The sequence below is a fragment of the Klebsiella sp. KP20-425-1 genome, from assembly GCF_025813515.1.
GTDB classification, from domain to species: domain Bacteria; phylum Pseudomonadota; class Gammaproteobacteria; order Enterobacterales; family Enterobacteriaceae; genus Klebsiella; species Klebsiella pneumoniae.
On record NZ_CP109614.1, the window covers coordinates 2,537,158 to 2,593,484 of the forward strand.

Annotated in this window: 56 protein-coding genes and 3 pseudogenes (1 of these 59 running past the window's edge); 39 read left to right on the top strand and 20 right to left on the bottom strand. The window is 54.0% G+C overall.

From position 1 onward, the window contains the following. On the top strand, positions 1–93 hold the 3' end of the coding sequence (locus OHJ17_RS12485; RefSeq protein WP_004218747.1) for a LysR family transcriptional regulator. Its footprint begins 798 nt before the window's first position; 93 of the gene's 891 nt are visible here — the last part of the coding sequence; the start codon falls outside the window, past its left edge; it ends in the stop codon at positions 91–93. A 64-nt stretch (positions 94–157) separates the two neighbouring features. Further along, positions 158–691, top strand: coding sequence for a hypothetical protein (locus tag OHJ17_RS12490; protein WP_004179939.1), 534 nt, complete (start codon positions 158–160; stop codon positions 689–691). A gap of 231 nt (positions 692–922) precedes the next feature. On the opposite strand, the pseudogene OHJ17_RS12495 reads toward OHJ17_RS12490, so the two are convergent. Both OHJ17_RS12495 and OHJ17_RS12500 read right to left on the bottom strand, forming a co-directional pair. Beyond that, positions 923–2,022, bottom strand: a pseudogene (locus tag OHJ17_RS12495) (NADH:flavin oxidoreductase/NADH oxidase). Positions 2,023–2,129: 107 nt separating this feature from the next. Further along, entirely contained in the window at positions 2,130–3,737 is a 1,608-nt protein-coding gene (locus OHJ17_RS12500) for an FAD-NAD(P)-binding protein (protein ID WP_004176124.1), read from the bottom strand. Between the two features lie 275 nt (positions 3,738–4,012). Between OHJ17_RS12500 and OHJ17_RS12505 the strand changes: the two genes are divergently transcribed. Continuing rightward, positions 4,013–5,245 carry an MFS transporter gene (locus OHJ17_RS12505; protein ID WP_004148411.1) on the top strand — a complete coding sequence of 411 codons (1,233 nt, stop codon included), beginning with the start codon at positions 4,013–4,015 and terminating at the stop codon, positions 5,243–5,245. Between the two features lie 40 nt (positions 5,246–5,285). Here OHJ17_RS12505 and OHJ17_RS12510 read toward each other — a convergent pair whose 3' ends face one another. Next, a complete protein-coding gene (locus tag OHJ17_RS12510) occupies positions 5,286–6,200 on the bottom strand; it encodes a DMT family transporter (RefSeq protein ID WP_004891865.1) in 915 nt (304 codons plus the stop codon). A gap of 202 nt (positions 6,201–6,402) precedes the next feature. Here OHJ17_RS12510 and OHJ17_RS12515 point away from each other — a divergent pair, with 202 nt between their 5' ends. Next, positions 6,403–7,503, top strand: a complete 1,101-nt coding sequence (locus OHJ17_RS12515; RefSeq protein WP_004148409.1) for an iron-containing redox enzyme family protein — start codon at positions 6,403–6,405, stop codon at positions 7,501–7,503. On the opposite strand, the gene OHJ17_RS12520 is transcribed toward OHJ17_RS12515, so the two are convergent. After that, the gene (locus OHJ17_RS12520) at positions 7,479–8,057 is read right to left on the bottom strand and encodes a TetR/AcrR family transcriptional regulator (protein ID WP_004199932.1); all 579 of its coding nucleotides are present in this window, start codon (positions 8,055–8,057) and stop codon (positions 7,479–7,481) included. The two genes, OHJ17_RS12515 and OHJ17_RS12520, sit on opposite strands and share 25 nt — an antisense overlap. Positions 8,058–8,398: 341 nt before the next feature. On the opposite strand from OHJ17_RS12520, the gene OHJ17_RS12525 reads away from it, so the two are divergent. The 5 genes from OHJ17_RS12525 to OHJ17_RS12545 are packed head-to-tail and all read left to right on the top strand — an operon-like array spanning position 8,399 to position 10,525. Further along, positions 8,399–9,091 carry a hypothetical protein gene (locus tag OHJ17_RS12525; RefSeq protein ID WP_023287656.1) on the top strand — a complete coding sequence of 231 codons (693 nt, stop codon included), beginning with the start codon at positions 8,399–8,401 and terminating at the stop codon, positions 9,089–9,091. 2 nt (positions 9,092–9,093) lie between these two features. Further along, positions 9,094–9,282 carry a hypothetical protein gene (locus OHJ17_RS12530; RefSeq protein ID WP_032411087.1) on the top strand — a complete coding sequence of 63 codons (189 nt, stop codon included), beginning with the start codon at positions 9,094–9,096 and terminating at the stop codon, positions 9,280–9,282. Between the two features lie 42 nt (positions 9,283–9,324). Further along, entirely contained in the window at positions 9,325–9,804 is a 480-nt protein-coding gene (locus tag OHJ17_RS12535) for an Hcp family type VI secretion system effector (protein ID WP_004176130.1), read from the top strand. Beyond that, a complete protein-coding gene (locus OHJ17_RS12540; RefSeq protein ID WP_023287655.1) occupies positions 9,792–9,986 on the top strand; it encodes a hypothetical protein in 195 nt (64 codons plus the stop codon). The genes OHJ17_RS12535 and OHJ17_RS12540 overlap by 13 nt, the downstream gene beginning before the upstream one ends. A gap of 5 nt (positions 9,987–9,991) precedes the next feature. Beyond that, positions 9,992–10,525: a GNAT family N-acetyltransferase gene (locus OHJ17_RS12545; protein ID WP_023287654.1), complete on the top strand. Its 534-nt coding sequence runs from the start codon at positions 9,992–9,994 to the stop codon at positions 10,523–10,525. Between the two features lie 37 nt (positions 10,526–10,562). Here OHJ17_RS12545 and oxlT read toward each other — a convergent pair whose 3' ends face one another. Then, the gene (oxlT, locus tag OHJ17_RS12550; protein WP_072196918.1) at positions 10,563–11,861 is read right to left on the bottom strand and encodes an oxalate/formate MFS antiporter; all 1,299 of its coding nucleotides are present in this window, start codon (positions 11,859–11,861) and stop codon (positions 10,563–10,565) included. Between the two features lie 216 nt (positions 11,862–12,077). On the opposite strand from oxlT, the gene OHJ17_RS12555 reads away from it, so the two are divergent. Next, on the top strand, positions 12,078–12,296 hold the full coding sequence (locus OHJ17_RS12555) for a hypothetical protein (protein WP_020805169.1): 219 nt from the start codon (positions 12,078–12,080) through the stop codon (positions 12,294–12,296). Between the two features lie 110 nt (positions 12,297–12,406). On the opposite strand, the gene OHJ17_RS12560 is transcribed toward OHJ17_RS12555, so the two are convergent. Then, entirely contained in the window at positions 12,407–13,459 is a 1,053-nt protein-coding gene (locus OHJ17_RS12560; RefSeq protein WP_004151868.1) for a LacI family DNA-binding transcriptional regulator, read from the bottom strand. A gap of 217 nt (positions 13,460–13,676) precedes the next feature. Between OHJ17_RS12560 and OHJ17_RS12565 the strand changes: the two genes are divergently transcribed. The 9 genes from OHJ17_RS12565 (at position 13,677) to lysM (ending at position 20,012) form a co-directional block, all read left to right on the top strand. Continuing rightward, complete coding sequence (locus tag OHJ17_RS12565) at positions 13,677–14,114, top strand: PTS sugar transporter subunit IIA (protein ID WP_032433116.1); 438 nt, start codon at positions 13,677–13,679, stop codon at positions 14,112–14,114. An 11-nt stretch (positions 14,115–14,125) separates the two neighbouring features. After that, entirely contained in the window at positions 14,126–14,392 is a 267-nt protein-coding gene (locus OHJ17_RS12570; protein WP_004176134.1) for a PTS sugar transporter subunit IIB, read from the top strand. 30 nt (positions 14,393–14,422) lie between these two features. Then, positions 14,423–15,685 (top strand): PTS ascorbate transporter subunit IIC, encoded by a 1,263-nt coding sequence (locus OHJ17_RS12575; protein WP_012968204.1) that lies wholly within the window; start codon positions 14,423–14,425, stop codon positions 15,683–15,685. A gap of 20 nt (positions 15,686–15,705) precedes the next feature. Beyond that, on the top strand, positions 15,706–16,386 hold the full coding sequence (alsE, locus tag OHJ17_RS12580; RefSeq protein WP_004179925.1) for a D-allulose 6-phosphate 3-epimerase: 681 nt from the start codon (positions 15,706–15,708) through the stop codon (positions 16,384–16,386). 115 nt (positions 16,387–16,501) lie between these two features. Further along, positions 16,502–16,972, top strand: a complete 471-nt coding sequence (locus OHJ17_RS12585; protein WP_002905131.1) for a PTS sugar transporter subunit IIA — start codon at positions 16,502–16,504, stop codon at positions 16,970–16,972. 56 nt (positions 16,973–17,028) lie between these two features. After that, positions 17,029–17,340, top strand: a complete 312-nt coding sequence (locus tag OHJ17_RS12590) for a PTS fructose transporter subunit IIB (protein WP_020316888.1) — start codon at positions 17,029–17,031, stop codon at positions 17,338–17,340. A 42-nt stretch (positions 17,341–17,382) separates the two neighbouring features. Then, the gene (locus tag OHJ17_RS12595) at positions 17,383–18,489 is read left to right on the top strand and encodes a PTS fructose transporter subunit IIC (RefSeq protein WP_004176140.1); all 1,107 of its coding nucleotides are present in this window, start codon (positions 17,383–17,385) and stop codon (positions 18,487–18,489) included. Positions 18,490–18,693: 204 nt separating this feature from the next. Beyond that, the gene (locus tag OHJ17_RS12600; RefSeq protein ID WP_032433115.1) at positions 18,694–19,314 is read left to right on the top strand and encodes a LysE family translocator; all 621 of its coding nucleotides are present in this window, start codon (positions 18,694–18,696) and stop codon (positions 19,312–19,314) included. A 248-nt stretch (positions 19,315–19,562) separates the two neighbouring features. Continuing rightward, entirely contained in the window at positions 19,563–20,012 is a 450-nt protein-coding gene (gene lysM / locus OHJ17_RS12605) for a peptidoglycan-binding protein LysM (RefSeq protein WP_004184091.1), read from the top strand. A gap of 136 nt (positions 20,013–20,148) precedes the next feature. On the opposite strand, the gene pgtP is transcribed toward lysM, so the two are convergent. Beyond that, positions 20,149–21,540: a phosphoglycerate transporter PgtP gene (gene pgtP, locus OHJ17_RS12610; protein WP_023300977.1), complete on the bottom strand. Its 1,392-nt coding sequence runs from the start codon at positions 21,538–21,540 to the stop codon at positions 20,149–20,151. A 405-nt stretch (positions 21,541–21,945) separates the two neighbouring features. Between pgtP and pgtC the strand changes: the two genes are divergently transcribed. From pgtC to OHJ17_RS12630, 4 genes are all read left to right on the top strand, one after another. Further along, positions 21,946–23,166, top strand: a complete 1,221-nt coding sequence (gene pgtC, locus OHJ17_RS12615) for a phosphoglycerate transport regulator PgtC (RefSeq protein WP_032433114.1) — start codon at positions 21,946–21,948, stop codon at positions 23,164–23,166. A gap of 11 nt (positions 23,167–23,177) precedes the next feature. Further along, positions 23,178–25,172 (top strand): two-component system sensor histidine kinase PgtB, encoded by a 1,995-nt coding sequence (pgtB, locus tag OHJ17_RS12620; protein WP_004176164.1) that lies wholly within the window; start codon positions 23,178–23,180, stop codon positions 25,170–25,172. Continuing rightward, positions 25,162–26,412: a two-component system response regulator PgtA gene (gene pgtA, locus OHJ17_RS12625; protein ID WP_040175745.1), complete on the top strand. Its 1,251-nt coding sequence runs from the start codon at positions 25,162–25,164 to the stop codon at positions 26,410–26,412. Before pgtB ends, pgtA begins: the two co-directional genes overlap by 11 nt. Positions 26,413–26,539: 127 nt before the next feature. Further along, the gene (locus OHJ17_RS12630; RefSeq protein WP_004199889.1) at positions 26,540–27,058 is read left to right on the top strand and encodes a GrpB family protein; all 519 of its coding nucleotides are present in this window, start codon (positions 26,540–26,542) and stop codon (positions 27,056–27,058) included. A 181-nt stretch (positions 27,059–27,239) separates the two neighbouring features. Here OHJ17_RS12630 and OHJ17_RS12635 read toward each other — a convergent pair whose 3' ends face one another. Further along, complete coding sequence (locus OHJ17_RS12635) at positions 27,240–28,148, bottom strand: LysR family transcriptional regulator (protein WP_002904893.1); 909 nt, start codon at positions 28,146–28,148, stop codon at positions 27,240–27,242. A 216-nt stretch (positions 28,149–28,364) separates the two neighbouring features. Between OHJ17_RS12635 and OHJ17_RS12640 the strand changes: the two genes are divergently transcribed. The 3 genes from OHJ17_RS12640 (at position 28,365) to OHJ17_RS12650 (ending at position 31,589) form a co-directional block, all read left to right on the top strand. Continuing rightward, positions 28,365–29,351 (top strand): aldo/keto reductase, encoded by a 987-nt coding sequence (locus OHJ17_RS12640; RefSeq protein ID WP_004199887.1) that lies wholly within the window; start codon positions 28,365–28,367, stop codon positions 29,349–29,351. Positions 29,352–29,397: 46 nt separating this feature from the next. Beyond that, positions 29,398–30,579: an aldo/keto reductase gene (locus tag OHJ17_RS12645; RefSeq protein ID WP_020316791.1), complete on the top strand. Its 1,182-nt coding sequence runs from the start codon at positions 29,398–29,400 to the stop codon at positions 30,577–30,579. Between the two features lie 65 nt (positions 30,580–30,644). Further along, positions 30,645–31,589 carry an SMP-30/gluconolactonase/LRE family protein gene (locus OHJ17_RS12650; protein WP_023287647.1) on the top strand — a complete coding sequence of 315 codons (945 nt, stop codon included), beginning with the start codon at positions 30,645–30,647 and terminating at the stop codon, positions 31,587–31,589. A gap of 51 nt (positions 31,590–31,640) precedes the next feature. On the opposite strand, the gene OHJ17_RS12655 is transcribed toward OHJ17_RS12650, so the two are convergent. The 4 genes and pseudogenes from OHJ17_RS12655 to OHJ17_RS12670 all read right to left on the bottom strand — a co-directional run. Continuing rightward, a complete protein-coding gene (locus OHJ17_RS12655; protein ID WP_004176170.1) occupies positions 31,641–32,678 on the bottom strand; it encodes an aldo/keto reductase in 1,038 nt (345 codons plus the stop codon). Positions 32,679–32,923: 245 nt separating this feature from the next. Further along, positions 32,924–33,037 (bottom strand): annotated as a pseudogene (locus OHJ17_RS12660) (DNA mismatch repair protein MutT); the annotation flags it as partial. Positions 33,038–33,268: 231 nt separating this feature from the next. Further along, a complete protein-coding gene (locus OHJ17_RS12665; RefSeq protein WP_071785982.1) occupies positions 33,269–33,820 on the bottom strand; it encodes a GNAT family N-acetyltransferase in 552 nt (183 codons plus the stop codon). A gap of 291 nt (positions 33,821–34,111) precedes the next feature. Beyond that, positions 34,112–34,617 (bottom strand): annotated as a pseudogene (locus OHJ17_RS12670) (helix-turn-helix domain-containing protein); the annotation flags it as partial. A gap of 218 nt (positions 34,618–34,835) precedes the next feature. Here OHJ17_RS12670 and OHJ17_RS12675 point away from each other — a divergent pair. Beyond that, a complete protein-coding gene (locus OHJ17_RS12675; RefSeq protein WP_001567369.1) occupies positions 34,836–35,468 on the top strand; it encodes a DUF6904 family protein in 633 nt (210 codons plus the stop codon). Positions 35,469–35,496: 28 nt separating this feature from the next. Here the strand turns inward: OHJ17_RS12675 and OHJ17_RS12680 are convergent, their stop codons facing one another. Then, complete coding sequence (locus OHJ17_RS12680) at positions 35,497–36,900, bottom strand: ISNCY-like element ISKpn21 family transposase (protein WP_001567368.1); 1,404 nt, start codon at positions 36,898–36,900, stop codon at positions 35,497–35,499. A 258-nt stretch (positions 36,901–37,158) separates the two neighbouring features. Here OHJ17_RS12680 and OHJ17_RS12685 point away from each other — a divergent pair, with 258 nt between their 5' ends. Beyond that, positions 37,159–37,323 (top strand): hypothetical protein, encoded by a 165-nt coding sequence (locus OHJ17_RS12685; RefSeq protein ID WP_004221585.1) that lies wholly within the window; start codon positions 37,159–37,161, stop codon positions 37,321–37,323. A 420-nt stretch (positions 37,324–37,743) separates the two neighbouring features. On the opposite strand, the gene gap is transcribed toward OHJ17_RS12685, so the two are convergent. The 4 genes from gap to OHJ17_RS12705 form a co-directional block, all read right to left on the bottom strand. Next, positions 37,744–38,754, bottom strand: a complete 1,011-nt coding sequence (gap, locus tag OHJ17_RS12690) for a type I glyceraldehyde-3-phosphate dehydrogenase (RefSeq protein WP_002904873.1) — start codon at positions 38,752–38,754, stop codon at positions 37,744–37,746. A 78-nt stretch (positions 38,755–38,832) separates the two neighbouring features. Continuing rightward, a complete protein-coding gene (locus OHJ17_RS12695; RefSeq protein WP_002904870.1) occupies positions 38,833–39,813 on the bottom strand; it encodes a GlxA family transcriptional regulator in 981 nt (326 codons plus the stop codon). Positions 39,814–39,974: 161 nt separating this feature from the next. After that, the gene (locus tag OHJ17_RS12700; protein WP_004176172.1) at positions 39,975–40,346 is read right to left on the bottom strand and encodes a DUF2255 family protein; all 372 of its coding nucleotides are present in this window, start codon (positions 40,344–40,346) and stop codon (positions 39,975–39,977) included. Positions 40,347–40,545: 199 nt separating this feature from the next. Continuing rightward, positions 40,546–41,643 carry an alpha/beta hydrolase gene (locus OHJ17_RS12705; RefSeq protein ID WP_004221581.1) on the bottom strand — a complete coding sequence of 366 codons (1,098 nt, stop codon included), beginning with the start codon at positions 41,641–41,643 and terminating at the stop codon, positions 40,546–40,548. 29 nt (positions 41,644–41,672) lie between these two features. Here OHJ17_RS12705 and OHJ17_RS12710 point away from each other — a divergent pair, with 29 nt between their 5' ends. Together OHJ17_RS12710 and OHJ17_RS12715 are read left to right on the top strand one after the other, a co-directional pair. Beyond that, a complete protein-coding gene (locus tag OHJ17_RS12710) occupies positions 41,673–41,912 on the top strand; it encodes a hypothetical protein (RefSeq protein ID WP_002904864.1) in 240 nt (79 codons plus the stop codon). 180 nt (positions 41,913–42,092) lie between these two features. Further along, on the top strand, positions 42,093–43,007 hold the full coding sequence (locus tag OHJ17_RS12715) for an AraC family transcriptional regulator (protein WP_004190105.1): 915 nt from the start codon (positions 42,093–42,095) through the stop codon (positions 43,005–43,007). A gap of 136 nt (positions 43,008–43,143) precedes the next feature. Here OHJ17_RS12715 and OHJ17_RS12720 read toward each other — a convergent pair whose 3' ends face one another. The 3 genes from OHJ17_RS12720 to deoC are packed head-to-tail and all read right to left on the bottom strand — an operon-like array spanning position 43,144 to position 46,272. Continuing rightward, positions 43,144–43,917: a DeoR/GlpR family DNA-binding transcription regulator gene (locus tag OHJ17_RS12720; RefSeq protein WP_002904861.1), complete on the bottom strand. Its 774-nt coding sequence runs from the start codon at positions 43,915–43,917 to the stop codon at positions 43,144–43,146. A 46-nt stretch (positions 43,918–43,963) separates the two neighbouring features. Beyond that, positions 43,964–45,469 carry a xylulokinase gene (locus OHJ17_RS12725; RefSeq protein WP_032433112.1) on the bottom strand — a complete coding sequence of 502 codons (1,506 nt, stop codon included), beginning with the start codon at positions 45,467–45,469 and terminating at the stop codon, positions 43,964–43,966. 53 nt (positions 45,470–45,522) lie between these two features. Continuing rightward, positions 45,523–46,272, bottom strand: coding sequence for a deoxyribose-phosphate aldolase (deoC, locus tag OHJ17_RS12730; protein ID WP_004190109.1), 750 nt, complete (start codon positions 46,270–46,272; stop codon positions 45,523–45,525). 362 nt (positions 46,273–46,634) lie between these two features. Here deoC and OHJ17_RS12735 point away from each other — a divergent pair, with 362 nt between their 5' ends. The 9 genes from OHJ17_RS12735 (at position 46,635) to OHJ17_RS12775 (ending at position 56,291) form a co-directional block, all read left to right on the top strand. After that, positions 46,635–47,435: a DeoR/GlpR family DNA-binding transcription regulator gene (locus OHJ17_RS12735; RefSeq protein ID WP_004143408.1), complete on the top strand. Its 801-nt coding sequence runs from the start codon at positions 46,635–46,637 to the stop codon at positions 47,433–47,435. A 109-nt stretch (positions 47,436–47,544) separates the two neighbouring features. Next, the gene (gene alsE / locus OHJ17_RS12740; protein WP_004151641.1) at positions 47,545–48,234 is read left to right on the top strand and encodes a D-allulose 6-phosphate 3-epimerase; all 690 of its coding nucleotides are present in this window, start codon (positions 47,545–47,547) and stop codon (positions 48,232–48,234) included. 11 nt (positions 48,235–48,245) lie between these two features. After that, a complete protein-coding gene (locus OHJ17_RS12745) occupies positions 48,246–49,187 on the top strand; it encodes a ribokinase (RefSeq protein WP_004184063.1) in 942 nt (313 codons plus the stop codon). Positions 49,188–49,223: 36 nt separating this feature from the next. Beyond that, positions 49,224–50,558 (top strand): L-fucose:H+ symporter permease, encoded by a 1,335-nt coding sequence (gene fucP / locus OHJ17_RS12750; protein ID WP_002904849.1) that lies wholly within the window; start codon positions 49,224–49,226, stop codon positions 50,556–50,558. A 1-nt stretch (position 50,559) separates the two neighbouring features. Then, positions 50,560–50,949 carry a VOC family protein gene (locus OHJ17_RS12755; RefSeq protein ID WP_004176179.1) on the top strand — a complete coding sequence of 130 codons (390 nt, stop codon included), beginning with the start codon at positions 50,560–50,562 and terminating at the stop codon, positions 50,947–50,949. Positions 50,950–51,197: 248 nt separating this feature from the next. Beyond that, positions 51,198–52,754 carry a class I adenylate-forming enzyme family protein gene (locus OHJ17_RS12760; protein WP_267303344.1) on the top strand — a complete coding sequence of 519 codons (1,557 nt, stop codon included), beginning with the start codon at positions 51,198–51,200 and terminating at the stop codon, positions 52,752–52,754. Continuing rightward, positions 52,751–54,343, top strand: coding sequence for an acyl CoA:acetate/3-ketoacid CoA transferase (locus tag OHJ17_RS12765; RefSeq protein WP_004151640.1), 1,593 nt, complete (start codon positions 52,751–52,753; stop codon positions 54,341–54,343). Before OHJ17_RS12760 ends, OHJ17_RS12765 begins: the two co-directional genes overlap by 4 nt. A gap of 11 nt (positions 54,344–54,354) precedes the next feature. Then, positions 54,355–55,089 (top strand): 3-oxoacyl-ACP reductase FabG, encoded by a 735-nt coding sequence (gene fabG, locus OHJ17_RS12770; protein WP_032433110.1) that lies wholly within the window; start codon positions 54,355–54,357, stop codon positions 55,087–55,089. 11 nt (positions 55,090–55,100) lie between these two features. Then, positions 55,101–56,291: a thiolase family protein gene (locus OHJ17_RS12775; protein WP_032433108.1), complete on the top strand. Its 1,191-nt coding sequence runs from the start codon at positions 55,101–55,103 to the stop codon at positions 56,289–56,291. Positions 56,292–56,327 lie beyond the last annotated feature (36 nt).

A 56,327-nucleotide genomic window follows, 5' to 3' on the forward strand; every position in this document is an offset into this window, starting at 1 on the left:
CCGTTGTCGCTGCTCTATCCGCACCGGCATCTCTCGCATAAGGTTCGGGTCTTTGCCGACTGGCTGCAGGGGCTGGTAGCGACCCTGGACTGACAATCGGCGCTGTCGCCTTGACTCTATCGGCTGAGCGTTTATATATAAAATGTGAATGCTATTAATGCAACGAATCACAAAGCTGGATAACGACTTAACCTGTAAGGGAATGCTGATGAAACTCTGGAATAAAACACTACTCGCTTCCGCCCTGTGCCTGACCCTGTTTGGCTGCGATGATGCGTCGAAAGTTGATAACAAACTGGATAAGGCTAAAGATAATGCGGAGCAGATGAAGGATGCCGCGGCGGATAAAGCGCAGGCAATTAAACAGGATGCGGATAAGCAAATCGATACGCTGAAAAGCCAGGCTGACGCCGAGGCCGATCGCCTGAAGGATCAGGCCAGCGCCATCAAGGCCGAGGCGGACAAGAAGGCGGACGCCATCGCCCAGCAGGCGAAAGCCCAGGCCGATGCGGTGAAGCAGAACGCAAAGCAGGAAAGTGACCGCATAGTCAAAGAGGCGGGTCAGATCAAAGACAACGCCATCGGTGACGCCAATCAGCTCTCGGCTGAAGCGGCGAGCAAAACCAAAGCCATCCAGGACAGTATCGCGAAGGATAAACAGAACGCCGCGCCGCCTGCCGCACAGCAGTAACTCGCGGTGTTTGCCTGACCCGCCGCCCGGAAATATAGGGAGCGGAGCCTGATAGATTGCCCGGCGGCGCTGCGCTTGCGCGGCCTACGCAGGAGCGCGTTGGCTGCGCAATGACCGGGTATCACCCTTTTGTAGGCCGGGCAAGGCGTCGCCGCCGCCCGGCACATGGACCGCAATAACATCCTGCTCAGGGGTATCTTACGATACCCCTTTTTTATGCCCGCCGTGGGTTCAACGGTTTGGCAGCAGGGTGCCTTTCAGGCCGTGCGGCTCCGAGCGCAAATACTGCGACGGCACACGGACCTGGGCGCCAAGGCTGGCCGCTGCGTGCCACGGCCAGTGCGGATCGTAGAGTACCGCGCGGGCGAGGGCGATCAGGTCGGCATCGCCATTCTCCAGCGCCGCTTCCGCCTGCTGCGGGTCGGTGATCAGCCCCACGCCAATCACCGGGATGGCTACCTGCTGGCGAATATCGCGGGCGAAAGGCAACTGGTATCCCGGCCCAACGGTGATCGCCTGCTGCGGCGACAAACCGCCGCTGGAGACGTGAATATAGTCACTGCCCAGCGTTTCCAGCTGCTGGCTAAACTTAATGGACTGCTCGCAGTCCCAGCCGCCTTCGACCCAGTCGGTAGCCGACAGCCTGACGCCCACCGCCATGGTGTTGCCCACTGCCTCGCGGATCGCCTTAAAGACTTCCAGCGGATAGCGCATTCGATTCTCCAGCGAACCGCCGTACTCGTCGCGGCGCTGGTTGCTGAGCGGCGAGAGAAACTGGTGCAGCAGATAGCCGTGGGCGGCGTGCAGTTCAATCAGCTCAAAGCCCAGCCGCTGGGCGCGCAGCGCGCTGGCGACGAAGGCCGCTTTGATGCGCGCCAGATCGGCATGGCTCAGTTCAGCGGGGGCGCGATCGCCATCGTGAAACGCCACGGCGGAAGGGGCGACGGTCTGCCAGCCACCATCGTTGAGCGCCAGCTGATGGCCTCCCTGCCACGGGGCGGCGCAGGATGCTTTGCGTCCGGCATGACCCAGCTGGATCCCCAGACGGATCGGCGACCAGGCCCGAATATCTTCGACTACGCCGCGCAGGGCGTTTTCGGTTTCATCATCCCACAGCCCAGATCCCCCGGGGAGATACGCCCCGCAGGCTCTACCGCCGTGGCTTCCAGAATTAACAGGCCGGCGCCGGAGAAAGCCAGTTGGCCAAGATGGATCCGGTGCCAGGAGGTCGCCTTACCCTCGTCGGCGGAGTACTGACACATCGGGGCGATAACGATACGGTTATCAAGGGTGAGTTGACCAATTCGCGTCGCGCTAAAAAGATGACTCATGAATACCTCGTAAATGTTAAACGTGGTCGTGCAGGGGACGGACAGTTGCTGTTTATAGCACGCCTGTTCACCCCCCCAGTATTCGGATATTGCGCTTAAGCGCTCCGCTATTCGATATACCAGAGACGGCGCCGTCGGCCGGCGGCCTGCTGCGACACGGCGCGGGCCATAGCGCTGCCAATCTCGGCGCTGGCCGTCAGCCCCTGCACAAAGGGGCGATCGTGCATCAGCCAGGGAAGGGCGCCGAAGGCGACCCGGCCGCGCACTGTCTCCGGCGCCTGCAGCGTGTAGTCATCACCGACGTCCGGAATGTCGTCGCCGCAGGCCAGCAGCTGCTGGCGCAGTGAAGGGAAGGGCAGATCCCGGGTTTTCAGCGCCTTTTGTCCGCGGGCATCGATAAAGACATCGAATTCGCAGCGCTGACGATGATGAACAATCAGCGTCCGGTCAGGCTCCCGCTGCAGCTCATAATCTTCGCCCAGCGTCAGGATCCGCAGAATGCCAGCCCGGTGCAAGGCCAGCAGCCGACGTATGGACTCCGGCGGAATGGCGGCGTAGTTATCGATAAATACCCGAGCGAGGCCCTGGCGGAAGCGACGGCTGTCCGCGTCGTTGAACTGCGGCACCACGGTTTCAATCGCCTCATGCAGGCGCAGAATGGCATAGCGCCAGGGCACCGTGTGGTGTTCGCGCTTATTGCGCTCCACCTCCTGCAGATTGCGCTGCGCCCACTGAAAGGGGTCATGGGTGAGGCGGTCGGCAAACCAGGCGTCGGCGATACTGTCAGGCGTCAGCTGACGAAGCCCGATCGCCTCGCTCCAGTCGGGGGCGGCATATTCCAGCTCTTTAACGATCAGCTCAAAAATCCGATCTAACAGAGCGTCGCTACCCTCCGCAATGGCCGCTTCGAGGGCGGCGGGAGTGGCAATCTCCAGCGGCTCCCACGGGATCGGGCAGTAAAAATCGGCCTCCGGCAGCACGCCGTGGCGTGACATCAGGGTGATCTCCAGCGCTTCGCTGCCTGGATGGAGGGAAAAATGGGTCGTTTTGTCGTCCTCGGTATGGAAAACGCCGTGGCGGGCCACTACCGCCACGGCGGCATCAATCGCGCTTAATGAAGTCCCAAGGATCCCCACCCGGCAGGGGGCAATGCGGGCCTCCATCAGGCCGGTCCACGGGCTGGGGAAGTACTGTCGGCTGGCGCGCTCTTCTTCAGGCCACAGATGGCCGGTGGCAATCGCCACCAGGTCGACGATTACCGGGTCTGCTGCACTATCGGTGTGGATGGCGATCCCGGTGGACTGAACCGCAATATCCGTGACTTCACAGGATTCACAAACGCTAATCACAAAGCCGACGTCCCGGGCCCGCTCAACGAGGTAAAGAAAACGGTCGCGATAGTATTCGCCGAGGATAACCCGCGGCAGAAACTGGCGCTCATGCAGGGCGTGCCGTTCAAGCCCGCGCGCCGCCAGCCAGTCATCGCTTTGCTGCTGCAGCCATTGCAGGTAGGTCAGGTCGATGGGGGGGATCTCAATGCTGGCAATATTGGCCAGCATTTGCGCCGCAGTATTATCGTCACTGTAGGGCATACCCACCCCGGCCTGCGCCTCTTTTTCAAACAGAGTGATGGCCAGCGGCTCACCGCGCTTCACCAGTTCATAAAAGGTGTAAATCCCCGTCGGCCCCACGCCGACGATGGCAATTCTCTTCATGATTCTCTCCCTTCCTGTGGGCAGATGCGGCATTGATGACGCTTCGCTTAAGCGAACCTGGTTTTAATTCTGGTCGAAAATTGCCGAACCGGTGAGGGGAACACGCAATTTGAAACAAATTAGCATGCTAATAAACTTGCCGATTGTCGTAAAAGGGGTGTAATTAACAAAAGAGCAACTTTCTATACAAACAATTTACACAAGCGGTGACCCCAGCTCGCTCTGCTGGACGCCGCGCACACTCCCGGCAATGCCGTCGGGATAGGGATGACAAGATGCACGGCTGGACCTCACGACAGCGTAATGCGGCGATAGCCAGTTTTTTAAGCTGGACGCTCGATGCTTTCGACTTTTTCCTGTTAGTTTTTTTACTGAGCGATATCGCCCACTCGTTTCATGTCGACCTTGAGGAGGTCACCCTGGCGATTCTGCTGACTCTGGCCGTGCGGCCTGTCGGCGCGCTAATTTTCGGCAGGGCGGCGGAGAAGTTTGGTCGCAAACCAATCCTGATGCTCAATATTGTGTTCTTCTCGGCTTTTGAGCTGCTCTCCGCCGCCGCGCCGTCGTTGATGCTGTTTTTCCTGCTGCGGGTGCTGTACGGCGTGGCGATGGGCGGGATCTGGGGCGTGGCCTCTTCGCTGGCGATGGAGACGATCCCCGACCGCTCGCGCGGCCTGATGTCCGGCCTGTTCCAGGCGGGATACCCCTTCGGCTATTTGCTGGCGGCCGTCGCCTACGGGCTGCTGTTTGAACAACTCGGCTGGCGCGGGATGTTTGTCATTGGCGCCGCGCCGGTGCTGCTGCTGCCGTTTATCTATTTCTGCGTCGAGGAGTCTCCGGTTTGGCAGGCGGCCAGGCAGAATAAAGAGAGTACGGCCCTGCTGCCGGTACTGCGTAGCCACTGGAAGCTGTGCCTGTACCTGGTGGTGCTGATGGCGGCTTTCAACTTCTTCTCCCACGGGACGCAGGATCTTTACCCGGTCTTTTTGAAAGTTCAGCACGGCTTCGAGCCTAAAACGGTCAGCATCATCGCGGTCTGCTATAACATCGCCTCGATCATTGGTGGAGTGTTCTTCGGTTCGCTGTCGGAGAAGATTGGCCGACGCAAAGCGATTATGATCGCCGCCCTGCTGGCGCTGCCGGTCATTCCACTGTGGGCTTTCGCCAGCGGCTCGCTGGCGCTGGGGGCGGGGGCGTTCCTGATGCAGTTTATGGTCCAGGGGGCCTGGGGGGTGATCCCCACCTGGCTCAATGAACTGGTCCCGGCCAACACCCGGGCGGTGCTGCCCGGCTTCGTCTACCAGCTGGGTAATTTGCTGGCTTCGGTGAATGCCACTCTCCAGGCATCAATCGCCCAGCATCATGGGCATAACTACGGCCTGGCAATGGCCCTGGTGGCCGGGACGGTGGCGATTGTCATTACCGTCCTGACCTTTTTTGGTCGCGAAGGCCGGGTGATCCAATCCGCAGGAGCGGGACATCACCAGCCGCTCTCCACCAGCCGTTAACTTTTGTGACCGGGCGTGGCCAGGCGCCCGGTCGCATACATTAGTCACGCAGACGAATAGACGCCGCCTGGCGTTTCTCCAGCGAGCAGATCCCAATCCCCACCATGATGAACAGCGCGCTAAACAGATGCCAGGCATGCGGCTGGGTATGCAGGAAGAGGATGCTCAACACCCCGCCGGAGAGGGGGATGATGTGGGTGTAAATTTCGCCCCGCGTGGCGCCAATGGTGGCGATACCTTTGTTCCAGAACAAATAGGCCAGCCACGATGGGAAAATTACCAGATACGCCAGGCCGCTGAGGAAAAACGGCTCGCGCCAGGCTGCCCAGTCCTGGGCCGGATGGCGCATCAGCCAGAAGGCGACGATGGGCAGCAGGATCAGCGCGCCAAGCAGCGAGCTGACGGCGACAAAGCCATTCGCCGGGATACGGCGGTCCTTCAGACGTAACAGCGAACAGTAGAGCGCCCAGCTCAGCGCCGACCCCATCGCCCACAGATCGCCGACGGCAAAGCTATGCAGCGAGGCGGCGTGCAGTGGGTTTCCCTGGAATAACAGGATCATCACGCCGAGGGTGCTAAAAGCCACTCCAAGCCAGTTACGCCCTGATACCGGATCGCGGAAAAACAGTCGGTTAATCAACAGCACCATGCTCGGCGTGGCGGACATATAGATGGCGGCGTTGAGCGCGGAGGTGGTTTGCAGGCCAATATAGAGCGTGAGCGGGAAGCTGACCTGGCCACAGAGGGTGAGCACCACCACCGCTGGCGCGTTTGCCCGCAGCAGGTGGCGACTGCCGGCGATTTGCCGTCGGTAGAGCAGGCCCAGCAGCAGCGCCGTCAGCGCCCAGCGCGCTTCGGTCATCAGGATCGGATCCACGCCCTGCACCAGCACGTGCCCGACAACATAATTCCCGCCCCAGAACAGAGCCGCCAGCGTCAGTAACAGATAAGGCATGATGGTTCCTTGTGTCGTTTGTCACTGTACTGAATGGTAATGTTATTGTTTTTATAATATCAATAATATTTTAGTGGTTTTCTATCGTATTCATTTAAATTCTTTAATAATCAGTAAATTGAAAGCACGTGTGAAATTTACGTTGCCGCATTACGGACGGTACTATACCGTATAGTAGCCATGTATTTCACAGGGATAAATCATGCGTAACACAGATAATGGGGTGATTGGAAGCGACCAGACCGCGGTGATGGCCAGGCTGGCGCTGGATGAGTTAATTGACCAGCTTCTGCACAGCAACGCGCTGTCGCTGAAGCTGACGGCCAACCCGCTGGTGGCCGACAGAGCCTGGCATCTCACTGAGAATACTTGCATCCGCGCCTTCTCCGCTGACGATCCACAGGCCAAAAAGCGTGCGCACCACGCGCTGTTCATTCTCTATCAGTCCTGGCTTGCCGACCCGCTCTCGCCAGCGGCTGCCAATCAGTTTCATCCGCTGCTTTCCGGGATCAGAAATTACATCGAGTCTGAGTGGCTGCGGGCGGAAAGCAAACGCTTCCACCACCAGAGACCAATGCTTAACGCCGGCAATATCGTCGACGAACTGCGCGCCTTATGCCAGCAGCACCCGGCGTCTCATCATCCGCTGTTCGATTTCCTTGCCAGCGAGGCCTCTGCGGCGCAAATCGACTATTTCTTCAAAAGCGACAGCGCCCTCAATCTGCTTTTCTTCGATCTGGTGGCGATGGGGCTGGTGGGCTCGCTGCCGGAAACCCGCGCTGAGATTGCGCAAAATCTGTGGGATGAGATAGGCCAGGGCAGCACCGAGATCACCCACGTTAATCTGTATAAGGATTTACTGAAGCGGCGAAATATCGCCTTACCGGACAATCATTTTGCCCATTTGTACGAGTGGCAGGGGCTGGCCGGGTATAACGCCTTTATGCTGGGCGGCGTAAACCGTCAGCATTACTACAAATCGCTGGGCGTGATGGCGATGACCGAGCTGCTCGACCCGCCGCAGTATGAAAAACTGGTGGCGGGCTGTCGGCGGATTGGGCTTTCCGAGCGCGACGTGCATTACTATGCCGAACATATCACGGTCGACATCGGTCATGCGGATGGCTGGCTGAACAATGTGATTGTGCCGATTGGCAAAAAACATCCGGCGGCGATGGAGGAGGTCTTCTTTGGCGCCGCGCTGCGTCTGCAAACCTGCAACGATTACTATGATGGTCTGCTGGCGGCCCTGCAGTCGCTGGGCGGCAGCTTATCATCTCACAGCGTACCGCCTTCTGAGTAAATAAGCGCTTTGGCCGCGCTCCAGGCGGTCACCCCTGGCGGGATCTCCCGGCATTCGGCGGACTCGGCCTGCTGGGCGGCGATGGCGCCATCGATGAGCATCACCATCATCATGGCCACCCGCTCGGCAGGTTCCGGTTTTAACACCTGCAGAAGGATATCGCGGAAGAACTGCCAGAGGAGCGACTTAAATCGGGAGCATTGCTCCCGGATCGCCGGCGATGACGCGCCATATTCAAACAGCGCGCGGGTAAACATGCAGCCGTGGAACGTTTCGCAGGTAAACCAGCGATGGTAGTAGTCGAACACGGCGAACAGCTTTTCCCGTGCGCTGGCTTTATCCGCGGTGATCTGCGCCAAATCCTGCATAAATTCGCTCTCTTTCTGCTTGAGGATAGCCAGAATGAGCGCCTCTTTATCGGCGTAATAGCGGTAGAAGGTCATTTTGGAGATGCCAGCATGTTCAGCAATCCGCTCGATGCTGGGCGACTGATATCCTTCGCGATTAAACAGCGTGCTGGCGTGGCGGAGAATGTCCGCTTGTTTTGGCTTCATGCGTTTTCCTGTCGAATGGTTCGCTGTCACGATTGCCGGTGACACGGCCGTCCTGCGACAGCGGTGCATTATGCCGGATCTTGCCGCCAGACGGGCAAAAAGTAAATCAGCCGCGGTTTATGCGGCGTCGGTTCCCTCAATAAAAACAAGATTGCGTTGACATGCACAAGTCACCATACTTGTCTGCGATAAATCGCTTTGCATAAGTACGGAGGAGTCGCGTTAATAATCAGTATTCTGACCAGGAAATACCATCTTTCATAGTCAGCGATTGACTCAGGGCTTGCTTATGAAGCGCGATGACAACACCTGGAAAAATAAATAATTAACAAGGAATGGTTATGTACTACAAGAATGAAATTGTCCGTTATTTACAGGCTAACAATATTCTTGCGTTAAAACTCGAACATGCCGTAGCGGGAGCAGAAAAGGCCGTAGTAAACCAAATTGAAACCATAGGCGCAGGTGCAAAGCGTGCGCTTTATTATTCGTCCTGTTTTACCGATGAGTACCAGGATGTGTGCCTGCAACAAAAAACCGAAGACATACGATTTAAAAACGGTGTGATTTATCTCCTTAAACATGGGAATATTGCATACGATATGCTCAAGCTATATTTTGAGCAAATATTTAAAGACAAAACTTCAGAGGAACTGGAGCGTATAAAGCGAATACTTATGGCTGTTAACATTCATATTGCAGCAAGCTCACTGACCAACGCTGGATTTGCTTTGGCAACAGCCTCATTTGTCGCTACAGGTATAAACCTCAATCTTGAACTTAGTGCATTGGCTGGACGCCGGGCAGGGGGAGTGGTAGGCGCTATCGGAATATATGGTATTGTGCAGAAAGCAGCAGAGAGTGCGCATCGTCTTTGCGTTTCCGAACCTGTGTATTATTCGGTACTTTACGCACATGAGCTGGAAATGATGTACTTTCTGATAGAACCATTGTTTCTAAAATCTGAGGCGTTTACAGCACAACAGGCATCGAATGAGGGGATTGCAAACATCATTACCAGGATGATCCGATAGCTATGATGAATCTTATTAAAAGATTGCTGCGAAGAATATTCAGATCGTTAATTTCATATTATGGCCCTGCTGTATTGACAATCCTCTTCGCCATGGCACAAGGGCTCTTTTTTCCAGAGACGCCTCTCTGGCTTGTTCCCCTGTTTTTCGTATTTGTAATTGTAATGTTTTATCGATTTGTAAAATTTTGACATTAAAAACTTAACTTTATATTAAATTTATAAGGAAATAATATGTCTACACCCGCACACTTATGGCTGGAAGATGAAAATGGTTCCCCAATTCTCGGCAGTTGTTTGATGCCACTGCGCATGGGTTCTATCGAGTTAAAATCCTTTTCTCATGGGATAACTATTCCGGTAGATCCAAACTGGGGAAAACTAACCGGTACGCGGATCCATCAACCTGTAACGATCGTAAAGGAGTTCGATCAAACAACACCGCTGTTGTACAGAGCAGTCTGCGAAGGCCGAACCATGAAGAAGGCGACAATCAAGATGTACCGCATTCTGGAAACAGGTATCGAAGCCGAATATTTCAATATCATTCTGGAAAACGTCAAATTTACCACGGTTGCACCATTTCTTTCTCCGGGTGGGATGAGTAGTACCCATCTCGAAACACTCGAATTGCGTTATGAAGCGATCACCTGGAAGTATACCGAAGGGAATATTATCTATCGTGACTCATGGAATGACCGGTGTTGCGCCTGAACTCCCAGCTGACCGATTACGATGAGATCTTAGCCTACGGCGATACGCCGGAAGATTTCGCCATGCTGGTGCTGGCCACCACCAAAATCTATCGCTGGAATGAGGCTCCGCCATCAGCCTGGCAGCGCCAGGCTGCGCAGGTTAAGATGGCCCTGCGATTGACCTCTGAGGAAGAAGAGTAAAGATAATGTTACCCCTGACCACGCCCCGGCTGCTGCTGCGCCGGTTCAGAACGGAAGATCTGCCGTCTTTCAGCCATTATCGCAATCTGCCGGAGGTGGCCCGCTTTCAGAGCTGGACCCACTACGGCATGACAGAGGCGACAGCCTTCTATGAACAACAGCGTTCGCAGGCCTTTGCTGAGGATGAGAGCTGGTTCCAGCTTGCCGTAGAGATTCAGGCCAACGGTGCGCTGGCGGGAGATGTGGGGATCCACTTCTTAGATCACGGCAGACAAGCCGAGCTGGGGATGACCTTTTCCCCGACGTATCAGCATCAGGGGTATGCCCGGGAAGCGATGCGGGCGGTGATGGCCTTACTCTTTGAGCAATTAGCCCATCACCGGCTGATGGCGGTGGTTGATACCCGCAATACCGGCGCGATCAAACTCCTGGAAGGGCTGGGCTTTCGTCGCGAGGCGCATTACCGGCAGAATATCTTTTTTAAAGGCGAGTGGGGCGATGAGTACCTGTACGCGCTGTTGCGCAGCGAATATCAGTGAAGTGACGGGCGAGCCGTCACTTCTGCCCGGCGGACGATTAGCTATGCTGGCGGATAAAGCGCGCGCGCCACGGTTTTAGCACCCACAGCGCGAGGGCGGCGGTGACAAAATCAAGGCCAATCGCGCAGCTGAAGACCACATGCCAGCCGTGAGTGTGCTGATAGAGAAGTGCCGCCAGCGGACCGCCAAAGATTGACCCGATGCCCTGCGAAATATACAGCCAGCCATAGTTGCTGGCGGCATGCTCGCTGCCGAACGTATCGGTGAGCGTCGACGGGAAGAGCGAGAAGATCTCCCCCCAGCCAAAGAACACCACCCCGGAGAGCAGGACAAACAGCAGCGGATCTTCCCGGCACGCCAGCCAGAGCATCATCGCTACCCCCTCCAGCGCAAAGGCGATAAACATGGTTTGCTCGCGGCCGAAGCGGTCGGAAATAAACCCAAACAGCGGCCGGGTTAAGCCGTTGGTAAAGCGGTCTATCGTTAACGCCAGCGGCAGCGCCGCCATGCCAAACACCACCGCCTGGCTAATGCCGAAATCCTCGGCGAACACCGCCATCTGCGAAGTGACCATCAGCCCGGAAGTCGACATCATCGCCATCATGACGAACATCAGCCAGAACAGCGGCTGGCGCAGCATTTCCCGGGAAGTAAACGATCTGCTGCTCTGCGCCACCGTCTGACTGACGGGCTGGGAGACAGCGGGCGGCGGCAGCTTCAGCCCCTGACTGGCGAGGAAGCCGACGAGGGCGAAAAGGATCCCGAAAGTCGTCATCGTATGTTCAAGGCCGTTAGTGGTCAGCGACAGGGAGATGGGGAAGGTGGTTATGATGGCCCCCATCCCGTAGCCCGCCGCCACCGCGCCGGCGGCAAATCCCCGCTGCTGTGGGAACCATTTGACCATCAGGCCGACAACGCCGATGTAGACGATCCCGGTCCCGAGGCCGCCCATGCAGCCATAAACCAGCCAGAGCGTTGCCAGGCCATTCACCTGCGCGGAAAGCACCCAGCTCATTCCCGCCATCACCGTGCCAATAGCGATCAGCCGCCGTGGGCCAAATTTTTCCACTAACCGCCCCTGAAAAGGGGAAAAGAAGGTCTGCAGGATGATCAGTAGCGAGAAGGTGACCTGCAATTCTGGCAGACCGACGCCAAGTTTAGCGGCCAGGGGTTTTGTCAACAGCGTCCAGACATATTGCGGACTGGAGATGGCGGCCATACAGATCAGGCCCAGCACCAGCTGGCGCCACTTGCCATATTTCGGGGTAACCAACGGTTCGCTGAGTGTCGTCATGTTGTTCTCCGTTTTCAGTAAGCAGGCTTCCGTGAAACGCATCCACCCTGGATGCCTCACAGAAAGGGGAAGGTTGCGACCGCAGACTGGCGACCTGTTGTGGCCATATGGCATACGTTCTTGTCCACATTGCGGTATACAAGCGAAGAGCATTAAACGTGCCATATAAAATAATTTTTTATATTCAACTGGTTAATGTAATGAGGGCATGTCTGACGGGGGGCGGCATGGTGAATGTGCGGCACCAGGGCGGTGCAAATGAATTATCGCGGTGCGCTTTACCTGCTAACTGGCGTAGGAGACATCGTATATCCTGGACTGGCGCTAGACGGACTTCAGTGCAAAGCCGCCCAGGCGGGTCGAGGCTACGAAATCACCGCCTGGGGCGGCTGGCAAGATAAACGGGAAATGAGGCTGGCGGTTTACCCGCTTAGTAGCGAAAAAACGCTACTGTCCCGACTATTTTTTGCTTTATGAGCTGGGCATTTATTGTATGGACTCTCGCAGAGAGACATTCTTCCTGGTAGAAACCCTGGCTACCACACACAGATACTAGATAGGGGAAGCCTTATCGCCCTATATTAAACTCATGCCGCGGTACTGGCCCGGACTTTGAGCACTGACGGAATTTCAATGAACTTTTCACCAGGCTTATCGTTAAGCAGTTCGAGAAGGGCTTTACCGGCTTTCACCCCAATGTCATGCCAGGGAAACTCAACGGTTGTCAGGGCAGGGGAACAGACTGTCGATAACACTCCTCCGCCTAAACTCGCAATGGCTACGGTATTGGGCACCTTGATGCCGGCACTGTGGCAGGCCATCATACATCCACAGGCCATTTCATCCGACGTGCAAATTAACGCATCCAGATCGCCCCAGGTAATCATCATATCCTTGAATATATTGACGCCTGTGGCGATGGTGGATGGCAAATGCGTGGTTACCACCCGGTGCGGGGAGCGGTTCAGAGCGAGCATCGCCGTATTCCAACCGCTCAGCAACTGGCGAAACATTGTGTTATTAGCCGGGGTACAGAGCAGTGCGATGTTTTTTAATGAGGCGTCGGCCAGATGAGTCACGATCTGTTTTACGGCTTTACCGTAATCCACGCCGATGCACATACCCACGGGGTGGGTATTTAGCGCGCCAATTTCCAGAATAGGAACATCCACGTTGGCCAGCAACTGGGTGCAGCTCTCAATGGTATCGATATTGAACTGAATAATGGCCGCCGGGTTATAGGCGAGCATTTTTTCAAACGTCTTTTGTTCACTTTGACCGTCATGCCCGGATTCCATAAACATCATGGTATATCCGCGTTCGGTCAGCACTTTTTGCAGCGCTTCAGAGACCGGCAAAAAACCCGGCGAAGAGAAGGTGGGAACGACGGCGAGAATAAGATCGGAATGGACCGACGCCAGATTACGTGCCTGCAGATTAGGGACATAGCCGAGTTGACTGACGGCCGCATCGATGCGATCGCGAAGCTCAGGATTCACTTTTTCAGGCATTCTCAGCGCTCGCGAGACGGTCATGGCGCTCACACCGACAAACTCAGCCACCTCGGTCAGGGTTATCTTACCCGTTCCTTTACGTCGTTTTTCTTTCGGGCTACCGTCCGCGTCTAAACTCTTCACCAAAATCACCAACCGTTTGAAAAATAAAATATAACGAAAGTATATCTGCGAATCGCATTATAACTTACCACAGCGAGGGGGAAAGCACATTATAGCCAGTGTTAGCGGTAACTCACTTTTTAACATTTTTCTTTGTTAGCGCTAACTTTGGGAGGTGTATCACAGTTGCATTTTATTTAGCTGTTTATAGTGCAGCACATAGACCCCCTCGGGAGAGCATATGATCAGAGACTGGTTAACCCCGGATAAAATTAAAGTCATTAACTCAATAGATAGCTGGGAAAATGCCGTTCGACTTGCAGCAGAACCCTTGCTGATGCAAGGGTATATAGCCGGGTCGTATATTGAGGCGATTTTGCAAAGCCATAAAGAACTTGGGCCCTATTACGTATTAGCTCCCGGCTTGGCGATGCCTCATGCCCGTCCTGAACAGGGGGTGTTAAGAAATGGATTATCGCTTCTTCATATTAAAGAAGGGGTGTCGTTCGGCTCGACAGAGAACGATCCGGTATACGTGGTAATCATGCTATGCGCTCGTTCCGGAAATGAACATATCACGATGATTGGTGAACTGGCTGAAATCTTTAGCGATCAGCAAAAGTTACACCGATTGTTAAATGCCGATGATAGCAAGGCGATTCAGGCCGTTATTGACTGAAGGAAAACAGAATGAAAAAAGTGCTTATCGTGTGCGGTAATGGTTTGGGCAGCAGCTTCATCGTTGAAATGAATGTCAAAAAGATCCTTGCCGAAATGAATAAAGAAGCTGAAGTCGCACATACCGACCTGACGTCGGCAAAAAGCGAAACTGCCGATCTTATTCTCAGCGCTAAAGACATTGCAGAACATCTTAGCAGTCACTCTGCAAAGGTCGTTGGATTAAGTAATTTACTTGATAACAATAAAATTAAAGAAATTTTAGCAGAAAACATTTAAGCAACGGCTATCTGATTCGTGGAGTTTAACATGCTTCATTTTCTTATTTATGATGTGCTAGGAACACCGGCGATACTGGTTGGTTTATTTTCACTGATCGGTCTGCTGTTGCAAAAAAAAGGAATTTCAGACGTTATTTCAGGCACGCTGAAAACCATCATGGGTTTTGTCATATTGACCGCCGGCGCCGGTATTATAGCCTATACGTTAACCATCTTTAGCCAGTTATTTGAGCATTCTTTCCATATTCAGGGCGTGGTGCCCAACACTGATGCCATGGCCGCTCTGGCGCAGAAGAATTACGGCACGGAAACCGCCACCATTATGGTATTGGGCATGCTGATCAATATCGCCCTGGCGCGTCTAACGCCATTAAAGTACATCTTTCTGACCGGACATCATACGCTTTATATGGCTGCGATGCTGGCGGTTATCCTGTCTGTAGGGGGCTTGTCAGGGGGATGGGTGGTGGCCATCGGGGCGGTTATTCTCGGTGCGATGATGGTCATCTCCCCGGCTATCTTGCAGCCGTTTACCCGTAAAATTACCAATACCGACGATCTGGCTCTCGGCCATTTTGGCTCTATTGGTTATCTGCTTTCCGCGCTGGTGGGCAAAGTCGTCGGGAAAGGTAGCCCCTCGATTGAAGAAATTAAAGTGCCTAAGTCACTCAATTTTCTTCGCGACTCGTCGGTGGCCATCTCTCTCACTATGATGATTCTGTTCCTGGTGTTGGTGGTCGTCGCGGGCAAAACCTTTGTCGAGGAGACACTGAGTGCCGGTCAGAATTTTATTATCTTTGCCATTATTCAGTCCCTCACGTTTGCTGCGGGGGTTTATATCATCCTCGCCGGTGTGCGTATGGTGATTGCCGAAATTGTGCCAGCGTTTAAAGGTATTGCAGACAAATTAGTGAAAGATGCGAAGCCGGCGCTCGACTGCCCGACGGTGTTTCCCTTTGCTCCCAATGCCGTCATCGTCGGGTTTCTCGCAAGCTTTGTCGCGGGCCTGGTCAGCATGTTTCTCTGCCCGCTGTTCGGCTTGAGCGTCATCGTCCCGGGCCTGGTTCCCCACTTTTTCTGCGGGGCCACAGCGGGGGTTTACGGCAACATTACCGGCGGACGTCGCGGGGCGGTGGTAGGGGCTTTTGCTCACGGTCTGCTCATTTCGTTCCTGCCTGCCATTCTCTTGCCCATGATGGGGGATATGGGACTGGGCTCCACAACCTTTGGAGACGCAGACTTTGGCGTTGTCGGCATCGTGCTGGGTCATATCATCGCAATGTTTAACTAACTATTTATCGGAGGTGGTTTATGAGCGCTAAATTTTCACCGTCACTGATGTGCATGGATTTAACGCAGTTCAAAGAGCAGATCACGGCAATGAATAAAAAAGCGGATTTTTACCATGTTGATATAATGGATGGCAATTACGTCCGCAATATCACACTGTCTCCCTTTTTTATTGAGAATCTGAAAAAAATTACTACTGTGCCCATTGATGTTCATCTGATGGTGAATCATCCGGAAGATATCATTCCCATGTGTCTCGAGGCCGGCGCCGATATCATCAGCTTTCATCCCGAGACGGCGAATAACAAAATATTCCGCCTGCTGAATCAGATCAAGGATGCGGGCAAAAAGTGCGGGGTGGTGCTGAACCCAGCGACACCGGCAGAAAGCATTGCCGAATATGCGCATCTGCTGGATAAAGTGACGGTCATGTCGGTTGACCCTGGCTATGCCGGACAAAAGTTTATTCCTGAGTCGCTGAACAAGATTAGAAAGCTCATCAACATGCGCAAAAATAATGGCTATCACTATCTGACGGAAATTGATGGCTCTTGCAATGAGAAAACCTTCGGTCAGATTGCTGAATCCGGGGTAGATGTCTTTATCGTCGGCACATCGGGTCTGTTTTCGCTCCATGAGGATGTCAGCCAGGCGTGGGACAGAATGATCGAGATCTTCCAGCGGGAAACTGTCGCTGCATAACGGTTATTTCTCTTCGAACCACAGTGTGTATTTGAATAAGCCTTAAAAGATCTGCATCACGCCAGCGATGCTGGTTTGTTATTTAACGACTACTCTATATGAATGCGGGTGAATCATGGATATTTCGACAGTGCTTAATGTTAAAAACATCAAGTTAAATATGACCGCCAGAACCAAAGAAGAGGTGATAGAAGAACTCACCGATTTACTTATCCAGGATGGCGCCGTCACCAATAAGGAAGACTTTATTCGTGATGTCTGGTTACGCGAGGAGCTAGGCTCTACCGGCTTTGAAAACCATATCGCTATTCCACATGGTAAATCTTCCGGTGTTTCCCGTACCGCATTAGCCATCGGACGCACGCAACATGCCATTCCCTGGGAGACCATGGATGGCAGCGACGTCCGCTGTGTTATTTTATTTGCGGTTTGCCTGGTGGATCAAAATGCCACCCATATTCGCCTGTTGGCACAAGTGTCTGGGTCACTGGCGGATGAAGACATTATCGCTAAATTACTTGTTGAATCTGATCCACATAAAATCATTGCGCTTTTCAATTCAGAAACAGAAAACGCCGATGCTTAATACCAACTTGCTAATATCGATTGGTAATTTATTAAATTAATTAACGGAGAAACATTATGAATATTGTCGGCGTTACCGCCTGCACGGTGGGGATTGCACATACCTATATTGCGCAAAAGAAAATTGAAACTGCGGCTAAAAAAGCCGGACATAACGTTAAAATCGAGACGCAAGGAACCATCGGCATTGAGAACCCGTTAACCGCTGATGAGATTGCCGCAGCAGATATTGTCCTGCTTGCTGCCGATGTCAAAGTAACGGGCGAGGAGAGATTTGCCGGCAAGAAAGTCGTTAAAGTCGCGACGGAAACGGCAGTCAAATCCCCCAATAAGTTGATTGAAAAACTCAGTGAACTAGTCAATTCATAATTTTATTTCGGCCTGGCGACTCTACATTAAAGGGCGTGACTTATGTCTCTAAAACAAATATGGCAAGCAGCAAACCCTAAAGGACATCTGCTGACCGCTATCTCGTTTCTGATCCCCATTGTCTGTGGCTCTGGGTTTATTATCGCCATCGGCATGGGGCTTGGCGGAACGGTGCAGGACACGTTAACTCCGGGACAATTTGATGTATGGCAGGCGATGGCCACCCTAGGCGCCAAGGCGCTTGGGCTGTTGCCGGTGGTGATTGCCGTGGGAATATCTGGCTCGATCGCCGGCAAACCAGGCATCGCGCCAGGATTTGTCGTCGGGCTGGCGGCGAATACCATAAGCGCAGGCTTTATCGGTGGGATGATTGGTGGCTATATTGCGGGGTATATTGCGCTGGCGATCATTAAAAACGTCAAGGTGCCTGACTGGGCCCGCGGGTTGATGCCGACGCTGATCGTTCCCTTTTTTGCCTCCATTATCAGCTGCCTGATTATGGTCTATATCATCGGTACGCCTATCGGTATCTTTACGGAAGCGCTTACGTCTTTCCTGAGAAGCATGGGCACGTCGTCGAATTTGGTGTTAGGCGCAGTCATAGGCGCATTGTGTATTGTTGATTTTGGCGGCCCGCTGAATAAGACATGCTTTGCTTTCGTGCTGACCCTGCAGGCGCAGGGGATAAATGAACCCATTACCGCACTTCAGTTAGTTAACACCGCTACGCCTATCGGATTTGGCCTGGCTTTCTTTATTGCCAAACTGCTGCGTAAAAATATCTATAACCGTGAAGAAGTGGAAACCTTAAAATCAGCGGTTCCGATGGGGATTGTGAATATCGTTGAGGGTTCTATCCCGATCGTCATGAATGATATTGTGCGCGGTATCGCGGCGGCGGCTATCGGCGGCGCGTGCGGCGGGGCGGTCACCATGGTCTATGGTGCGGATGCGACGGTTCCTTTTGGCGGAGTACTGATGATCCCCACAATGTCACATCCGATGGCAGGCATCATGGCCCTGCTGGTGAATATCGTTGTTACCGCCACGGTCTATGCTGTCATCAAAAAAGATATCCCTCGCGACGTGATTGTTGATAATGATTACGAAGAAGAGGATATCGACCTGGATGATATTAAAGTGAGCTAACGTATCCCAGGGTTATTTTAAATCAACATTAAGCTCTTCCTGTAAGAACATCAGCCCATGACTAAGCATTACTTAGTCATGGGCTACTCTTTGCATCTGTCATCCCCGAAGAAAAATGGAGCAGGGTAAGCAGAAGATCAGGGGAAATAATTTGTTGCAAAAATGTGAACCCTTCAGTAGCCTTGTCTCTTTCGGAGACAGGAAATGCTCGTCACTGATTCACTTCTTGCATACACCCTCGCTGCCACACTGCTTACTCTTACACCAGGTCTCGATACCGCGCTCATCCTGCGCACGGCGACCGCTGAAGGTGGACGCAAAGCCTTGCATGCCGCGTTAGGCATTGATCTCGGATGCTTTATTTGGGGCGCCGTGGTGGCCTTTGGCTTAGGGGCGCTGCTGGCGGTTTCTGAGTTTGCTTATACCTTGTTGAAATGGTGCGGAGCGGGCTACCTTTGCTGGCTGGGCATCCAGTTGCTCCTGCGACCACGCCAGCAATTTAACACCCACCCGGCCGAATCAGATTCCACGAGTAACTGGTTCCTGCGTGGGATGCTGGGGAATGTGCTTAACCCCAAAATGGGCGTCTTCTACGTTTCGTTTTTGCCCCAGTTTATCCCTGCCGGGCATTCACCGATCAGCTGGACCTTTCTCCTGGTCACCATCCATGTATTGATTGGTACGCTGTGGTCGTTAACGCTGATTACCGCCACTCGCTATGCCGCAGGCATCCTGAAAAAACCAGCCGTAGTGAAATGGATGGATCGGACGACCGGCTGCCTGTTTCTGTTATTCGCTGCGAAGCTGGCCATGAGCCGGCGGTAATCTCCGGTTTCGCCCTCCCGGGGGGCAATGCCCGCTTTCATCCGGTGTCGCCTTGCCGGAATACAGACTTTCCTGCCATACCATGGCAAATTTCCTGCACTTTGACGCTCATTGATTATACTTTGATGGCAGCTTGTGCTGCCTCAAGCAGTTGTCGCGATGGTGGATATCAAAACCAATATCCCGAACATTGGGTCAACGGGGCCGAGGAACATGTGTTCATGTAACAGTCGTGGAGGTATGGAAAGATGGGATTATTAAATTTTGTGAAAGAAGCGGGCGAGAAAATATGGGATGCCGTCTCCGGCGACAGTAAAGAAGATCGGGCCGATAAGCTGAAAAAACATATCGATGGACTTAATCTGCCTGGCGCCGAAAAGGTCAATATTGATGTTGCGGAAGATGGCACCGCAACGGTCACTGGTGATGTCGCTTCGCAGGAGGATAAGGAAAAAATTCTGGTTGCGGTCGGGAATGTCACTGGCGTAGGCCAGGTCAGTGACGGCGTTAAGGTGACGCAAAGCGGGGCGGAAAGTCGTTTTTACACGGTCAAATCCGGTGACACTCTGAGCGCAATCTCAAAAGCGATGTATGGCTCGGCCAATGAGTATCAACGCATTTTTGAAGCCAATAAACCGATGCTGACCCATCCCGACAAAATCTATCCGGGTCAGGTGCTGATTATCCCGGCGAAGTAGGCCACTCAGCAGCAACATCAGTGATGGCAGGAATACTTGCTTTATACCGCTGTCGGAAGCCGCCGCGGACATCTATTCCTCTATCAACGGCAAAAGAGCCAGCAAGCTGGCTCTTTGTTCCCCCGGGTTCAGGCGCTTACTGTGCGTCAGCCAGTGCCAGTCGGGCCTCTTCCTGCTCGGTGATTTTACGCTGTTGCTCAAGTTCCAGCGCGCCGCGATGAGAGAGGTAGCAGAAGAGTATGCAGCAGACGATCCCGCCCATCAGCAGATAGAACCCGCCGTGCCAGCCCATTTTATCGACCATTACGCCGAACAGGCTGGTGCCTAACGATGCGCCAAAGATATAGCTCATAAATCCGCGCAGACCCACGGCTGAACCGACGGCAAAGCTGGGGACGATTTCCATGGTCTGGACCGAGGCCAGAAACTGCGGGACATAAATAAGGCAGCCCACAATCGCCGCGAATACTGTGACCATCAGCAGAGATTCGCTTTTCCAGTAGCCAATCAGACAGATGAAGATTAGCGTCATACAGATTATAGCTAACGGCATCCGGCGCCCTTTAAACAGCTTGTCGGAGAGCCAGCCGGCCAGCAGAGTAGACGGAATTGCCGCCCACTCAAAAAACAGGAATGCGACGCTCATTTGTTCTTTGGAAAAATGTTTCACCGTCAGCAGGTAAATTGGCAGCCAGCTGATCATGCCGAAACGCACCATATAGACAAACACATCCACAAAGGAGACATACCAGGCATTTTTGTTACGCAGTACGTAGGTACAGAAGATCTGAAATGCGCTCATGTGCTCCGGCGCTTTCTGGCCGTGTTTGGTCTTCAGCACCACTTTCTCTTCCGGCATCATCTCTGCCAGCGAAGGCAGACCTTCCTCGCGCGGCGAACCCTTACCCAGCACCAGTACGCTAATGGCGAATACCACCGCCACGCAGGCCGGTACAATGTAGCTGGCGCTCTGCCAGTGCTCGGTGCCGAGAATGGCGAATGCGGCGCCGACGATCGGGGCGACAATTCCGCCGCCGACGTTATGGGAAATGTTCCAGAACGCCCCTACGCGGCCACGCTCACGGCGCGGGAACCAGTTCGCAATAGTAATAAAAGAGGGGCCGACCCCCATACCCTGAAACAGGCCGTTCAGGACAACCAGCGCAGCGAAGACCCAGAATGCGGTACTGAATCCTAACCCGACGTTGACGATGGCGCACAGCACCAGGCCACAGGCCATAAAGACTTTCGGGCTGGCTTTATCCGCGAGGCTGCTCATTACGCCTTTACTGATCCCGTAGGCGATGAGCATACAGCTGCTGAGCAAACCGATCTGCGTGGCGCTGAGGTCTAACTGTTCTTTCAGATAGGGCGTGGATAAGGTGAAGTTATTGCGCACGATATAGTACGCCAGGTATCCCAGAAATACGCTTAGCAGCGCCTGCATACGGTATCGACCATAGGTTGCCTGAATTTTCTCAGCAGGAACTTTATTCGCCGACGGGCCTTTTTTTAATAATGATAACATGTCGTCACCTGTATTTATATTGATATGAACATCAGGAGTAATTACCCCGAAGGGTGAAATAAGCGGCTAAAAAATTCAAATCGTCGAAATGAGTCAAAATTGACTCAAAATAATGCAGGGACGGGTTGTTTTTGACCCATCTGGCATGAGCGAGATTTTGCGCAATTAATTTTGCGCTGGTTTTATGTCCGGCTTGTGCGGACACTAACAAATTGCCTAATCATTATCTGGTAATCTTTCCCGATATTCCCGGACGCCCGTTTGACTATTTTTCCGCTCGCGGCGATTAATTCACCAGATGTCATAAACGGGTAAGTTTTGTCTCAACGCGGTTTTTACGATATTTCAATATTTATGAACGGGATCACAAACATATTTCTTCGTGGGGTCGGGATAATGAGCAAAATGTTCGCGCTGCTGCTGCTGAGCGCATGGCTGAGACCCTGTGCGGCGCAAGGCAATGAGCTGGTGATGGCGACGACATTTTCTCCCAGCGCCACCGTGTGGATTATCGATCGCTGGCAGAAAGAGCCGGGGTCGGTGATGATAAGGACGCTCAACCGCACCAGCGCCTCGCTGGAACAGTTGCTTGATACGGCAAATGCCGAAAATGTCGATCTGATCCTGACTTCGTCGCCGATGCTGCTGCAGCATCTTCAGGAGCATCAAAAACTGGCGCCGTTCAGCGGTGCGCCGGCAGTCAGCCAACATCTGGTGCCGGAATCCATTCGCTCCACCTCCGTGGCCGTGGCGATCTCCGGGTTCGGTTTGCTGATGAATCGCTCAGCGCTGATGACCCGGCATCTGCCTGCGCCAGCGGACTGGGATGACCTGACCGATCCCCGTTATCAGGGGGCGCTGCTGATGAGCAGTCCGTCGCGTTCGGATACCAACCATCTGATGGTGGAGTCGCTGCTGCAACAAAAAGGCTGGATTAAAGGATGGGAAACGCTGTTGACGACGGCGGGAAAACTCGTGACCATTTCATCCCGTAGCTTTGGGGTGGCAGATAAGATTAAAAGCGGCCTGGGCGTGGCTGGTCCGGTGATTGATAATTACGCCAATCTGCTACTGAACGATCCGCACCTGGCTTTTACCTATTTCCCCCAGTCGGCGGTTTCGCCGACCTATGTCGCAGTGCTTAAAAACAGCCAGCACGCCAGCGAAGCGCGGCGGTTTATTCGCTATCTGTTAAGTCCGGAGGGCCAGACGATCCTCGCCGACGCTAATACCGGGAAGTATCCGGTAACACCGCTGGCGCCAGGCAATCCACGGGCGGCGCAGCAGGCGATGCTGATGAATCAACCGCCATTAAACTATCGATTGATCCTCAAACGTCAGCGTTTGGTTCAGCGGATGTTTGATACGGCGATTAGCTTTCGTCTTGCTCAGCTCAAAGACGCCTGGCGAGCGCTGCATAGCGCGGAGGTCCGTCTTAAGCGTCCGCTACCCGAGATACGGGCGCTGCTCACCCGTGTCCCGGTGGATCCGGCCAGCAGCGAGGATGAAGCCTGGCTGGCTCAGTTCGACAACAAAAGTTTTGCGGAACAGCAGATGATGGAGTGGCAGCTCTGGTTTCTCAACAACCAGCGGCAGGCGATTACTAAACTGGAAGAACTGAAATGACGGACAGGTCCATGCTGCAACGCCTGCGGCAAATCAGTATCAGTAGCAGTCTGCGCGGGGCATTTCTGACGGGGGCGCTGCTTACGCTGATTGTCAGCAGCGTAAGCCTCTATTCCTGGCATGAACAAAGTTCGCAGATCCGCTATTCGCTGGATGAGTATTTTCCGCGCATCCATGCGGCGTTTCTGATTGAAGGGAATCTCAACCTGGTGGTCGATCAGCTCAATGAATTTCTGCTGGCGCCAAATACCACGGTACGACTGCAGCTGCGCAACCAGATTATCCAGCATCTGGACAAAATAGAACGGCTAAGTCAGGGGTTGTCGCCGGCAGAACGCCAGCAGTTGGGGGTGATATTGCAGGACAGCCGCGCGCTGCTGGCGGAACTGGATCGCGTGCTCTACAACATGTTTCTGGTTCGTGAAAAGGTGGGAGAGCTTGCGGCGCGGATCGACTGGCTGCACGATGATTTCACCACCGAGCTGAATTCGCTGGTGCAGGATTTTACCTGGCAACAGGGAACGCTGCTCGATCAGATTGAAGCCCGACAGGGGGATGCGAGGCAGTATCTGAAACGCGCCCGGGAAGTGCAGAACGAACAGCAGCAGGTCTATACCCTGGCTCGTATTGAAAATCAGATCGTTGACGACCTGCGCGACAGGCTCAATGAACTGAAATCCGGGAATGATGACGGCATGCTGGTGGAGACGCATATCCGCTATCTTGAAAACCTGAAAAAAACGGCGGATGAAAATATCCGTGCGCTGGATGACTGGCCGAGCACCATTACCCTGCGACAAACGATTGATGAGCTGCTGGAAATTGGCATGGTGAAAAATAATATGCCGGATACCATGCGCGACTATGTTAGCGCGCAAAAAGCGCTCGTGGAAGCCAGCCGGTCCAGAGAAGCGACGCTGGGGCGCTTCAGAACGCTGCTGGAAGCCCAGCTTGGCAGCAGTCACCAGCAGATGCAGATGTTTAATCAGCGTATGGCGCAGATTGTCCGGGTCAGCGGCGGGTTAATCCTGGTGGCGACGTTGCTGGCGCTGCTGCTGGCATGGGGGCTAAACCATTATTTTATTCGCTCGCGGCTGGTGAAACGCTTTACCGCGCTGAATCAGGCGGTGGTGCAGATTGGTCTGGGCCGGACCGAGGCGACCATTCCGGTTTACGGGCGCGACGAGCTGGGACGTATTGCCGGTTTGCTTCGTCATACCCTGGGTCAGCTTAATGCGCAAAAACAGCAGCTGGAACAGGAGATTGGCGAGCGAAAAGCGATTGAGGCCGATCTGCGCGCCACGCAGGACGAGCTGATCCAGACCGCTAAACTGGCGGTGGTGGGGCAGACGATGACCACCCTGGCGCATGAGATTAATCAGCCGCTGAACGCGCTGTCGATGTATCTTTTTACGGCGGGAAGGGCGATCGAACAGGGACAGGCGGAGCAGGCGCGGACGACGTTAAGCAAAGCAGAAGGGCTGATCAACCGCATTGACGCGATTATCCGCTCCCTGCGCCAGTTTACCCGCCGCGCAGAACTGGAAACGCCGCTGCATCCGGTCGATTTGCGTCAGACGTTTACCGTGGCGTGGGAACTGCTGGCGATGCGTCATAAGCCTCAGCAGGGGACGCTGGTGATACCGGATGACACTGTCTGGATCCAGGGGGACGAAGTGCGCGTCCATCAGGTGCTGGTGAACGTGCTGTCCAATGCCCTCGACGCCTGCCCGCACGCCGCGCAAATCACCGTGAGCTGGCAAATCCAGGGCGGAAGGCTGTGCGTGTTGATTGCCGATAACGGCCCTGGCTGGCCTGCGGCCTTACTCCCTTCGCTGTTAAAGCCGTTCACTACCAGTAAAACCGTGGGGCTCGGAATAGGGCTTTCGATATGTGTTTCGCTGATGACGCAAATGGAAGGGGCGTTGCGTCTGGCGTCGACGTTTACACGCAGTGCCTGCGTGGTGCTGGAATTCAATTTGACGGATGTAAAAGATGTTGAGTAATAACTGTTCGATTCTGCTGATTGACGATGATGCCGATGTGCTGGATGCCTATACGCAGCTGCTTGAGCAAGCGGGGTATCATGTCAGTGCCTGTAATAATCCGTTTGATGCGCGGGAGCAGGTGCCGAAGGACTGGCCCGGCATCGTTTTAAGCGATGTCTGCATGCCCGGCTGCTCCGGTATCGATTTAATGACGTTGTTTCATCAGGATGACGATCTGCTGCCGATTCTGCTTATCACCGGTCACGGCGATGTGCCGATGGCGGTGGAGGCGGTGAAAAAAGGGGCCTGGGATTTCCTGCAAAAGCCGATCGATCCGGGCAAACTGCTCACGCTGGTGGACGCCGCGCTGCGTCAGAGGCAATCGGTTATCGCCCGTCGCCAGTATTGTCAGCAAAAATTACAGGTTGAGCTTATTGGCCGCAGCCAATGGACGGTTCGGTATCGCCAGCGCCTTCAGCAGCTGGCAGAAACGGATATTGCGGTATGGCTTTACGGCGAGCCGGGAACCGGCCGCATGACCGGCGCGCGTTACCTGCACCAGTTAGGACGGCACGCTGAAGGTCCGTTTATCGCCTGCGAGCTGACTCCGGCTAACGCCCATACGCTTAATGAACTGATCGCCCAGGCCCAGGGCGGGACGCTGGTCTTAAGTCACCCCGAGCATCTGACTCACGAGCAACAGCATCAGCTGGTACAGCTGCAGAGTCATGAGAAGCGGCCTTTTCGCCTGATTGGTATCGGTAGCGCTTCGCTGGTGGAGTTGGCCGCCAGCAGCCAGATAGTGGCGGAACTCTATTACTGCTTCGCGATGACGCAAATTGGCTGCCAGCCTCTGTCAAAGCGACCTGATGATATCGAGCCGCTGTTTCATCACTATTTGCAAAAAACCTGTCAACGGCTGAATCATCCCGTCCCGGAGGTGGATGCTGGTCTGTTGAAGGGGATGATGCGCCGGGTGTGGCCAAATAACGTTCGCGAACTGGCGAACGCCGCCGAGCTGTTTGCAGTAGGGGTATTACCACTCGCAGAAACGGTTAATCCGCTGATGCACATCGGCGAGCCGACGCCGCTGGATCAGCGGGTTGAGGACGTCGAACGGCAGATCATCACCGAAGCGCTGAATATCCACCAGGGACGTATTAATGAGGTGGCGGAGTATCTGCTGATACCGCGTAAAAAACTTTATCTCAGAATGAAGAAGTATGGTCTGAATAAAGATCACTACAAAGGGGTTTAGGGCATCTTGTCAGACGATGGTTGAAAATTATGAGGACAGATACAGATTATAAATGCCTTCAAGTCAGCAGAGGCGATTTATGTTATTGTGACTGCTTAAATTTCCTTAAAAGGTGTGACTGTTGAACATGCGAATATTGACTGTAGTTGATTATGATGAGATGTGGCCGGCTTTATTTGAGAACGAACGTACTCTGTTGCAGATGACGCTTGGTAAAGTGATATCCCGGATTCATCATATTGGTAGCACCTCGGTGCCTGGATTATCAGCTAAGCCAGTAATAGATATATTAATCGAAGTTGCTAATCTTGAAGAACTGGACAGTTTGAATCAGGCAATGGAGGGTGTAGGATATACTGTGCGTGGTGAAAACGGCATTTTAAATCGTAGGTACTTTACAAAAGGTGGAAATCAGCGTAGTCATCATATCCATGCGTTTGCCACCGGGGATGCTCAAATCATAAAACACCTGGCATTCCGTGATTACCTTATTAAACACAATGACGTAGCCATTCAGTACGCTTTAATGAAAAAAAGCGCGATGTTATTATGTGAAAATGACAGCCACCGATACAGCATTTATAAAGCGGATTTCATTCAGAAACATCTTCGTATGGCACTTATTGATGCGGGTCACCTGGGCTAGCCTTCAAATAAACTACAACCCATGTTTTTTTTGTAATTTTTCACAGCGTTACCTCTTGTTTCTCCATTATTAGCAAACAGCACGCCTTGCAGACTACCTGCGGCTTCCTGCAACTGAGCTTTCTGAATAAGCGACAGGGCGATAAAACCGATAACGCATCGTTCAGTATGGAGGCACTATTTCACAACCCCAGCGGCCTGGCCTCCTGTATGAACTCAATCAGAAGGCGAAGCCCGGTCGGCAATTGCCGGCGGCTTGAATAATAGATATGAAAACCTTCCTCCAGTGGGGACCATTCCGTAAGCACCAGACGGAGCCGTCCATCCTTGACATAGGGTGCAACAAGAGGCTCCGGAAAATACATTAGGCCAGCCCCGCCCAATACGGCCACCAGACCCGTTTCGGCATGATTGACCGTCACTGAGCCTGGCACTGTCATTTGGTATGTTTCGCCGTCTCGCGCAAGTTCCCAGCGATAAACCCGATCGTCACCGAGACGATTGCTGATGCAGCGATGGTGTAATAAATCATCCGGATGTTCAGGCGTTCCGTAGCGTTCCAGGTAATCAGGGGAGGCCGCGATAACCCAGCGAATATCGGCAGATAAACGCCGGGCAACCATGTCCTCCGGGACGGTGCCACCGTAGCGGATGCCGGCATCGAAGCCCGCATCAGTCACGTCAACCATTCGGTTGCTGGCCACAATATCGATTTCAATATCGGGATAGCGATCCATAAAAGCGGGCATGACCGGCGCAAGCAAAAGATTTGCCGCTTCAACGGCTGCATTGATGCGGATACGACCGGTAGGGGTATTGCGATACCGGTTAAGCGATTCAAGCGCGCCTTCTATGGTGTCGAAAGGCTGAAGAACAGACTGAACCAGTTCCTCACCAGCTGCCGTAGGGGTGACGCTCTTGGTCGTGCGATTAAGCAGGCGAACCCCGAGCCGGGTTTCCAGCCCCTTCAGGGCATGACTCAGCGCTGATGCACTGACACCTAGTTCAATTGCCGCACGGCTGAAGCTGCGATGACGTGCAATCGCCATGAAATAAATAAGATCGGCAACATCAGCTCTGCTTATTTGCATACAGAATAGTTTTCCTTATGCGGCGTTAAAACCGGAATGCGTTGATGAAGAAATGATATACACCTTAGACCGATTAGGGCTAATCCATTGCTGAATTTTTTTCACAAGTCCATTCATGCACGTCCACTCACTGTACACGTTGTGCTTCGTTATTCTTGAAAATCATGCGCTCTGGCTGGTAGGCCAGGGCGGAACACTCATCTAACGGAGCCGTTTATGAACTATACGCATCTTGGCCGCACCGGCCTGAAAGTCAGCCGCCTTTGTCTCGGAACCATGAATTTTGGTGACGTCACCGACGAGAAGACCAGCGCCCGCATTCTGGATGAGGCGCTTGAGGCGGGTATCAATTTCATTGATACAGCAGACGTGTATGGCACTGAACAATCTCCCGATATCCAGCAAGGCTCGGGGCTGTCCGAGGAAATTATTGGTCGCTGGCTTCAGCAGGGTGGCCGCCGTGAACGCATCGTTCTGGCGACAAAAGTCTATCAGCCTATGGGGCCAGGTCCGAACGATCGCCGGCTTTCTGCGTATCATATTCGCAAGGCCTGCGAGGACAGTTTGCGACGGCTTAAGACCGACCATATTGACGTCTATCAGATGCATCACATCGATCGTCATACGCCGTGGGAAGAGATCTGGCAGGCCATGGAACTGCTTGTTCAGCAGGGAAAGGTTCTTTATATCGGTAGCAGCAATTTCGCGGGCTGGGACATTGCGACTGCGCAGTCAGTCGCCACGGCCCGTCATTTCCTGGGCCTGGTCGCCGAGCAAAGTCTTTATAATCTGACAGCCCGCACCATTGAGCTGGAGGTCATTCCCGCATGCCGCCATTTTGGCCTGGGGTTGATCCCCTGGAGCCCGCTTGCCGGAGGGCTGCTTGGCGGCGTACTGAAAAAGATGGCAAGCGGGCGCCGTGCCAGGCCCGCGTTTGCCCGTCTAATCGAACAGTATCGTCCGCAGCTGGAAGCCTACGAGGGATTATGTAAGGACCTCGGCGAAACCCCTTCCGATGTGGCCCTGGCGTGGCTCCTGCAGAATCCTGTCGTTACCGCTCCACTGATTGGGCCTCGTACGGTCGAACAACTCCAGCAGGCGCTTCACGCAACGACAGTCACGCTATCAGACGACACCATGAGCTGTCTCGACGAAATCTGGCCCGGCCCCGGGGGAGAAGCGCCCCAGGCTTATGCCTGGTAATGACCAAATTAATGAATCCTTTCTTCGTTATAGGGAGTTCCAGTTTATGAGCAAGATGATGCATGACCAGCCTTCTGCTGCCGTACCCGCTTCCCGGGACCGGCGCAATTTTCTGATCGCCGGCGCCGGTCTGGCTTTGGCCGCAACCACCCTTGGCAGGAGCGGCGCCGTGATGGCGAAACCGGCTGGTCAGGACATGCCGAACGCCCCTTCGGATGCTGCTCCCGTCCGGAAGGAAACCTTAACCACGCGTAAACTCGGCTCGCTGGAGGTGTCCAGCATGGGACTCGGGTGCCTGCCGATGGTGGGTTATTACGGCGGAGGTCCGCGCGATCGTAAAGCCATGGTTTCGCTTATCCGGGCAGCCTTCGAACAAGGTATCACGTTCTTTGATACTGCCGAGGTCTACGGCCCCCATCTCAGTGAAGAATTTGTCGGGGAAGCACTGGCCCCTGTTCGCGATCGTGTGGTGATTGCCACCAAGTTCGGCTTCGGCGTGGAGGAGGGGAAGCCCACTTCCCTTAACAGCCATCCTGACCATATCCGCCGCGCCGTAGAAGGCTCGCTAAAGCGTCTGAAAACGGACCACATCGATCTTCTCTATCAGCATCGCCCCGATCCGAATGTGCCGATCGAGGATGTGGCGGAAACCGTGAAGGCGTTGATCCAGGAGGGTAAAGTGAAACACTGGGGACTGTCGGAAGCGAGTGCCAGGACAATTCGCCGCGCACATGCGGTACTCCCTGTGACTGCGGTGCAGAGTGAGTATGCCATGTGGTGGCGGGAACCAGAGACGCGAATATTTCCAACGCTCGAAGAGCTGGGTATCGGTTTCGTACCTTACTGCCCGACTGCCCGCAGCTTCCTCGCCGGAGCAGTCAATCCAAGCCAGCGGTTCGACAGCACCGATCGGCGGCATAACCTGCCACGCTTCCAGCCCGATGCCCTGGCCAAAAACATGGTGCTGCTTGAATTCGCGCAGTCGTGGGCCCGTCGCAAAAACACCACTCCGGTTCAGTTCGCGCTGGCCTGGGTAATGGCCCAGCGGCCCTGGATTGTCCCTATCCCGGGTACGACGCAATATCCGCACCTGATAGAAAACAGCGGCGCACCGCAAGTCCGGTTGACGGACAGCGAGCTACGCGAAATCGATGCGGCGCTTGCCAAAATCCCATTGCAGGGCGGTCGCGCCGATCCGTTTACCGAAAGTCAGTTTGATAAAAGTTAATACCTGCTGTCACAGGGAGACTGCAGGTGAAGTCTCCCTCTGTATTATTGCCGGGGATAAACCACATGAATGGACTAAATCATAACGCGCTTACATGCAGTGCCGTCCCCATACCGCCCTGGGAGCGTCCTCTCCAGACCGTGGAGGCCCAGCCGTACTTCAACGTTTCACAGGCGTCGCTCGTGCTCGAAGGGATCGTGTTCGATCGGAACAATAACCTGCTGTTTGTTGATGTGGCGACGGGGCGCGTGTTTAAGCTAACCCCGGAGCGGCAGCTTTCCATTGTCCTTAAGGAGAATTCATTCGGTGCTTCCGGCCTGGCGGTACACAAAGATGGACGGATCTTTATCGCCTCGGTGGGCGATATGCAGCGAGGTTCTGTTCGGGCTATCGAACCCAACGGCACCCGTGAGCAGATGATTGTTGCTCCTGATGCCGGATTTCTTGTCAACGACCTGGTCTTTGATAATCAGGGCGGATTTTATTTCACTGACAGCCGGGGAAATTCAGCCGATCCACAGGGTGGGGTGTTCTACGTTAGTCCCAATGTCGGGTCAATTCATGCCATCCTGCCTGGACTCGCGGTCGGGAACGGCATAGCGATTGACCCCGCCGGCTCTCAGATATGGGCCACAGAACACGCTAAAAACAGGCTTCATCGCGTAAGACTGTCAGACGCCACCACGGTCGCCCCGTTTGGTTCAGTTGTTACCTATCAGTTCACCGGGCCGGCGCCAGACGGGGCCCGTGTCGACAGCGAAGGCAATGTATATGTGGTCATCTCAGGCCAGGGCCGCGTCATGGTCTTCAACCGCAACGGACTGCCTATTGGGCAAATTGTGCTGCCTGACCGCGACAAAGGCCGTAACCTTAAATCGACAAGCCTGGCGATCCGCCCCGGGCATCGCGAGTTGTTTATTGTCGCTAACAGCGGGACCGAACCTGGTGGAGCGATGATTTTTCGATCGGGCGCATTCGCGCCGGCACCGTTTCCCTTTTCACATCAGTGACCGGGAATGAGTGGTCTGGGAGACCCGGCAACGCCGGGCCAGGGCAGGGTGTTAATAGTTCTGGATCGCTGAAGGTGGCGTGAGGGAAGGCGGCGTATCCGGAAGCGGGGGAATGATCCCGTCAACGGGGTGCGGCAGATAGCGAGCTTCCAGTTCCGTGATTTCGGCATCGCTAAGTGAAAAGTCCAGCGCGCTGATAGCCGTGGAAAGATGTTCTGGTTTCGTTGCGCCAATGATCGGTGCTGTGATGACGGATTTTGATAACAGCCAGGCAATTGCAACATGAGCTCTTGGCACCGCGTGCTTTTCGGCAATGCTGGCAACAACATCAATCACGGGCTTATCCAGAAGGGCTGCGTTCTCATACATTTTTAACGCAAAGGCATCGTTTTGCGTTCGTCGGGACGTGACACTCCAGTCGCGCGTGAGCCTGCCGCGTGCCATCGGACTCCAGGGGATCACCCCAACGCCCTGGTCTTCACACAGGGGCAGCATCTCGCGCTCTTCTTCCCGGTAAAGCAGGTTGTATTGCGGTTGCATCGTGATAAATCGGGTCCAACCGTTACGCTCAGCGGTATGCTGCATTTTTGCAAAGCGCCAGGCTTCCATAGAAGATGCGCCGATATAACGCGCTTTTCCTGCTTTAACGACGTCATGCAGAGCCTCCATGGTCTCTTCAACAGGCGTGGAGTAGTCAAAGCGATGAATCTGAAAGAGATCCACATAATCCATGCCTAAGCGCATCAGGCTATCGTCAATAGACTGAAAAATGGCCTTGCGGGAAAGAAACCCGGTATTGGGTGAGTTGCGCCACGGAAAGAAGGTCTTTGTCGCTACAACGATCTCGTCGCGTCTGGCCATCTCTCTCAGCGCTTTTCCTGTAATTTCTTCTGAACTACCGCCCGAGTAGATATTCGCGGTATCAAAAAAATTAATGCCGGCTTCAAGCGCCTGACGAATGAGCGGTCGTGACGCCTTTTCATCCAGGGACCAGGGTTGAGGCAAACGTTCAGGTTCGCCATAACTCATACAACCGAGACAAAGACGGGAGACTTTCAACCCGCTACGACCCAGATTCACATACTTCATTCGGTGTTCCTTCTTTTATTGCCAGCAATTATGTATGTGACAGGGTATTGCACTGGTATGAAGGGAACCAGCATGCGCCATTGAATGGTGTTATGAGTTTTTTTCACAAGTAGTCGACAATGGAATTAAAATCGAAGTACAGTCCCGACAAAGTAACATCGGTGATCGTATCAAACATCCCTGCTATATTTTCAACTTAACGTTTGTTATTTACCTGAACTACACGCTGCAAGAAGATATTGAAGCGTTGCCCAGTATGTTTTTCCTTCCAGAGCATCATCTTTATGGCAGAATCTAAAGGGCAGAACGTGATTTTCAGGTGAAAGGACTATCAATCGAGAGGCTGGACGAGTACGCATGTAATCCCTCTTAAATAAAATTTAAACCCTCATTTCGGATTTTCCAATAAATATAGATTACAGTCTATAAGTGCACATTGAGAATACCTTTTCTTACCACGTCAACTGCGCTTATCGTCCGCTTCTCGCTCATAGCGGACTTTCTGCTCAGCGAATCCGCCCACTCCGTGCCAGAGGCGGACGTTGTCTAGATAAGTATGTTAAATCCTCTAATGGACCTGAAAGGGGATTTTAAACGGATGCGTTCACTTCTAAATTTCTTAACCACTCATCCACTGATATTGAATACAGAAGGCTTGGAGGTGCATCTTTAACATCATGAATCTCTTTGACATATCTTAACCCCGACTTCTGTAACACTTTCTGTGACGCCAGATGATTCTCTCGAACAACAGCCGAAATTTCGGTTAATTTAATAACATCAAATCCAAATTTTATCGCGTATATGGCAAATTCTGTGGCCAGACCCTTCCCCCAAGCCTCTGTAGATAAGCGATACCCAAGATTATTGATAACTATATCGTCATAATTACGAATTCCCAGCCCGCCAAAACCGATGATTTTTTCAGGATTAGTAAGAGGCGAAATTGCCCAGTTTCCAAAACTATGAGTTTGCCAATGGTCGAGCCAGCGATTCATAACCATTTTTGCATGATCAATGTTCGGATATGGTCCCGCAGGATTAAAAGTGTTCGTAGCGGGATCACCATAAATTTTGAATAGATCGTTTAAGTCTGATGAGATTACAGGCCGAAGGTACAATCGATTAGTTTGAACTAGCAATTTTATCCCCTAATGTATCATGCCATCACTATGCTTTATTAACATGGAGCCTTTTGATTTAATCACACTTTTACGTTGGAGTAACTGGTGACGAGATTGACCGTTATGTCCGCTCCTCGCTCAAAGCGGACCTTAAACTCTCTTGCATTGCAGCTCTATGAAGATGGGATTATGTCTGCCATCATCTCCATGTACATTTCCTTGTACCGAAAATCTCGTCAGAACGTGATTGTAATGTCTTCAGCGCATTGAGCATATCGTCTTCGTCCAGAGATCGCTGGGATTTCTTCTCTCATTGTCTTCAATCAGATAGAGCACTTTGTCATACTGCACCGTCAGGGATTTTGAAACACGGCGCGGTTCCCGCCATGTGAAAAATGCGGTCAGATCATCATCAGTTTCAAGTGGCCGGTGAACATCAAAGTCATGCCGGGGTGCTTTGCCAAAGCGCCGGTTATAAGCGGTCATAAACTCATCAGTAAACCGTGATTTTCAGCGAGCTTTTCCCACGTCAGTGTGGGGCCAAAATCGGCATAGCGTTTACGGATGATATTCAGGGCCTGATCAGTCAATGATGCGGAAAGCAGGCGATTTCCGGTGCGACCACGACTCTGGTTATTCATGCCCAGTGGCCCGGACTGACGATAACGTTTCAGCAGGCGGCTGCAATGGCGCGGCGTGATACCGAGCATTTCGGCTGCCAGACCAGGACGCAGGTTGCGGTCGATGACATCCTGAAGGATCCTGAGTCGGTTTACATCTCTCATTGAGAAAAACTCCGTTCCGTATGCCGTCATGAGTCTCATCCTTTGAAAGCAGTGATCGCTGTGGTGAGACTGTAGCGCGGACATGTCTAATTTGGTCAGAGACGGACATCTCAATTTAGCTACTACAACATGTGTCAAGGCTCAATTGAAATGTCCGTTATCCAGCTCAATTAAAATGACCACTTTGATCTCTCATTCTCTTTACTGATAGACTTTCCTCCGACTGAAACAACAGGATGATTGAGCCCATGCTTCGATACGAGTTAACGCCGAACAATGCAGGTTTTATACTGTGGGGAGATTCAGAAGCCCTGAATGAATTACATGAACTCATTCATTACATCGTGGATGAAAGCCCACTGATTAAAGTTAAAGACGGATTTATGTTATCCCTTGCCTATGATATTCGTAAAGCACGGGAAGGTAATCGTCGTGTTGAGCAACATCAGTATGATCAACATGATACATATAAGCTTTATGGTGTTGAGCTTTTATGGCCTCTGGTCCTGGTACAGTCCTCAATACTCAGAAACTCAATGGGTTATATTCAGACAGACAAAAACCAGCTGTCTGTCATGTATGCCTTTGAATACCTGATAGAATCAGCATTAACAGAGTCTGAGAGAACAACGTCGAATGATATTATGCTAACAGTAAAATATGCATCAGACTCTGATTTTAATTTCATTGAGGATAATATTGACAGCAGGTGCTGCTATTTTATCAGCCTATCTCCGGAGCAAAGAAAAAAGCAGTTAATCAGTATTGTTCGTTCTTTTCATTCATTATGGGGTAAGTATGCCCGTGAAAAGCAGGACATAAAGATGCTGAACGAAATGAATAATACATCATGGGTCTGGCCGGACAATATCAACTGGTGAGCAACCACTGTCCGGCCAGTGAGTACCATCAGCGGGCTCTTTTACCAAAAATGTCCTCTGAACGTGACTGAAGCTGTTTGAGTGCTTCGAGCATGTCATCATTATCCAGTGAGCGCTGGGATTTCTTCCCTTCCTGCTTTGGCCGTCGTCGGGAAGGGCCATCTCCAGCGGGAATTGACTGAGAGCGCGTGTTATCCCGCTTGCTCTGCACCAGACTGATAAACTCCAGGGTTCGGCCAAGACGCTTGTTATCGACAATCGCGCCCTGGTCGATTTCTGACAGTCGGTCGTAGGTAGAGTAGGGAAGTAGCGTACCGTTCAGGCGCAGCTCTTTTCTGCCATCAGGATAGTGATACACATCGATATATTTACCTATTGCACGGCGACTCAGTTCGCTGTCTTCAATCAGGTACAACATTTTATCATATTGTATCGTCAACGATTTTGAGACTTTACGTTTTTCACGAACAGTGAAAATAAGCCCCAGGTCCTCATCATGTTCTACAGCACGGTGTACGTCAAAATCATGTCGCGGTACTTTGCCAAAACGGCGGTTATAGTCAGCCATATAGGCCTCAGCGAAGTCATTTGCAGCCTCCATTGAACAAATGCCCTGTAACCGCAGCTCTTTGACCAGACGATCCTGTAAAGTGAGGTGAGCTCGTTCTACACGCCCTTTGGCGGGACTGGTTTCTGCACAGATAGTCTGGATGTTCAGTTCATGCATGGCTCGCCCAAACTGAGTATGCCCGTCTCCGCCTGTGGCGTGTTTATTGTTAACACGAAAAACACCGGCTTTATCGCTGTACAGTGCCAGCGGTTTACCATGCTTATCGATATAGCGCCGCGTGGCTTCGAAGTAAGAAAACGTGGACTCCGATTTAACAAACAACAGTTCCATCAGTTTGCTGGTTGCATCATCAACATAGACCAGCGCGGTGCAGGCCGGGCCACGGCCTTCAAACCAGTCGTGATCACAGCCATCTATTTGTATCAGCTCACCAGTACACGGACGCCGGTACCGTGGTTGAGGGATCCTTGCGGCACGTTGTTTACGGGGAACCCATAAGCCAGCCCGCACCATGATGCGCCGGACAGTTTCTTTGCCAAGAAACAGTCCGTGGAGTTCTTCGAGCTTTTCACGCGCCAGAGTCGGACCGAAATCAGCATAACGCGTCTTGATCAGTTCCAGAGCCTGATCTGCGAGCCCGGGTGGCAACTGGCGGTTACCACGCATGCCACATCGTCTGCTGGCCATACCAAGCGGTCCGCCTTCACGGTAACGGGCAAGAAGTCTGCGGCATTGCCTGTCGCTGATACCGAGGTGCTCGGCCGCACGGCGCGTTGTGATGCGACGTTCAATGACGTCCTGTATAATCTTGATCCGGTTGATCTCTTTCAAAGTAAACACTCCTGAGCTTTCTGCGCTCATGATATGCCTCCCGGTAGTTTAAACGGACCAGTGAAGCTTACCATAGCGCGGACATCTGAATTGAGCCACAGGCGGACATTACTATTGAGCCATTGCAACATGAGTGCGCATAATGTATATTATGTTAAATTCAATGTCGTACTCAATAACGTCATCTTTGATAGCTGCCTCTTCCCACATCAACACTATGACCGTCATTCCTTTCATGCACGTGAATGCTGCGCTATAAGGCAAAATGTTCGAGGTGATAAATCAAGCATGGCTTTTAACAATCACTTCGCCCACTACAGCCTGTTCTCCTACAGTAAAAGCCAGGGAAATTCATTCAGCCACACCTGCTGCTTGTACTGTCCGGCATATCTTACTGCTGTTGCATTTTCTGACCGAACGCGTCACGGGATGCCAGATGAAATGCTCATTTGATAGCGCGCCGCCTGCAGTGTGTATCAATCGGGCTTGATCAGCCACAGACGTGATTATCAAAAAGATGCCAGCTTCGTTTTCCGCACTCAAATGGCGAGTGCCATCGCGACCATAAACAGAACCGCCAGCTGAAGTTGAATGGTGTACTGAAGCCCTACGCAGCCGGCTTCCATGTTGACAGGCTCTGCCTCACCTCCCCCTTTCCTTGTATCTGGTGATTAGCTACCACCAGGAAGTACCTGGCCACAACATATCGCAATTCCGTTCATCGCCGAAAAAGCATAAATGCTCTCTCGGGCATTTATGCTTTTATATCGCGGTCAGAAAGATTTGTTATGTTTCATCTATGAATGATACTCGAGCCACTATTCATCCAGCTGAACTGCTTATACTTTTACAGATGAATACAGCGACAGTGGCTTAGCTTTCACGCTTTGCCATCATCAATGCCAGATCAACGAGACGATTAGAGAATCCCCATTCATTGTCGTACCACGCCAGAATTTTGACCATATTACCGCCAATCACCAGCGTTGATAGACCGTCGATAATCGACGAGCGTGGGTCTCCCTGGTAATCGCTGGAGACGAGCGGTTCATCGCTATAACCCAGGATCCCTTTCAGAGGTCCCGCTGCGGCGGCTTCGCGAAAAGCATTGTTCACCTCTTCGACCGTCACATCTCGCTCAAGCGTGACGGTGAGGTCAACAATGGACACCACTGGCACAGGGACGCGTAGCGAGTATCCCGTTAAACGCCCATCCAGCTCAGGAATAACTTTACCCAGAGCCTTCGCTGCGCCGCTGGAGTAAGGCACAATCGACAATGCGGCGGCGCGAGCCCCGCGCAGATCTTTTTCCGGCTGATCGTGCAGCGCCTGGCTGTTGGTGTAGGCATGGGTGGTGTTCATGAGACCATGTTTAATACCGAAATGCTGGTGCAGGACCTGTGCAGCAGGTGCAAGACCATTGGTGGTGCAGCTTCCGTTGCTGATCACGTAGTGTTTATCCGGGGAGTAAAGGCTCTCATTAACGCCCATCACAATGGTTAAATCATCGTTTTTACCCGGGGCAGAGATAATCACGCGCTTGGCGCCACCGCTGTGGATATGTACAGCAGCCTTTTCACGGTCCGTGAATAATCCTGTAGCCTCAATAACGATGTCGACTTCACACTGACGCCACGGAATACTGGCCGGGTTGCGTTCACTGAATACGGTAATGGGTTTACCATCAACAACAAGCCCCCCTTCACCCGCGGTGACCTCTGCATCCAGCTTACCGAGAAGCGAGTCGTATTTCAGCAGATGCGCCAGCGTTTTGCTGTCCGTCAAATCGTTGATTGCCACAATTTGAATATCCGGATTATTCAGTGCTGCGCGCAGTACATTGCGTCCGATCCGGCCAAAACCGTTAATACCGACCTTTACCATAATTAACTCCTTATCGATTATCGCTGGAGTCAGAGTAGGACGGACGGGTTATGGCGTAAATGACAAAAAAGGATCACTTTACGCCATTTTGCGACAGTGAAATCGTTGACGATATTCACCTGGAGTGAGGTTAAGCTGTTTCTCAAACAAGCGTCGCAGGTTAATACTGCTGCCAAATCCCGTTTGCTCGGCGATACGATCCAGCGTCTCGTGAGTCTGCTCCAAACGCTGCCGCGCGGCGGCCAGGCGGGCTTCCGCGACGTACCGCGCTGGCGAAGCGCCGGTTTCCCGGGTAAAGACGCGGGTGAAATTTCGCGGACTCATGGCGACTTTTTCCGCCAGCTTATCTACGCTGAGGTCGGCGGTGAGGTTTTCGAGCAACCACGCCAGCAGATCGTTAATCGGGCCCTGGGTGGCGGTCTGCTGAAGGTTATAGCGGCTAAACTGCAGCTGGCCTCCCGGGCGACGCAGATACATGACGAAGTCCTGGGCGATATCGCGCGCCAGGCTGAAGCCATAGTCTTCTTCAACCAGCGCCAGCGTAAGATCAAAGCCGGAACTGACCCCGCCAGAGGTCCAGATATGTTCGTCCTGAATATAGAGCGGCCCGCCCTCGACGCGGATCTGCGGGAATTCCGCCTGCATGGTTTCCAGCAGCTTCCAGTGGGTAGTGGCCCGTCTGCCGTCCAGCAGTCCGGTTTGCGCCAGCAGCATCGCACCGCCGCAAATGGAGACTATGCGGCGGGCATGGGGAGCGGCAAGGCGCAACCAGTCAACCACCGCCATCCCCTCCTGCGGGTTTTGACCTCTGCCGGTAATCATGATGGTATCGAGGGGCTCGCGAGGGTCAATCTCATGCAGACGATGGTCGGCCAGCAGATTTAAACCTGACTGACCATGGATAACCTGATGCGGTTGAGTTGTCGCTAGCTTGACCTGGTAGCAGATTTCCCGGGCACCTTCCGGGTGCAGGCGGTTGGCCTGCATCAGAATGTCAGCAATACCGGCGGATTCAAACAGCATGCCGCCATCGGGTACAATAATAAGTATCTTTTTCATGTCCTGAAAAGTAATCTTTTTACAGAATAAGTCAACAAAAGGATGTAAAAACCTGAAGGCTCGGAAAGAGTGGTTTCATACGTGCCTTCAGTTTCAGGGAGATGAACGTTAAACAGGTAGATTTTGCCTCACAGTACAGGCAGCATCACTTTGACAGGACATCACGAAGGTAGAATCTCAATCGTGGCTGCCCTGGCGCGTATCCCTGTCATTGCGGAAACATAGCTGCTGCCGGAGTACTTTTTCAGGTAAGCCTGATCAATTTTACTTTCAAGCTCAGGGTCCGAGGGTTTTGCGAACAGTACGTCGAATTCCTGTCCGATAGCCAGTATCTTACCTGCCTGCTGGGACAATGCAGCCTGATACCATTTTGAACGGATACCACTATAGGCTCGGACGAAAAGTCGGTTGTCCACCTTCACTTCCCATATCCATGTCGGCGTACCGGTCGTATTCATATCGGGATGATACGGTGCGATTTTCAGGTCGTCGGCCGCATCTATTCTTGTTAATACTTCAGGGTTCCAGTACATATACCTCTCCTCTTTCATATGCGGTTGCTTTTTTCTGTCGCAGGATTAACTCGATAATATTCGGAAATTAATATCGCATCAGGAATTAGTGCCAGCTTTATCAGTAACAATAGAATACCCAACACCCCATGCTAAGAGAGCAGTATCTGTCGTTTGTCCCACAGACACTGCATCTGAAAACACCGGACGGTGCTATGGCTTATTTATTAAGATTTTTGTTGAAAAATGCAGTGATGTTATCGAACGGGATCTTGTCCATACGATCATATAAATCAACATGGGTAGCATTTTTTACAATCAGCAGCTCTTTTGGCTGATTTGCCGCTTCATAAGCCGTTTTGGAGAAGTAAAGCGAATGCGCCTTTTCACCATGGATGAACAGGATCGGGCGCGGAGAAATTTCCTTAATATAGGTCATGAGCGGGAAATTCATAAAGGCCATCGGCGTTGTCACGGACCATGAATTGCCAGAGTTGACGGCTCGGGGATGATAGCCGCGTTTAGTCATGTAGTAGTCCGCATAGTCCACGAGGAACTGTGCTTCACCGCCCTTCAGTTTATTATAGGCTGGCTGGTATGCCGGTTTGCCGTTTGCTGCATCTTCCCAGCGTTGAAGACTCATCTTCTCCAGCGCCTGCTCGCGTTGCTCCGGTGTTACGCTGTCATTGTAGCCTTTTGACATTACGCGGCTCATATCATACATGGTGCTGGCAACGACCGCTTTTACGCGCTTATCCACGGCAACAGCGTTCAGGGCAATCCCCCCCATGCCGCAGATGCCGATGACACCGATACGTTCACGATCCACATAAGGTTGTAGTCCCATAAAATCGACTGCAGCCATAAAGTCTTCGGTATTGATATCGGGTGAAGCAATATTGCGGGGTTCACCACTGCTTTCACCGGTATAAGACGGATCAAATGCCAGCGTCACGAATCCGCGCTCTGCTAAAGTCTGAGCATAGAGACCCGAGGCCTGCTCTTTTACCGCGCCAAAAGGCCCGGAAATAACAAGCGCAGCAAGCTTCTTGTTCCCGCGATCTTTTGGAAGATACACATCTGCGGCCAGCGTAATGCCGTAACGGTTTTTAAAAGTAACTTTTTGATGATCCACTTTTTCGCTCCTTGGGAAAGTTTTATCCCACGTCTGAACCAGACGGCCTGAAGAATCTGCTGTGCCTGGTGCAGGCTGGGCCACCGCAACTTCTGTTGAAATCAGAGCCATCGCCCCGGCAAGGAGTGCGCCATTAAAAAAGCGCGTCGAAGATATTAGCGTCATGATATTAAAACCTTTCATTGGATATTGAGGGACCTATTTCAGACAACATGCATGAGTATTTCAGTTACAACTTTCGGCCGGTAATCACTGGCGATACCAAACGCTTTGACATTGATCTGGACGTTCTCAACGATAGCGGGCAGATCTGCTTCCTTGATGTTCAGCTGTTCAAGACGTGTTGGCGTACCAATTTCTTCAAACCACTTCTCAAGCGCAGCGATGCCGTCGTGGCAGTTAAAAAATGGCTTAAACCTGAACGGGTTAAATTTGCTCGCGGTGAACCCTGATTTCAGGACACTGCCTCATTTCAGAGTTATTATTTTGAATGTCTTTAATATAAGGTGTTATTAAAATACTCTGCATTATTTGCCTGATCCTCTGAACCTAATCTCAAAGCGTGTATTTCAGTTTTCATAGCTGCTAAGTTGATAACCTCAAAAGAGGTCAAAAGTGTGGGGCATTACAGAATGATTCCTAACAAATCGGTTGAAATACTGCTGGGTGAGCTATCGAGGGATATTGCACAGCGCACACCCGGCACCGGCGATTTCCCTACCGCCGTAGAAGGGCTCGAATTGTTTCGCCGAAACGAACCCGCTCCCCCGGTAAGCTGCCTGGTCCCTCCCAGTATCGTTCTGGTGGCCGATGGCGCGAAGATCATGTGGGTTGGGGGTGAACCTTATGAATATAATGCGGAAAAATTCCTGATAACCTCTCTTGACCTGCCGGCCAGTTCGGAAATATTGCAGGCTTCGACATCCCAGCCCTGCGTCGGCGTAGCCTATAAGCTTGACCAGCGCGTGCTAATGGAATTAATTGCCCAGGGAAGCCTGCCGCCGGTCAAAAAACGAGACGCGGGAACGAGTGTCGGGATAGGTACTATTACCGATGCTTTGCTGGAGCCTTTCTGCCGTCTGCTTTCTTTGCTTGACGAACCTGAAGCCATTCCTGTTCTCGGGCCGCTGATCCAAAGAGAGATACACTACCGGCTTTTGATGAGCGATCAGTCCGATCATCTCAGACAGATTGCAGCAGTCGACGGCCATGGCTACCGTATCGGTAAAGCTATCGACTGGTTAAAGACCAATATTGCATCACCTTTACGCGTCGAGGAACTGGCAAGTCGGGTGCAAATGAGCACGCCCTCTTTCCACCACCATTTCAGGCAGCTTGCGGGGATGAGCCCGCTACGGTATCAGAAATGGCTGCGCCTCAATGAAGCCAGGCGACTGATGCTGAATGAACATTACGATGTCACCACAGCAGCCTATGCGGTCGGTTACGAAAGCCTGTCCCATTTCAGCCGGGAATATACGCGGATGTTCGGGGAATCGCCCAAGAGGGATATTACTGAACTGAGAAAGTCAGCGGGTAAGCTTTAATCAATTCTGGACCGCCTGTACCATGCCTGGTCTTCGATATCCCCCGGCACGTGAGTCGAATACCCGGAACTTTATCCCCGCCCTGAGGGACGGGGTTTTACGACGCGCTGGTTAGTGACAACGTCACAGCAGCGCACTAAAGATGCTCCTCTTCATCCAGAGAGATCACCTGAATGCCAGCATTACGATACGCCTGAACGTCATCAGGCAGACGATCCACCACTACGGTGTCAATGCGATCTGCTGCGGTAAATTGGGCAAGCGAGGTGTTATTCAGCTTGCTGTAGTCACAGACAATAATTACCTGACTGGCGTGTTCCACCATGCCTCGTTTCGTTTCTGCCAGCATGATATCGGCCACGCAGGCGCCGTGTTTCAGCGACAGCGAATTGGTGCCCATAAATGCTTTATCGACGTTTAGCGTGTCGAGAATGGAACGTCCGTTGATCGCCACCACGCAGTGGTATCCCTTCTTAACGATCCCCCCGAGCAGAATCGTTTGAATCGAGGCGCTGGCCTCAAGCTCCCGGGCGATTTGGTAATCATTGGTGACCACCGTGACGTTCTGTCTGTCGCGAATATTACGCGCAATATGCAGCGTCGTGGTACCGGTATCCAGCACGATAATGTCGCCATCCTCAACCAGCGCCGCCGCGCGCTGGCCGATCCGCTCTTTCGCGCTGAGATTGACAATTTCGCGATCGTCCGACGCCTGTTCAAAGCTTGCCCGGGTACGAAGAACGGCTCCGCCGTGGGTTCGGGTCAGCAGCCCCTCCTCTTCCAGCTGGCGGAGATCGGCACGAATGGTGGCGCCCGATACATTAAAGACGTCACACATCTCAGAAACAGCAACTTTGCGTTTTTCCCTGAGAATACCGAGTAACTTCTCCTGTCTTTCTTCTGCAAACATTCTGCCTCTCTCTTTTTTACGGCACGTTACGGCTTACCTTTGCGTATCAGTCGGGCCCCACGCTGAGCGCATCCAGCCTGTCGTATAAGGCGGCGGATTGCCGGTACAGCGTATCAAAAAGCTCGCTGCAGGCGTGGTAATAATCCCGCAGACGGGGATCCGGTGAGATCACTTTGTCGAACTGCACCGTTTGCCGCACGCCGCTGGCAAAATCGGCGTACAACCCTACGCCAACCCCGGCGATAATACCGCATCCGGTGACGCCATTCTCCTGATTACGCGTAGATAATATCGGCAGATTGTACGCCGCGGCTTTGATTTCAAGCCACAGCGGGCTGCGCGCGCCGCCGCCGGAAGCGATCATTTGTTGCGGATACTGCCCGCACTTCTGCAGCTGCCGAAGATTGCGCCAGGATGCAAAGGCCACCCCTTCCAGAACTGCGCGGAATAAATGACCGCGGCGATGCTTGCGCTGCAGGCCAAAAAACTGTGCCCGCGAGTTCGTGTGTTCGGCCAGACGTTCTCCCGTCAGATAGGGAAGAAACAGCAGCCCTTCTGCCCCCGCCGGCACCGCCGCCGCTTCCTGTAAAAGCTGTGGATGCGTAATCTGGTTATCGGCAAGTGCCAGCCGCGCCCAGCGAACGGCATCGCCGCCGGCGTCGAGGATCGTAAATCCGCCCCAGGCCGCGTTGGCAAGATGAAGATTATTAACCAGCGGATGGTGTAACTGCCGCGGCGACACCACCGTCATCAGCGTCGACGTGCCGGTTGAATCAGACGCCATCCCCGGTTCATACACACCCGAGCCCAGCAGAGAGGCCGCCATATCCGACGTCCCGGCAACCACCGGGATACCCGCCGGCAGGCCCGTCAGGTCGGCTGCGCGCTGCGTCACCTGGCCGATTATGTCGCTGGAAAGTTTAAGCTCCGGGAGCTGATCGACCCGCAGACCAAACGTTTCGCAGGCTTGCGATGACCAGCTACGGGTTTCGCTGTCCATCAGAAAATAGCAGGATGCCTCGCTATAGTCGGTCGCCATAGCGCCGGTCAGCATGAAATTAATATAGTCCTTCGGCATCAATACTTTAGCAAGCTGCGGCCAGCGCTCCGGATGATGTTCACGCCACCAGACTAATTTGAAAGCGGGCCAGGCTGCCGCGGGCGGATTATTTAAATGCGCCAGCCACTTTTCCCGCCCTTCGCGCGCGATAAAGGCATCCACCTGCGGCTGGCTGCGCTTATCATTCCATAACAGCGCCCTGTCCTCCACCAGCTCACCCTGCTCGTCCAGCAGGACGGTGCCGTGCATTTGCCCGCAGGCGCCAATAACCGCAATCTGCGCTGCCGTTTCTGGATAGCGATAAAGCACCTCGCGTATACAGTCGCAGGCGGCCTGCCACCATAAAGACGGAGCCTGTTCTGACCATCCCGCACAGGGCGTGGTTTGCTCATACTCTCTTTGCGCAAAGCCGATCATCGCGCCGTCAATGCGCACAATAGCGGCGCGGGTACTGCCAGTGCCAACATCAATCGTGAGTATTTTATCTTTCATCACTAACTCCGGTGACGTCTTAAGGCGGGCCACCAGGCCCGCGGTCTCTCAGTTTAATCGGCGTTCAGCTCGGGAAAACGTTCCGGGTGCTGCTCCAGTTCAGCCAGCACCTTGGTTACCGCGCCATGGCTCATGCCAAAGCGGCGCACGCCAAGCTGGTACAGCGCACGCACCGTGGCCAGATCGCGAATGCCCCCGGCGCCTTTGATATCGATTCGGCCTTTAAGCTGGTCGGCGATGATGCTGACTTTTTCCACCGTGGCGCCGGTGGGCGCCCAGCCGGTAGAGGTTTTGACCCACTTCATCCCCACCTCTACGGCAATTTCGCACACGCGACGAATCTGCTCCTCATTAAGATAGTGCGTTTCAAGGATCACTTTGGCCGGTACCGGGGCGGCGGCTTCCACCACGCGGCGCAAATCTTCGCGCACATAGTCATAATCGCCGGAGAGCACTTTGCCGATATTCACGACCATATCCACTTCCCGAGCGCCGTCGGCAATCAGCTGCCGCACTTCCTGAACCTTGGTATCGGTGGTATGCCCACCGCCGGGAAAGCCGACCGGACCGCCAATCATCACCTCTCCCGTACCCTGCTGCGGCAGCAACGTACTGAGAAAGCGCGTCCAGCAAGGCAGTACGTGGACGGAAATAATGTTGTATCTGGCAGCCAGCTCGGCGCAGGCGCGAACATCCGCTTCGGTACTGGTGGCCTGAACTGCGCTCAGATCAACTAAACGTGCAAAACGACGGGTTGTTTCATTCATGGTCTTATCCTGTCCTTTGTTTTTAATTGCTTTCATTTAATGCTGATATTTGGCTTAAATCCATTTAAAAACGCATTAAATGAAAATAACGTGATCAAATTAGCATTTTTTTATTTTCATTTGTTTTTAATTAGCAGCAGGAAATGAGCGTTAACCTTGCAGAGCAGGCGTAATCGGTCATAAATGGGCGCAAAAGCAATCTTGCATTTATTTTTGTTTGTTTTTGTTTATGCCTGAATCACGGGCGAAATAGCGCAAACCGCTGACGGAAGTGAAGCGAAATGCGTGCGCTATCACAGTGTTCGGCTGCGGATAGCTTGTCTTCGTGGGACATTCCCGAGGTCTCAACGCTCTGCGCAAGGGAAAGGTAATCTGATTATGTACTTCAGGAGAGAGCTATGTTGCCGCTGGAACGTCATCGTTTGATTGTTGAACTGCTGGGCCAACACGGCGTCATGCGGGTGAATGAGATTGCGCAAGCGACTCGGGTCTCCAGGGAAACGATTCGCCGCGATCTGAGCGAGCTGGAACGCAAAGGGATCTTAACCCGAAGCCACGGTGGAGCGCTGGCGGCGGAAAATCCGCTGCCGGCGACCCGGGCGGCGGCATCCGCCCTGCCAGTTGAAGATAGCCAGGGAAGCTTTCAGCACAGAACGCTGCTGCACAGCGAAGGCAAAATGCGCGTGGCCCGTAAAGCACTGCAGTTTCTCCAACCGGGACAGACCATTGTCCTGGACGGGAGTAGCACCAGCTGGTTTTTGGCCCGGCAGATGCCGGAGATGGCGTTGACGGTGATTACGCCCTCCATTCGCATCTTACAAACTCTGATGAGCCGACGCTCGTTGCATCTCGTCGGGCTGGGGGGCGATTTCTCCCCGACCGAAGAGTCGTTCTTCGGGGAAACCGCCTCACGAACGCTACGCGAATATGCCATTGATACGCTCTTTTTCTCCTGCCAGGGGCTGGAGCGCGATAGCGGCTTGTATGCGGGTACGCAAGCCCACGCCGCCCTGCTGAAACAGATGCTGCTGGCCGCCCGTCAGACTGTGGCTTTGGTCGACGGCAGCAAGCTGGGGCGAACAGGCGTCGCACGTATCGGCGGACTGGGCGAGCTGGACTGTCTGGTGACTGAAAGGTTTGTCGATCCGCTGCTGGAAAAAGAGATGACCTGGCATAACGTCAGCCTGCAAATCGCCTGAGTACGCCGTCATGACGTGACGGTTAATACGCGCAATGTCGAAACGCTGCCAACCGCGGCAGGGCCAGACTTTGCCTGAATTCAGCCACCACCGGAATAAATGAGGCCTTATGCGTTATTACCTTTCTCCCTCGCTGATGTGTATGGACATGATGAAGCTGACGGAACAGCTGCGCTTTCTAAACAGCAAAGCCGACAGGCTGCATGTCGACATCATGGACGGCCACTATGTCAAAAATCTGGCGTTGTCGGCCAGCTTTGTGGCGCAGATCCGTCCCTACACCTCGCTTCCTATCGATGTCCATCTGATGGTCGAAGCGCCCGCTTCGTTTATACCGGCGCTGTTAGACGCCGGCGCAGACGCCTTCTCACTGCATCCGGAGACCATCTGCCGCGAAGCGTTCCGGGTTATCAATATGCTTCGTCAGGCGGGGAAAGAGGTGGGAATGGTGCTCAATCCCGCCACACCGGTTGAGAGCATCCAGCACTATCTGCATCTGCTCGATAAGGTGACGGTGATGACCGTCGACCCAGGCTATGCCGGTCAGCCGTTTATTCCTGAAATGCTCGCCAAAATTACGCAGCTTCATCAGCTCAAAGAGACCGGCAGCCTCCGCTTCTTGCTGGAAGTCGATGGCTCCTGTAACCGCAATACCTACCGCGCGCTGCTGGGCGCCGGCGCACAGATATTAGTGATGGGCAGCAGCGGTTTATTCCGCGCTGATATGCCGCTCGAGCTGGCCTGGGAAACCATGTCCCGCGAACTGTCCGCCGCGCTGCACTCCCCCGAGCTGGTATAGAGGAGCGAATGATGTCAGGAAAAGTCTGTGTTTTTGGTTCATTCAATTTCGACATGGTCGCCAGGGTGGATCGCTTTCCGGTACCAGGTGAGTCGTTAGTGGCCTGCGGAAGTATGACCAGCGCCGGAGGTAAAGGGGCGAACCAGGCCACCGCCGCGCTAAAAGCGGGAGCAAATGTCCACTATATCGGCAAGATTGGCAATGACACCTTCGGCCATTTTGCCCGCCGTCATCTGAAAGGCGTGGGCTTCAATGCTGTGACGCTGCTGGTCGCCGAAGAGATCCCCACCGGCAATGCGCTGATTTATGTCGCCGGTAACGATGCCGAAAACATGATTGCCGTCGATCCCGGCGCGAATATGACGGTGACCGATGATGAAATCGCCGGCTGCATTCCCGCTATCGGCTGCGCGGATGTGGTTCTGGTTCAGCTGGAGAACAATCTTTCTGCTATTGAACAGGTCATAGACGCCGGCAAACAAGCCGGGGCCCTGGTAATACTCAATCCCGCGCCCTGGCAGCCCGTTGAGCACGCCCTTCTACGCAAAGTGGATTTACTTACACCGAACGCCACGGAGGCCGGGTTAATGACCGGACGCCGGGTTGACAGTCTGACGGCCGCGGCTGAGGCCGCCGACGTGTTACATGCTCAGGGCGCGCGCAACGTCATTATCACTCTCGGCGCCAGCGGCGCCCTGTTGAGCGAGCATGGGGTGAAATCCCCTATTCCCTGCTTTCCTTCTCACCCCCGCGACACTACCGGTGCGGGCGATGCCTTCAACGGCGCGCTGGCGGCGCGGCTGGCCTGCGGGGAACCGCTACAGGCCGCAGCCCGATTCGCGGCGGCCTATGCCGCCGTCAGTGTCGAAAAGCAAGGCGCCTCATCTTTACCTGAGTACCTGGAGGCACAGGAACGGCTTCTCCGTGCCGCCGCTGATTATGAAATGGCATAAACCCTACTGTATAAAAAACATTAAGAGGATAGCTCAATGAGTACGCTAATCACGGATAAGGTCGATAACGCAGCGGTCCAAAAAGAAAAACTGGACACCAGTGCGTATTTACCCCATACCCCCTGGCTGCAATTTTTACTGGTCTGTTGCCTGTTTGCGCTATGGGGGATGGCGGGCAACCTGAATGATATTTTGATCGCCCAGTTTAAAAAGGGCTTCGATTTAACGGATACCCAGACAGCGCTGGTGCAGTCGATTTTTTTCCTCGGCTACTTTTTTGTCGCCCTGCCCGCGGCGGCGCTGATTAAGCGTTTTTCCTATAAAGCGGCGATTATTATTGGGCTGTGCCTGTACGCCCTCGGCTGCTTCCTGTTCGTTCCGGCCGCACAGATCATGACCTACGGCGCATTCCTCGCCTGCCTCGGAGTGATCGCCTGCGGACTCTCTTTTCTGGAAACGTCGGCAAACACCTACTCCAGCCTGCTGGGTCCGATTCAATCCTCCACCCAGCGTATTAACTTTTCGCAGATCTTCAACTCGCTGGGCGTGATCTCCGGCGTATTAATTGGCCAGCTGATGGTCTTTGGCGAAAACGATCCGAGTCATGAACAACTGCTGGCGATGCCCGCCGCCGCTGCAGACGTTGCACGCCATCAGATGGTTGGTCAGGTGGTCGGGCCCTATCTGATTATCGGCTCCGTACTGGTGGTGCTGGCGCTGGTGTTCGTGTTTATTAAATTCCCGTCGTGCAAGGGCGCGCCCGCTCAACAACAGCAACTCCCGACGGAAAGCATGGGGCCAACGCTGAAACGCCTGTTTGCTATCCCGCGCTTTCGCCTCGGGATCCTGTCGCAGTTTTTGTACGTCGGCGCCCAGGTTGGCGTATGGAGCTTCACGATTCGCTTTGTGCAGCTCGTGCAGCAAGGCACCAGCGAGCACTCCGCGACTTACTGGCTGCTGGCTTCTCTGGTGATTTACGCCGTGGGAAAAACCGTGGCCACCTGGTTGATGAACCGTCTGAATCCGGCGATGCTGCTCGGAACGTTTGCCCTGGCCGCCACCGCCCTGTTACTGATTGCCGTTTTCAGCGGTTCAATGCTGGCGGTCTATGCGCTCATTCTGGTCAGCTTCTGTATGGCGCCATGCTGGCCGACGAACTTTGGTCTGGTGATCAAAGGGATGGGGAAAGATACCCAGACCGCAGGCTCGATCGTGGTGATGTCGATTATCGGCGGGGCCGTAATTCCTCTGGTGATGGGCATTATCTCGGATATGAACGGCGGCAATATGCAAATCGCCTTTATCGCTCCGCTCCTGTGCTTTGTGTATGTCGCTTTCTACGGCTTCTGGTGCGTGCGTAAGGGGGTATAACATGCGCGAACTTATCAACACGATTGCTCATATTGGCTATCAGGTCAGTGACTTAACGCGTTCGCTTGCCTTCTATGAACCGCTGGGCTTTCAGCGCCAGCAGCGGTTTAGCAAGCCATCGCCACAGGGCACTATTGAAGTTGCGTTCCTGGAAATGGCGGGCGCCGTCCTCGAGCTGTATCAGCTTCCCGCTGGAACGCCCTTTGACGCCCCTCGCTGCGGTATCGATCATCTGGCGCTGGAAGTCAGCGACCTGGATGCGGTGCAGCAGCGGCTGGCGGCGCTCGGTTATCCGCTCGATGAAGGGCCGATAGAAGAAGACAACGTGCGCTTCCTGCTTATTCGCGGCCCCGATGGCGAACGGCTCGAGTTCGATGCCTGTAAACGCTAAGCGGCAGGGCTGACCCCTTCACTCTTTTAGGCCCGGTTAATACGGGTCTAAAAGATAGCGTCCTCTGGCATTATTCACGTCGGTTTGATTCGCAGATATCTCTCCCCCACCCGGTCTCTCCTGCCCATTGTGCAATGTTACAAAATTGCTTCTGTTTTGTTGATTTTCTATTGTGAGCCATTCGGCAATTTCCTCTCCTGAATTTCCCCAGACTACTCCTACTCAATACGCGATATCAGGAGAGACACATGAACAGCACCTCCGCCGACTTCCAGAATCTGTACCAGGCCCTGAGCCGCAGCGCCGCCCGCAGCCCGGATGCCCTGGCGCTGGCGTTTGAGGATCGGCGCTATCTGTACCGCGATTTTCATCTGCGGGTACAGCGGGCGATGGCGCAGCTTGATCGCGGCTGGTCGCTGCGCAAAGGCGACCGTATTCTGCTGGCCTGGGGCAATCACCCCGCTTTTTGCGAAGTCCTTTTTGCCGCGCTGGGTTTGGGCATCGAAGTGGTGCCTTTCAGCACCAAGCTTAAGCAGGCCGAAAGCGAGGCGCTGGTAGGCCATATCGCTCCCCGGGTTGTCCTGTTCGATGCGACCGTACAGGACTGGCTGAAAAACACCCCTGACGCGCGTGCGGTTTCACTCAGCGAATGGCAGGCGCTCTGCCTTCCCGAACCGCTGACCCGCCCGCCGGTCCCGGTTAACCGCGACGATACGGCGGTGATGATGTTCACCTCCGGCACCACCGGAGAGCCTAAAGGGGCGATTATCACCCACAATAACCTGCTCTGCGCAATTGACGCTTATACGCAAAAACTGAATCTCACCGCCGCGGATAGCACCATCCTGGCGGTGCCTATCTATCACATCACCGGCCTGTCGGCGCTGCTGGCGCTGTTTATTAGCCTCGGCGCGAGCATCTGGCTGCAGCATCGGTTCAATGCCCCGCAGGTGATCACCACCCTGCGCAAGCAGAACATTACCTTTCTGCACGGCTCGCCCACCATTTTTATCCTTCTTTGCCAGGCTGCGCGTGAGCAGAGCGTCAACCATCCCAGCGATTTTCCGGCATTGCGCACGATTGCCTGCGGCGCGGGCCACCTGAGCGATGGACTGATCAAGGAGTTAAAAACCCTGTTCCCGCATACCGCGATTCAGCCGATCTACGGCCTCACCGAAACGACCTCGCCTGCGACGATTTTTCCGGGCGACGTCTGGGGCAGCGATAAATGCGGCAGTTCAGGTCAGGCGATCCCGGGTCTCGCCATTACCATCCGCAACGATCGCCAGCAGCCCCTCCCCGCCGGGCAAATCGGCCATATCTGGCTAAAAGGCGATGTGGTGATCCGCGAATACTGGCAGCACAGCGAGCGACGCCCGAGCTGCGATGCGCAGGGCTGGTTTTGTACCGGCGATCTGGGCTATCTCGACGACGAAGGCTGGCTGTACATCAAAGACCGCAGCAAGGACATGATCAATCGCGGCGGCGAGAAAATTTACTCACTGGAGCTGGAAAACATTCTCTCTACCTATCGGGGAGTACGGGAAGTTGCCGTCATCCCGACCCCCAGCCCGGTCTACGGCGAAGAGCCCGTGGCGTTTATCGTGCCGGATGGCCAGCATCACCTGACCAGCGAAGAGATCCTCGACTGGCTCAAGGTCAAAATCGCCCGTTTTAAGCTACCGGCGCGCATTATTTTCACCCGTGCTTTACCGCGTACCCACAACGGCAAAGTGAGTAAACAGCAGCTCAAAACGCGTCTCGCAGAATCCATCATCACGCTATCAACGGAGGATAAAAAGTGAGCAGCAAATTTATCGACGCCCATGAGGCGGCGCGGTGGGTTGCCAGCGGCGACACCGTCTGCACCGTCGGGATGACGCTTATCGGCGCGGCGGAGTCCATTTTAAGCGCCATCGAAGCGCGCTTTCTGACCGCGGGCGAACCGCGTGACCTGACGCTACTGCATGCCGCGGGGCAAAGCGATCGCCAGCGCGGTATCCAGCACTTTGCCCATCCGGGTATGGTGACCCGCCTTATCGGTTCGCACTGGGGCCTGGCGCCGCGCTGGATGGCGATGATCAACAACAACGAAGTGGAAGCCTGGTGCCTGCCGCAGGGGCAGATCGTTCATCTCTATAGCGCGATGGCCGCCGGACTGCCGGGGCGGCTTTCTCCCGTCGGTCTCGGTACCTTTGTCGATCCGCGCATAGAGGGCGGAAGGATGAACGCCCGCACCCGCGAACGACCCAATCTGATCGAGCACGTCACGTTTCGCGGCGACGAATATCTGTTTTATCCGGCTCTTCCTCTGGACGTGGTCATTGTGCGCGGCACCCATGCTGATGAAGACGGCAACCTCACGACCGATGAAGAGGTGATGAAGCTGGAAGTCCTGCACGCCGTTCTCGCCGCCAGACGCTTCGGGGCGAAGGTGCTGGCGCAGGTGAAATATCGCGTAGCGAAAGGCTCGCTGCATCCGAAAAGCATCACCGTTCCCGGCAACCTGATCGACGCTATTGTGGTGTGCGAAGAGCCGCAGACGGATCACCGCCAGACTTCAAGCTGGGCCTTCGACCCAGCGCTGTGCGGCGATATCCAGCTGCCCGCCGCGCAGAATGCGCCGCTGCCGCTGGACCTGCGCAAGCTTATCGGGCGGATTGCCTGCCGCTATCTGACCCCCGGCTGCGTCATCAATCTCGGCACCGGTATTCCCAATGACGTGATTGGCGCCATCATTCACGAGGAACAGCTCGGCGAGCAGGTCACCATCACCGTCGAGTCAGGGATCTACGGCGGGCAGCAGGCGGGTGGCGTGGATTTCGGTATCGGCCGTAATCTGAGCGCGATGATTAGCCACCAGGATCAAATGCTCTACTACAACGGCGCAGGGGTCGACATCACCTTTATGGGCGCCGGCGAGATGGACCCGCACGGGCACGTCAATGCCACACGGCTCGGCGCATCCTGCCCCGGCGCGGGCGGTTTTATCGATATCACCCAGAATGCCCGCCACGTCGTGTTCTGCTCCTCTTTTACCGCCAAGGGGCTGGAGATCGCCTGTGAACACGGGGCGCTGCATATCCGCCGCGAAGGCGAAGTGCGTAAATTCGTCGCCGGGGTAAACCAGATTTCTTACAACGGCGAACTGGCCCGCGCCAAAGGACAAACCATGCATTACGTCACCGAACGGGCGGTTTTCGAACTGCGCCCGGAAGGACCGGTGCTGACGGAAATCGCCCCCGGCATCGATCTTGAGCGCGACATCCTGGCGCATATGGATTTTCATCCGGCGATCGCCGCGGATCTTCAGGTTATGGACAGCCGATTGTTCGCCCCGCCGCCCTGCGGTCTCGCGGAACATCTGTCCCGGAATTCATCCTCTGACTCATAAGGAACGTTGCTATGAAACTTGCCAGTAAAACCGCCATTGTCACCGGCGCCGCACGCGGTATCGGCTTTGGCATTGCCCAGGTGCTTGCGCGGGAAGGCGCGCGAGTGATTATCGCCGATCGTGATGCACACGGCGAAGCCGCCGCCGCTTCCCTGCGCGAATCGGGCGCACAGGCGCTGTTTATCAGCTGCAATATCGCTGAAAAAACGCAGGTCGAAGCCCTGTTTTCCCAGGCCGAAGAGGCGTTTGGCCCGGTAGACATTCTGGTGAATAACGCCGGAATCAACCGCGACGCCATGCTGCATAAATTAACGGAAGCGGACTGGGACACGGTTATCGAAGTTAACCTGAAAGGCACTTTCCTCTGTATGCAGCAGGCCGCTATCCGCATGCGCGAGCGCGGCGCGGGCCGCATTATCAATATCGCTTCCGCCAGCTGGCTTGGCAACGTCGGGCAAACCAACTATTCGGCGTCAAAAGCCGGCGTGGTGGGAATGACCAAAACCGCCTGCCGCGAACTGGCGAAAAAAGGTGTCACGGTGAATGCCATCTGCCCGGGCTTTATCGACACCGACATGACGCGCGGCGTACCGGAAAACGTCTGGCAAATCATGATCAGCAAAATTCCCGCGGGTTACGCCGGCGAGGCGAAAGACGTCGGCGAGTGTGTGGCGTTTCTGGCGTCCGATGGCGCGCGCTATATCAATGGTGAAGTGATTAACGTCGGCGGCGGCATGGTGCTGTAAGGAGAAAAACAATGACCCAGGCTAATGATATTGTGATTGTCAGCGGCGTCCGTACCGCTATTGGCACGTTTAACGGCAGTCTTAAACATACCCATCAGCATGACCTTGGGGCCGCCGTCATTCGCGAAGCGATCGCCCGCGCCGGGATTGCGCCGCAGGATATCGACGAAACGATCGTCGGCAACGTCGGGCAAATCGCCGAAAGCGGTTTTATCGCCCGCATCTGCCAACTGCGCGCGGGGATCCCGCAGGAGAGCACCGCCTATTCCGTTAACCGCCAGTGTGGTTCCGGACTTCAGGCCCTGGCGGACGGCATGATGCAGCTGCAAAGCGGCCAGGCCGAGGTGGTCGTCGCCTGCGGCACTGAAAATATGACCCAGCTGCCCTACTACCTGCGTAAAGCGCGCGATGGCTATCGCATGGGCCATGGCGAGCTGGAAGATGGCCTGATCTCCATTCTCACCTGGCCGGAAGGCCCTTATCACAACGGCATCACCGCGGAAAACGTCGCGCAACGCTTCGGTATTACCCGCGAAGCGATGGACGATTTTGCCTGGTCGAGCCAGCAGAAGGCGCTGAAGGCGATCGCGGAGGGTCGCTTTCGCGAGCAGATCCTGGCCCTTGAGGTGCCGGACGGCAAAAAAGCGACCCGCCTGTTTGCGACCGATGAACACCCGCGCGACACCCCGCGTGAAAAGCTCGCCACGCTGCGTCCGGCGTTTAAAGCCGACGGCGTGGTGACGGCGGCCAACTCATCGGGCATTAACGACGGCGCGGCGGCGCTGGTGATGATGACCCGCCAGCAGGCGGAAAAACGCGGCTTAACCCCGCGCATGCGCATTCGCGGCTGGGCGGTCGCTGGCTGCGGGGCGGAGATTATGGGGTTTGGTCCCTCTCCCGCTACCCGACGCCTGATGGACCGTCTCAATATAGATGTGCAGTCCATTGATTTAATTGAACTCAATGAGGCCTTCGCCGCTCAGGCGCTGGCGGTGATGAACGATCTGCGTCTCGACCCGGCCCGCGTTAACGTCAACGGCGGCGCGATCGCCCTCGGCCACCCGGTAGGCGCCAGCGGTGCGATTCTGCCGGTCAAACTGATGTATGAAATGGCGCGCAGCGGCGCACGCACTGGTCTGGTCAGCATGTGCATCGGCGGCGGCCAGGGGATTTCTATGCTGTTCGAGCGCGAAGGCGCTTAGCAAAAGACGGCCCGAAGTGGGGCTTCGGGCCGGGCG

Excerpts from the sequence above, each read along its gene's own strand:
- OHJ17_RS12675 (WP_001567369.1), top strand. The coding sequence starts at position 34,836 with ATGCTTCGATACGAGTTAACGCCGAACAATGCAGGTTTTATACTGTGG.
- OHJ17_RS12680 (WP_001567368.1), bottom strand. The coding sequence starts at position 36,900 with ATGAGCGCAGAAAGCTCAGGAGTGTTTACTTTGAAAGAGATCAACCGG.
- OHJ17_RS12760 (WP_267303344.1), top strand. The coding sequence starts at position 51,198 with ATGAACAGCACCTCCGCCGACTTCCAGAATCTGTACCAGGCCCTGAGC.
- OHJ17_RS12710 (WP_002904864.1), top strand. The coding sequence starts at position 41,673 with ATGCATGAGTATTTCAGTTACAACTTTCGGCCGGTAATCACTGGCGAT.
- OHJ17_RS12715 (WP_004190105.1), top strand. The coding sequence starts at position 42,093 with ATGATTCCTAACAAATCGGTTGAAATACTGCTGGGTGAGCTATCGAGG.
- OHJ17_RS12500 (WP_004176124.1), bottom strand. The coding sequence starts at position 3,737 with ATGAAGAGAATTGCCATCGTCGGCGTGGGGCCGACGGGGATTTACACC.
- OHJ17_RS12705 (WP_004221581.1), bottom strand. The coding sequence starts at position 41,643 with ATGAAAGGTTTTAATATCATGACGCTAATATCTTCGACGCGCTTTTTT.
- deoC (WP_004190109.1), bottom strand. The coding sequence starts at position 46,272 with ATGAAAGCAATTAAAAACAAAGGACAGGATAAGACCATGAATGAAACA.
- OHJ17_RS12525 (WP_023287656.1), top strand. The coding sequence starts at position 8,399 with ATGTACTACAAGAATGAAATTGTCCGTTATTTACAGGCTAACAATATT.
- OHJ17_RS12645 (WP_020316791.1), top strand. The coding sequence starts at position 29,398 with ATGAGCAAGATGATGCATGACCAGCCTTCTGCTGCCGTACCCGCTTCC.
- OHJ17_RS12720 (WP_002904861.1), bottom strand. The coding sequence starts at position 43,917 with ATGTTTGCAGAAGAAAGACAGGAGAAGTTACTCGGTATTCTCAGGGAA.
- OHJ17_RS12755 (WP_004176179.1), top strand. The coding sequence starts at position 50,560 with ATGCGCGAACTTATCAACACGATTGCTCATATTGGCTATCAGGTCAGT.
- gap (WP_002904873.1), bottom strand. The coding sequence starts at position 38,754 with ATGGTAAAGGTCGGTATTAACGGTTTTGGCCGGATCGGACGCAATGTA.
- alsE (WP_004151641.1), top strand. The coding sequence starts at position 47,545 with ATGCGTTATTACCTTTCTCCCTCGCTGATGTGTATGGACATGATGAAG.
- pgtA (WP_040175745.1), top strand. The coding sequence starts at position 25,162 with ATGTTGAGTAATAACTGTTCGATTCTGCTGATTGACGATGATGCCGAT.
- fucP (WP_002904849.1), top strand. The coding sequence starts at position 49,224 with ATGAGTACGCTAATCACGGATAAGGTCGATAACGCAGCGGTCCAAAAA.
- OHJ17_RS12635 (WP_002904893.1), bottom strand. The coding sequence starts at position 28,148 with ATGCAAATAAGCAGAGCTGATGTTGCCGATCTTATTTATTTCATGGCG.
- OHJ17_RS12535 (WP_004176130.1), top strand. The coding sequence starts at position 9,325 with ATGTCTACACCCGCACACTTATGGCTGGAAGATGAAAATGGTTCCCCA.
- OHJ17_RS12695 (WP_002904870.1), bottom strand. The coding sequence starts at position 39,813 with ATGAAAAAGATACTTATTATTGTACCCGATGGCGGCATGCTGTTTGAA.
- OHJ17_RS12530 (WP_032411087.1), top strand. The coding sequence starts at position 9,094 with ATGATGAATCTTATTAAAAGATTGCTGCGAAGAATATTCAGATCGTTA.
- OHJ17_RS12630 (WP_004199889.1), top strand. The coding sequence starts at position 26,540 with ATGCGAATATTGACTGTAGTTGATTATGATGAGATGTGGCCGGCTTTA.
- OHJ17_RS12590 (WP_020316888.1), top strand. The coding sequence starts at position 17,029 with ATGAATATTGTCGGCGTTACCGCCTGCACGGTGGGGATTGCACATACC.
- pgtB (WP_004176164.1), top strand. The coding sequence starts at position 23,178 with ATGCTGCAACGCCTGCGGCAAATCAGTATCAGTAGCAGTCTGCGCGGG.
- OHJ17_RS12650 (WP_023287647.1), top strand. The coding sequence starts at position 30,645 with ATGAATGGACTAAATCATAACGCGCTTACATGCAGTGCCGTCCCCATA.
- OHJ17_RS12655 (WP_004176170.1), bottom strand. The coding sequence starts at position 32,678 with ATGAAGTATGTGAATCTGGGTCGTAGCGGGTTGAAAGTCTCCCGTCTT.
- OHJ17_RS12745 (WP_004184063.1), top strand. The coding sequence starts at position 48,246 with ATGTCAGGAAAAGTCTGTGTTTTTGGTTCATTCAATTTCGACATGGTC.
- OHJ17_RS12600 (WP_032433115.1), top strand. The coding sequence starts at position 18,694 with ATGCTCGTCACTGATTCACTTCTTGCATACACCCTCGCTGCCACACTG.
- OHJ17_RS12685 (WP_004221585.1), top strand. The coding sequence starts at position 37,159 with ATGGCTTTTAACAATCACTTCGCCCACTACAGCCTGTTCTCCTACAGT.
- OHJ17_RS12570 (WP_004176134.1), top strand. The coding sequence starts at position 14,126 with ATGAAAAAAGTGCTTATCGTGTGCGGTAATGGTTTGGGCAGCAGCTTC.
- pgtP (WP_023300977.1), bottom strand. The coding sequence starts at position 21,540 with ATGTTATCATTATTAAAAAAAGGCCCGTCGGCGAATAAAGTTCCTGCT.
- OHJ17_RS12585 (WP_002905131.1), top strand. The coding sequence starts at position 16,502 with ATGGATATTTCGACAGTGCTTAATGTTAAAAACATCAAGTTAAATATG.
- OHJ17_RS12725 (WP_032433112.1), bottom strand. The coding sequence starts at position 45,469 with ATGAAAGATAAAATACTCACGATTGATGTTGGCACTGGCAGTACCCGC.
- lysM (WP_004184091.1), top strand. The coding sequence starts at position 19,563 with ATGGGATTATTAAATTTTGTGAAAGAAGCGGGCGAGAAAATATGGGAT.
- OHJ17_RS12510 (WP_004891865.1), bottom strand. The coding sequence starts at position 6,200 with ATGCCTTATCTGTTACTGACGCTGGCGGCTCTGTTCTGGGGCGGGAAT.
- OHJ17_RS12545 (WP_023287654.1), top strand. The coding sequence starts at position 9,992 with ATGTTACCCCTGACCACGCCCCGGCTGCTGCTGCGCCGGTTCAGAACG.
- alsE (WP_004179925.1), top strand. The coding sequence starts at position 15,706 with ATGAGCGCTAAATTTTCACCGTCACTGATGTGCATGGATTTAACGCAG.
- OHJ17_RS12505 (WP_004148411.1), top strand. The coding sequence starts at position 4,013 with ATGCACGGCTGGACCTCACGACAGCGTAATGCGGCGATAGCCAGTTTT.
- pgtC (WP_032433114.1), top strand. The coding sequence starts at position 21,946 with ATGTTCGCGCTGCTGCTGCTGAGCGCATGGCTGAGACCCTGTGCGGCG.
- fabG (WP_032433110.1), top strand. The coding sequence starts at position 54,355 with ATGAAACTTGCCAGTAAAACCGCCATTGTCACCGGCGCCGCACGCGGT.
- OHJ17_RS12565 (WP_032433116.1), top strand. The coding sequence starts at position 13,677 with ATGATCAGAGACTGGTTAACCCCGGATAAAATTAAAGTCATTAACTCA.
- OHJ17_RS12575 (WP_012968204.1), top strand. The coding sequence starts at position 14,423 with ATGCTTCATTTTCTTATTTATGATGTGCTAGGAACACCGGCGATACTG.
- oxlT (WP_072196918.1), bottom strand. The coding sequence starts at position 11,861 with ATGCGTTTCACGGAAGCCTGCTTACTGAAAACGGAGAACAACATGACG.
- OHJ17_RS12775 (WP_032433108.1), top strand. The coding sequence starts at position 55,101 with ATGACCCAGGCTAATGATATTGTGATTGTCAGCGGCGTCCGTACCGCT.
- OHJ17_RS12640 (WP_004199887.1), top strand. The coding sequence starts at position 28,365 with ATGAACTATACGCATCTTGGCCGCACCGGCCTGAAAGTCAGCCGCCTT.
- OHJ17_RS12520 (WP_004199932.1), bottom strand. The coding sequence starts at position 8,057 with ATGAAGCCAAAACAAGCGGACATTCTCCGCCACGCCAGCACGCTGTTT.
- OHJ17_RS12515 (WP_004148409.1), top strand. The coding sequence starts at position 6,403 with ATGCGTAACACAGATAATGGGGTGATTGGAAGCGACCAGACCGCGGTG.
- OHJ17_RS12595 (WP_004176140.1), top strand. The coding sequence starts at position 17,383 with ATGTCTCTAAAACAAATATGGCAAGCAGCAAACCCTAAAGGACATCTG.
- OHJ17_RS12700 (WP_004176172.1), bottom strand. The coding sequence starts at position 40,346 with ATGTACTGGAACCCTGAAGTATTAACAAGAATAGATGCGGCCGACGAC.
- OHJ17_RS12735 (WP_004143408.1), top strand. The coding sequence starts at position 46,635 with ATGTTGCCGCTGGAACGTCATCGTTTGATTGTTGAACTGCTGGGCCAA.
- OHJ17_RS12555 (WP_020805169.1), top strand. The coding sequence starts at position 12,078 with ATGAATTATCGCGGTGCGCTTTACCTGCTAACTGGCGTAGGAGACATC.
- OHJ17_RS12490 (WP_004179939.1), top strand. The coding sequence starts at position 158 with ATGCAACGAATCACAAAGCTGGATAACGACTTAACCTGTAAGGGAATG.